The organism is Bacteroides pyogenes (assembly GCF_014196225.1).
Classification (GTDB): domain Bacteria; phylum Bacteroidota; class Bacteroidia; order Bacteroidales; family Bacteroidaceae; genus Bacteroides; species Bacteroides pyogenes_A.
The window spans coordinates 68,024-125,694 of the sequence record NZ_JACIDI010000007.1; the positions used below are offsets into that span (position 1 = coordinate 68,024).

Below are 57,671 nucleotides of genomic sequence, written 5' to 3' on the forward strand. Positions count from 1 at the left end.
GGTAGGCATATATGGCTACTGCGGTGCTATATATGCTCACCGCAGCAAGCGCACATGCCGGTAGGAACAAGGACACAGAAGCCACTCCGGAGGTGGGGAATGAACTTTTTCGCTGCCTTTCGTAAACTTTTCGTTATTTTTCATGGTCGGATTATTTTTAATTTATATCTTTGAAACAAAATTCATGGAATTTCACTACAAATATAAAACAGATTTCATTTTAAAAACAAACTGTTTTAGAATTTAATTTTAAACATATAGATAAGAAGTTATAGATGAGCGATTAACGTGTTTATGAATTTTTACATCAGAAATAAATGACAACACTATGGACACTATTTTAGACGTACCCGGCATCATCAAGCGTGCCAAACAGGTGCTGAAGCTGAAGAAAGACAGCGAACTGGCCGATTACATGGGAGTTTCAAGAGCAACCGTCACCAACTGGGGCGCACGGAACAGCATCGATTTCCGCCTGCTGCTCGACAAACTGGGAAACACGGTGGACTACAACTGGCTGTTGCTGGGAAAAGGAAGTCCGGATCGCCAACCGGGATTCTGCGAAAGCGAACTGGCGCAAGGCGAAGTGCACATAATTCACAATCCGAAAACGGTGGAAGCCACAGACGACCGCAGCGTGACATTGTACGACATCGGGGCGGCCGCCAATCTGAAAACGCTGTTTACCGACAAACATCAGTTTTCGTTGGGAAAGATACAGATTCCCAACGTCCCGCACTGCGACGGAGCGGTCTACGTGAGCGGAGACAGCATGTACCCCATACTGAAATCGGGAGACATCGTGGGGTATAAGGAGCTGAACAGCTTCGAAAGCATCATCTACGGAGAGATATATCTGGTGTCGTTCATGATCGAAGGAGACGAGTATCTGGCGGTGAAATACGTGAAGCGGTCGGAAAAGGAAAGGCACATCAAGCTGGTGAGCTACAACGTGCACCACGAGCCGATGGACATTCCGTTTGCGGCCGTCAACGCCATGGCAATCGTGAAATTCTCCATCCGCCGGCAAATGACCATGTGACAGGGGGCATTTCGGATGCTAAAAGGGCATACGGACCGTTTGCGAAAGAGGGGAGGGGCGGAACAAGCAGATGACGAAATTACGAATCTGGGGAATTCACAATGAATTAATTGAAAAATAGCTTGTTAAGCAACACTGTCCAACAATCGGTTCAAACTGGCCATTACGGTCACGTGGAATGGATATCACAGTCTCTCCATGTTCGGTTTGGATTTTCTTCGGATAACTGGGCACTATAAAATATTCCAGCTCATAAACTCTCTTGCTCTTTACAAAAACACGTATGTCATAACTCTCGAATTCACTCTTCCTGTTTGTAATACACCTTATTATAAAACTTACCACTTCGTCTTTGCCCTATTCTATATCTTGGCTATTTTTGTTTTTTTTATCATTTAACAGAACTCTTTGTTTAGCATTTAGGGGAGAGATAACTTTCTCGCCTGTTTTGCCCTCCAATTCAAGACGTGCATTACGCGCTATTTCTCCACCTTGACGAGCAACGTCGCTGTGTTCATCCATTGTTTCGGGATTAGCAGTTTCCGAAATGCGCTTTGTCGATAGCTCCGCCAGCATATTTAGCACCAGCTCGGTGTTAGTCATGTTGTCGCGCAGGTTTTCCTTTTTTAACCCCTTGAATTTCTTATATTCCTTGGCCGTTTTGCCTGCCCACGTCTTATAGATAATATCGGTTAGGAAAACGAATTGTACCCCCTCTTGCAATCCGCGTTTCTTCCATTCGTCTGTAAGCTCTTTGCGTATTTCAATGCTTTTTAGACGTTGGTTGATCCAATTGTCGGAATAGCCCAAACGTTTGTAATCGTTCATAGCCTGTTCTATCGACAATTCCGGGTCTTGCATTTGATCTAAACGCTCACGTGCCACTTGTGCAATCCACAACTTAAACGGTTCCGCCTTGGGTGAGGGTATGGACTGAATCAGCCTGAAAAGCTGCTCCGTATCAGCCACATCGGTTAGTCGCATCTTGCCATCCGCGGCACGCATTTTCAAACCGTGACAATTCGTCACGGTTTCATTACCCTCTGCTTTAAGACGTTGTTTCAGTTTTCTCCAATAGGCCGTGGGGTCTATACTATCCGTCAAAATGGCGACGGTATCCACGATGGAGAAGTACCATTTTTCCTGTTCTTCGTCCCAAATGCTGCGGACTTTCTTCGTCTCAAATAACTGTACAGCTTGCTTTTGTGCCATAATATTTCATTTTTTCAATCTTCCTCTTTGTAATACACCTTGTAAAACTTACTACGTTCGTCTTCGCCTTGTTCTACGTTTTGACGGTTCCCAGCAATGATGATTTGGATTTGCTTATCCAAATTGATGACACGCTTATAGAAACGTTGCTGCTTTTTGCAATTGCAAGCTATTTAAATGTCGGTTTCTTTATCAACATAAATGATTTCTTTTTCTTTCTCTGTTTTTTTAATCTATACTTAAGGGGATTTTTGTTTTTGTCAAACTGAAGATTAGGACTAAAAAAGAGAATTTCTTTTCCTTCTTTAGATTTAGCTGCTGTATGAATTAGACTATATTCTTTTTTTTATACAGCCAGAATATAAATCTTTAATCTCTGGAGTATCATCATAAGACACTATCCACTTGACTCCTTGTAAACTTTTAATCTTTTCACTAACAATTTGATGATGAGACTTCTTGTAATAATTCATATATAAAGAACTCCCTTTTCCATAATAAGGAGGATCAAAGTATAGCAGTGTATTATTGAACTGTTCGTTTTGTTTTACTATTTTATCTATCAAAACAAGAGCGTCATCATTATATAAATCTATTTTGTTTTTTATGCCTGCTATCTTACGAATACGCTCTATCAGGTTTTCTTTATTGAACCTGCAATCTAATTTATAAACACCTTCTTGTTTATAACCTCCTATTACACCAGCCTTAATTATTCCAGATCTATTTGTCCTATTTAAAAAGAATGTTGAAAATCCAAGTTCGAGCAAACCAACATTATCTATATTTTTCTGAACTTCTTTCTGTTTTTCCCATTCTTCTATCGTAATAGATGTTTTCTCTATTAGATTACATAATTCTTCTGATTGATTTAGTACAGAGTACCAAAAAGCATAGATTGATCGATCTTTATCATTGATAGTTATTTTTTCAACAAAACCCTCAAATAATAGAAATAAAGCCACAGAAGCTCCTCCGGAATATGGCTCCACATAGTGTTCCGTAATTCCATTATAAAAACACATCTTAGCAATATAAATGGAGCTAATCTATTTTTCCCTCCAGGGTAACGCAATGGAGAATATATCATCATTTGCTCTCCTTAATATCTAATATTTCACAAAACAAAGGGAATAATATCCTTGCTTCCATCATTGTAATCGCTTCCTGCTCTTTCAGTTGAGCCTCGTAGAGGAGACCGTCAACTTGTCATATCATTATTCTAAACAAATTTGGGCTTCTTGTTTAAAACGTTGTAAAGATATGTTTTTTCGTGTTTCCCCCAAAGAAAATACGAGCTTATTTATATAAAAACATCTCAACACTCTTTATATCGTAATGTTTTCCTTGACAAGGCTTACTCCTTCGTAAAAAGAAGTTTAATCCGGGGCTTACAAATTATCCATTCCAAACTTGGCTATCTCATCGATAATCGGTAGTACTTTCTCTCCCAATGGCGTGAGAGAGTATTCCACTCTGGGAGGAACTTCGGGATACTGTTTCTTTTTAACCAACCCTTTGGCGCAAAGAAATTTCAGTTCGTCAATAAGCATCTTCTCGCTGATGCCCGGAATGGCACGTTTGAGCTCTCCGTAACGGATTATCCTGCGGTTGATTTGGAAGATGATGAGCAGTGTCCATTTACCGGCGAAAATCTGCATTGATTTCCGCACGGGGCATTCATTGTCTGAAATTTTTCTCTCCATAGCAAACATTTTTATTCTTGATAATCAATAAATCTAATAATATAGTATGTATCATACAATATTGTAGGTACTTGTATTTTATAATGCAAAGGTATTACTTTGCAGCGACTTCAACAATTAAAGTACAGACTTATGGAAAGAAAAACTGAAAAAGTGCGCCGGTTCTACACGGCTTTGGCACAGGGTGATTTTGAAACGGTGGGGGCATTGCTCTCCGACGATTTGACATGGCATCAACCGGGAGAGGGAGCACTGTCGGGCGTTTACAACGGCAAGCAGAATGTTTTTGCCCATTTGGGAAGAATGGCTCAATTGAGCAATGGGACGTTCGCCATCGACCAAGTGGATTACGTGACGGAAAACGATGACTTGGTTGCGGCTGCAATCGGATTCGCGGTGTCGGCAAACGGACATTCGATAGAAATGAAAGGCGTGGATCTCTTTCGCTTTGAGAATGGTTTGATAAAAGAGGTTTGGCTCTTTTCGGAACGCATTGACGAGGAAGACCGCTTCTGGACGGCATTGGCACAAGAACGTTAGTATTGGACCGGTATTTGGGGCAGAGGTTGTCATTTAAACTGGCACTATAAAATATTTTGTGTAAATGGAAAATACGGGATTCAAAGTGAGTTCCGTATTTTTTATTTTATTCAGGTGATTCAAACTAGTTCTTAACAGTGATTGATTTTGAAAAAGATTTCACTAACTTTGTTCGCAGTGATCATAACGATTATTGTTTGCAATTCTTTGTATTTCAATACTATAAAGTTGCAGCAAATTTTGCTGATCACCAAGTTTGCAAACACTTATGATTCGTTGAACTCAGGTTAAAGCACAACAATGAAAAAGACATTCTTTTTGCAACTCTGCGCATTATGCTTTCTATCGATATTGCTTTCGATGTGCACGAAGGTCGACGTGGAGGATACGGGAGTAAGCAAAACTATGTCTCTCCGGCATAATTACATGGCAATAACAACCAAAGGCAATGCTCCTGCAGAAGTGGAAGTGCGTTACAGCGTACTGGGACGTAACGGATGCAACGAAGTAAAAACGGAGAGACTGTCAACACCTTGCCTGATAGGCGGAGAAGAAGTTCAAGTTACTTACGACAGCATTGTTGGGAAACATTCCGGTCGAACGGTTTTTAGCCAACTCGCCTTAAAAAGAGATTTCCAGGAAAACGGAGCGGATTTTCTTTCGATTAAAAACTTGTCTTCATCTGTGATAGAATATGCAGTGATAGGAAACCAGCCTTTAACATTTCACCATCCCGCAGATCTGGAAGGATACCATAATTTTAGCCATACAGGCAAGGTAGACAAGGATAAGGTTGTAAAAGAGAGTCCCACACCTGTTTACCACAATGGTGTACCCATCTTATATTTACTGAAGCCTGAACTTTGCAAGGTGAATCATTACTACATCCTGCTAAGCGTTGGAACTTGTAAGGGCGGGGAGCTAACCACTGTATCAAGTACCTATGCCAAGAAAATAGATATAAACACAACGGAGCATACCATCCGAGAAATAATGGATTTCTATAAAGAAGAGTACAGCCGTGGCCATGCACTATTTGCGGACTACGGAGACTACGACGCGAAATGCCCTAAATACAAAGGATTGGCTCGCTTAGACATGAAGCTATACGGAGAGATACAGCCCTATCAACTTCTGAGAAATTCTGGAGAAATCTGGTTTATCAATACATCGTCAGGCATGAGGGGCGTTGATATCTTTAAAACAGCACCCCCTCTCACTCGGCAGCAAGCATCTCGGAACGATGAAAGCCTGTTAACTGAATAGGAACACGAACCCCTCTCACTCAGCAGCAAGCATCTCGCAAACCTTATCCTGAAAGGCTCTCGCCTTAGCGGCCGGGAACACATTCTGATTCATGATGGCAAAGGCCACTTGGTTTCCGTTCTTCCGTTTCAGATAGCCTGCAAGGGCGTTGATGGCGGTAAACGAACCGGTCTTGGCATGCACGTTGCCTGCCGCGGCGGTCTTTTTCATCCGGAACTTCAGCGTACCGTCGATGCCGGCTATGGGCAGGGATTTGTACAGGCTGCGGAAGATGTCGGTGCGCGAGTAGGCGTATTTCAGAAGGTCGACCAGCAGGGCGGGCGACAGGTAGTTGTAGTTGGACAGCCCCGATCCGTCCGCCAGCTTGTAACTCTTGGAGTCGTGCCCGAGAAGGCGGATGAGTGCTTCCACTTCCTTCAGCCCGTCTTCGGCAGCGACTCCTTTCTTGCCCGTAGCATGCGCGCCCAGCCGGCACAGCAAGGCTTCCGCATTCAAGTTGTCGCTCTCTTTCATCAATTGGTCCAACACTTTTTGCACGGGCGTCTCCCAACGGGCTATACGCCCGGCTCCCTCCGGAGGCAACGGGCAAAAGGCGTACGAAGCAGGGGCCGCGACTCCCGCAGCATGCAGGCGCTCGACAAACGTGTGCATGAAGAAAGACTCCGAATGATACAGGTTCACCCACCCCGTACGCACGGAAGCCACATTGCCTTTCACCACCAGACGGTTGTCGTTCGCAAGCCATCCGCGAGATACGGAGAACTTTCCGACGGAAGGCGTGCGTGTCTTTGTCCGGTTGTCGGCGGTATAATAAGAGGAAGACGGGGTGAAGACGAGCCGTGCGGTATCCCCCTGCTGTGCGGAAGGAACGGCGATCACCTTCACCGCTCCTTTGCAAAACATCAATGGAGAGAGATAGGGCTGGTAGGCTTCCGGATTGTCGTCCCACGCCCAGCCGTTCCCCCAGTAGAGGGAATCTTTCATCGACACGTCGCCGTAAACCTGCCCGTCGATCACCGAAATGGGGAAAGCCCTCACGGCACTTACCAGCGAGTCCATCGCCTCGTCGTCGAACTCCGGATCGAACCCGCCCACGACGTAGAGATTGCCCTTCAGCGTATCGCGTTCTATGGTTCCGTCGTGCCACACCTCCGTGCGGAAGGGCGTGCGGGCATCGGCGCGGGAGAGGAAGGCGACGGCGGTGAGGAGCTTCATGGTAGAGGCCGGACGCGAGAGCTTCGTATCCCGATAGGTATAGAGCGGCTTCTTCTCCGTAAGGTCGTACACCGAAATGCCGACTTCCGAGCCCTCCGGAAGCATCGCCGCAATGAGCGAGTCGATGCGCGACCAGTCTGATTGCCCCCACGCCTGCAAGCAAGCCGCCACGAATAAAATACCTGTCAAAAACCTCTTCATAACACTCCTCTGTTGGATAATAAATGCAAAGTATCGGACGCCTATTCTGCACGTCGATTCGGAACCGCTCCTCTGTTGAATAATAGCAGAGCCGCTGCAACCTGTTTACAACCTCAAAATATTTAAGAACTTCACCGTTGAATAGGGCGGCTACAACGCTTCGCGGAAAATCTCCGCCACCGTGGGATGCGGAAAGACAATCTTCTTCCACGCCTCGGTGGTGAGCCCCAGATCGACAGCCATGCCGGCAATGGTGATAATCTCCGAAGCCGGATTGCCCAATACGTGGGCGCCGATGATACGCTCCTTCTCATCGAGCAGCAGCTTGCAAACTCCGTTCACCCCTTCGTTCTCCGCCACAAAGCGTCCGGAAAAGGCCATCGGCAGCTTCACCGTACGGAAGGTGATGCTCTTGCGCTGCGCCGTTTCTTCCGTCTCTCCCACTCCGGCTATTTCGGGATTGGTATACACCACACCGGGAATGGCGCGATAGCTCATCGCATCTTCCTTGCCCAAAATGGTGTGCACCGCCACTTCGGCTTCGCGCACGGCGGTGTGTGCCAGCAGCGAGAATCCGGTGAGGTCGCCGCAAGCGTACACGTTCGGCAGAGAAGTACGCATCTGCGCGTCTACACGGATGTGCCCGAGTTCGGTCTTATAGAGCGACAGGTTTTCGAGCCCGAACCCTTGAGTCACCGGACGGCGGCCTACGCTCATCAGCAGACGGTCGGCAGTGACGCTGCCCTCGCCTTCGGCATTCTCGAAAGAGACGGTCGCCCCTTCGGGCGTCGACGACACAGCCGTGACTTTGGTGCTCAGCAGGAACTTGACGCCGCGCTTGGCATACTCCGCCCGGAGCATCGCCGAAAGTTCTTTGTCCATTCCGCCGAGAATCTCATCGAGCATCTCCACAACGGTGACTTGCGTGCCCAGACTGTTGAAGAACGAAGCGAACTCCATCCCGATGACTCCTCCGCCCACAATGACGAGAGAAGCGGGCAGCTCTTTGCAGTCGAGCGCGTCACGGTGTGTCCAGTAGTCCGCCTTGTCCACTCCCGGAATGGGCGGGATAAACGTATCCGACCCGGTGCAGAGTATCAGGTTTTCACCCTCGTAGGTCTCATCTCCGCAACGAACCGTGTGGCGGTCGATGATGTGCGCCTCGCCCGTCACGATGGCCACATTGTTCGACGTCAGCTTAGCCTTCACCCCGAGCACCAGCTTACGCACCACCTTGCTTTTGCGGCTGATGATTTTCGGAAGGTCGAAAGCCGGTTCGGCCACCGTCACCGCATATTTGGAGGCATGACGCGCCGAATCGTATGTTTTGGCGGAATAGAGCAGTGTTTTGGTGGGGATGCATCCCTCGTTCAGGCAAACGCCGCCGAGGCTGTTCTTCTCGATAAGGAGCACACTCAGTCCGGCTTTGCCGGCTGTTTCGGCAGCCGTATATCCCGCAGGACCTCCGCCGATGATGATGACTTGATACTTCATGGTGATTAGATTAGTTAATGTTTTTTATGTTGCAAGCAAAGGTATCGAAATATTCGGAATAAATGAAAGTTCGCTGATCATTCACAATCCTTGCCCTTATATTTTAAGCGTTCCGCCATTCATGGCATTAGCCATATCTATTTTTAATTCTTCGTCATAATCTTGCCCTTTCAAAAAACACACAATAATTCGCGATAACATCTTCTGCCCTATATTAGAACTTGCCACATGATAAACTATCGCCTCCAATTGACGCATGAAAATGCATGCCTGCCAATAATAACCGTTTTTATGAAGGAAGTAAGCTCCCAGCGTCAATGCTATACGTTTGTTTCCGTCATTGAAATAATGACCGGAACAAAAATTAAAAACAAGATACGTCAATTTATCCTCAAAAGAGGGATAGTATAAATTGTTTTGTACGAAGTCGAGCGTAGCACGTATACCACCATCATCACGAATGCCATCAAATCCCCCGCCGCTCGCTCCTATCATACGACGATAGACATCCAAGACTTCGTCATAATCGATATATTGTATTTCATTACTCGCCATCTGCCTGCTTCAATCGTTTAAGGACATCCTTGTTATCTTCCAATATCCGGTCAAAATCTATGGACTGATCGCCTATAAAACGTTCGTATTCTTCCGGTGTCACAGCTTGCAAATACTCTCCGATATTGCCATGATAAGCATCCCTGAAGCTGTAATCACGCGAGGCCATTTTTGTACGGGCATCATTCAAATAAGGTTTTTGCATGGGATGTTCCACCAGTTCATTAACAATTTCTTCTACCTCATCCATTGTCAGTTTAATTCCATGATTCTTTTTGAATCGTTCCTGAATAGCCGAACCTACGCCATTCTCAAAAGAGGAGATAACAAGAAGAACCTCTGCATAAAGAGTGTTTCGAACATTATCTTTCATACCAAGATTAAGAATCTCTCGATACTCCCTGGCATTTTCTCGGAACACAGCCTTATAAATAAAATCCGTCACCTGAGCATACTTATAGGTAATGTGTCCGTCTACATATTGGTTGATAGCAGAAGTGAGATTTTTCCGATAATTTTCTTCTGTTATCACAGCCGGCAAGAAATGTACATCCCTACGGTTGATAAACTTCGTCCCTCCGCCGGTTCTCTGATTGATAGTAGCTATTACCAAATCAAGAATTAAACTCCTGACAGCTTTGGCTTTATCACTTTCTGTAAGCAGCATCCCGATATTCAAAAATGAACGGAAATTAAAAAGCCCGAGTTGAGTGGTTTTGCTCCCGACATTTATGACGGGAGCAAATTGTAACTTCAACTCTTTCAATCGCTTACCCTTACATAAAACATATCCGTTCAATATCAACTCTTGCCCATGGTTCTCCAGATATCGCTCTATGGTACGTTCTTCAACTTCATAAAAATCGGCTACCATTTTTTTTGTAAACCGATACTCTCCCTCAAAGAGCATACCCGGCACATCCAATGTCTTCCGAATTTCTTCTACAGCGAAGCGATTGTTCAATACATTCTGACGTTCTATGTTTGAAATAGTTAAATCTTTCATTCCTGCATTTCCTTAAGATATTGCCATATATACATACACATTTATTAGTTTCTTCTGTCTGCTTTCCAATATCTGTCTTTATCCAAATGACGCAAAATAACGAAGAAAGCCGTTATTCAGAATAAGGACATGGACAGCGTTCCGCCATTCACCGGTTGCCTCGCATTTCACTGACTCCGCGTCGGGAGAGCGCTTTCAGGAACTCTTCTTCAGCAACGGGCATCACCGATGCGAACCGGCCTTCACCATACTCGATCAGCAGATACTCCGTTGCCGAGAAACGGCCGAACTTCATCGAGCGGCAACGCTTCACGGCAGAAATGTCGCACAGCGGAATCGCCGTCTTGCCTCCGAATCTGCCTCGGTATATTTCGAGCACGCCATCCGAAGTTACGGTGTAAACCGTATGAATGACTTTCTCTATCAGGCCGATAAGAACAAGAGCCAGCAGCACGGCGGGCAAGATGTATCCGTACCACACGGCGCATGCCATGTTGACCGCAATCACAATCAGCAGAAGATATTGATACCACGCAACGCGGGCATGGAACGTTCGGTTCATTTTCGTCGGTTTTTGGGCTGCAAGGTAGTAATTTTACGAATTATCGGCAATGAAACGCACAAGGAAGTAAGTTATTTTGTAGATTTGCCAACGAGAAACAACTATACTATGGTCAGAAAATTCGATTTCCTCGTCATCGGCTCCGGAATCGCCGGTATGAGTTTCGCGCTGAAAGTGGCGCATAAAGGCAGTGTAGCTCTGATCTGCAAAGCCGGACTGGAAGAATCAAATACGTATTTCGCGCAAGGAGGCATCGCTTCCGTGACTAATTTGGCAGTAGACAACTTCGAAAAGCACATCAAAGACACGATGATTGCCGGTGACCATATCAACGACCCCGCAGCCGTGAACATGGTGATACGAAACGCTCCCGAACAGATCAAAGCATTGATAGACTGGGGGGTGAATTTCGACAAGAAGGAGAACGGAGAATTCGACCTCCACAAGGAAGGAGGGCATTCGGAGTTCCGCATCCTGCACCACAAAGACAATACGGGGGCCGAAATACAGACCAGCCTGATAGAAGCCGTGAAGCGCCATCCCAACATCACAGTGTTCGAAAACTTCTATGCCGTGGAGATCATCACGCAGCATCATCAGGGCATCATCGTGACCCGATACACGCCTGGCATCAAATGCTACGGGGCTTATGTGCTGAACGAGCAGACGGGGGAGGTGGACACTTTCCTCTCGAAGCTGACGGTGATGGCCACCGGAGGATGCGAGGCGGTGTACCGCAACACTACCAATCCGCTGGTAGCCACAGGCGACGGGATAGCCATGGTATATCGAGCCAAAGGAATGGTGAAAGACATGGAATTCATCCAGTTCCACCCCACCGCTCTGTTCAACCCGGGCGACCGTCCCAGCTTCCTCATCACCGAAGCCATGAGGGGATACGGAGCGGTGCTCCGCACGCAAGACGGCAATGAGTTCATGCAGAAGTACGACGCCCGCCTCTCGCTGGCTCCGCGCGACATCGTGGCGCGCGCCATCGACAACGAAATGAAACAGCGGGGCGAGGACCACGTCTATCTCGACGTCACCCACAAAGATCCGGAGGAGACCAAACGCCACTTCCCGAACATCTACAAGAAATGTCTCAGCCTCGGCATCGACATCACCAAAGACTACATCCCCGTGGCTCCGGCAGCTCATTACCTGTGCGGAGGCATCAAGGTCGACCTCGACGGGCAGTCGAGCATCCGCCGCCTGTATGCCTTGGGCGAATGTTCGTGCACCGGACTGCATGGAGGCAACCGACTGGCATCCAACTCGCTCATCGAAGCGGTGGTGTATGCCGATTCGGCAGCCCGCCATGCGCTGAGTGTGCTCGAGCGTTACGATTTCAACGACGACATACCCGAATGGAACGACGAGGGAACCATCTCGAACGAAGAGCGTGTGCTCATCACCCAGAGCATGAAAGAGGTGAACCAGATTATGGAAGCGTACGTAGGCATCGTGCGTAGCAATCTCCGCCTCACCCGCGCGTGGAACCGGCTCGACATTATTTACGAGGAGACCGAACGCCTGTTCAAGAAATGCAAAGCCACCCGCGAGCTCTGCGAACTGCGCAACATGATCAACGTTGGGTATCTCATCACACGGCAGGCGATGGAACGAAAAGAAAGCCGGGGGCTGCACTACACCATCGACTATCCGAAGAAAGAAAGGTAAGAGCACTCCATCCGCACTCTTCGATGAACCGGAGCGACATCCGGCTACCCGAAGAGACGAAGGATAAGGGCACGCCGCCAACGGAACAAATCCGTTCAAGAAGGAAAAATGACTGCACCGAAGAGGCGGAAGGATAAAGGCACGCCGCCAACGGAGCAAATCCGTTCAAGAAGGAAAAGTGACTGCACCGAAGAGACGAAGGATAAGGGCATGCCAACACCAAGTCGAAAGGCGGTGGCGGAATGGAAACGCAGACGGGACGAAAGATAAGGGTACTACAATACGAAGATTCCGGACTCTTCGGGTATGGAAGGATAAAAAGCGATGAAAGATAAGGGTGCTACAATACGAAGGCGCACCGACTATGGGATAAACGCTCCGGATGCCGTGCAGCCGGCGAAACGCAAATTATCCGGACGGCTTTTTCCCCCGCCGGACGTATCGCTTGGCCGCAACGCATCCGGCGTGAGAAGAGGGGTGAGAATGTGGGAGTAAACGCAATTTTGCAAACGAAACGGAACTTTTTTTTAAAATACATGTTATAAACATTAGGACATACTACTAATAAAATACTCATTGACTATTTACGGTTTATGAAAAAAACTGATCCGAAAAAAATTAAGCTCAAAAGACTCCGGTTGAAGAATATCCAGATAAGCAAGGAGGCACGCAATTTTTACAGTAGGATATTCATTGATCTGGGACAATTGGCCATCTTTACGAAAGATGTAATCAAGCAGTTCTTTCAGCCGCCGTTCGAACACGGGGAACTCGTCAAGCAGGGATATATCATCGGAAACAAGTCATTCGCTCTGGTAGGAATCACCGGATTCATCATGGGACTGGTGCTCACGATGCAGATGAACCCCATACTGACCGACTTCGGCGCCCAAACACTGCTGCCGGGAGTAATCGCAGTAGCGATGATACGCGAGCTGGGGCCCGTGATTACAGGATTGATATGCGCAGGCAAGATAAGCTCGGGCATCGGCGCCGAAATCGCGGCAATGATCGTAACCGAGCAGATCGACGCCATGGAAGTATCCGGAACCAAACCGCTCGGCTTTGTCGTAGCTTCCCGCGTGCTGGCAACCACCGTAGTGGTTCCCATCCTCGTCATCTTTGCCGATATCTTCAGCCTGATCGGCGCTTTTCTGGCAATCAACGTATTCGAGAGTACCAATATCACCCTGTTTGTCAACCGGGCATTAGACGTCGTTACGTTCGAAGACTTGCTTCCCGCAACGGTGAAAACCGTTTTCTTCGGGTTCTTCATCGCTCTGATCGGCTGCTATAAAGGATACCATGCCGGACGGGGAACCGAATCGGTGGGACAGGCCGCCAACTCGGCAGTAGTCATATCCTCGCTTACCATTTTCATCATCGACCTGATGTTTGTTCTTATCACCAACATTTTTTAAGCAGGCGCCATGGACAAAAAAGAAGAAGTTATTGTAATAGAAAACCTCTATAAGTCGTTCGGAGACCTGCACATACTGCAAGGAATAGACCTCAAGCTCCATAAAGGAGAGAATCTGGGCATTCTCGGCAAGTCGGGCACGGGCAAATCCGTGCTCACCAAGTGCATCGTAAGGCTGATAGAGCCCGATGCAGGGAAGATAACGATACTCGGCGAAGACGTGCTGGCATGCAACGCGGCGGAACTGAACGAAGTGCGCAAGAAGATAGGATACCTCTTTCAGGGAGGAGCCCTGTACGACTCGATGAGCGTACGCGAAAACCTTCACTTCCCTATCCGCAGAACCCAGTTCACCGACAGAGAACACGATTCGGAAGAGCTGGTAGAAAAAGCATTGCGGAGCGTAGGCCTTCTGGATGCCATCGACAAGATGCCTTCGGAACTTTCGGGGGGAATGAAAAAGAGGATAGCGCTGGCGCGCGCGCTCATCCTGCAACCGGAGATCATCCTTTACGACGAACCCACTACGGGCTTAGACGCCGTCACCTCTGGAGAAATAAGCGAATTGATACTGAAAGTACGCGAAGAATACAATACGGCGTCCATCATCATCACCCACGACATGAAATGCGCCAAAATATCGACCGATATCATCAAAATCATGAAAGAGGGAGTATTCGTGGTGGAAGGCACGTACGACGAACTGAAAAACTGCAAGGACAAAGAGATACAGAATTATTTTATTTAAACGGAAACATAACATACACATAGCATTATGAAAGATACGAAAAAAGTATTACGGCTGGGTATTTTCATTGCAACGGGACTCGTGCTGTTCACCATAGCCATATACCTCATCGGCAACAAAGGAAATCTGTTCTCGCCCACCACAGAGATATTTTCTTCTTTCAAAGACATACGCGGTCTCGGAGTGGGAAGCAACGTACGCTTTGCCGGCATCAACGTAGGAACGGTGAAGAACATCAACATCACCTCCGATACCACCGTCATCGTATCCATGTCGATACGCAGCAGCTACACCAAGTACATTTACAAGAACTCCACCGTGCAAATCGGGCAAGAGGGGCTCATGGGAGGAAAAATCATGCTTATCTCTCCGGGCAACTCGCAAACGGGCAAAGTAGTAGCCGGAGACTATCTGGCGGCAGCCGACGGAATGGACATCGAAGGCATGATCATCAAAGCCAAAGAGATTATCGAAGAAGTGGGCGAAGTGGTTTCGAGCGTCAACTCCATAGTAGGAAAGATGAATGACGGCGACGGAGACATCGCCCGCCTGCTCAACCGCAACGACCTGACCACTCATCTGGCGAACACGACTCAGCAATTGAATGCCTCGATGGCGAACATCAACGAAATCACCCGCAAGGTGAACAACGGCAAAGGCGATCTGGGCAAGCTGGTGAACAACGACAGCATAAGCCTCCAACTAAAAGGCATCATGAAGAATCTGAACACCACTTCATCCAGAGCAGACTCCGCCATCGGCGAAATCCACCGCACGGTTCATGCCATCAATCACGGCGAAGGAGTACTGCCCCGCCTCATCCACGACAAGAAACTGGGTGAAAGCGTAGACACCGCCCTTGTGAAAGTAGACGACGGAGTGACTCAGGTATCCCGCGCCGCCCAAAGCATTGCCGACAGTTGGATACTCAGAATCTTTTCGGGAAACAAAGACAAGAAGAAGAAAGAGCAGCAAGCCGATTCGCTCGCCGCAGGAAAGCGGGAGAAACGGTAGAGCAGAAACAACAGAAATGCTGCCTCGTTCTGATGGCAGAGAAACATCTAAAACCGGAAAGAGAGGGCAGCGCAATGTACTCTCTATAAAAAGATGAAAATAATTTAAACTTCAATCTCAGAGAGGTTGGATACATTTTTATTGGCTGTCATAAATCTATTTGCAGAATTCTATTTAATACCTCATCCATTTAAGCAAATCATGAATTCAATTTGTATGCGTACTATTGCTTAAACGTAATTCCGACGCTTAAAACAGCTGTCATTTGTATACATATATACCTGCCACGGTGAGTATATATGCCTACCACGGTGAGTATATATGCTTACCACGGTGTGTATATATGCTTACCGGAATAGACATATATGTCCGCCACAATAAGTATTATGGCCGATGCGAAAGATCTTAAATTATCGCAATCCGAAAAAGAGAGAAAAACCGGATGATTTCTAAAATTCTCAACTTTTTCCTTGCAAATCAACAATCTATTTTTAAATTTGCAAAAAACGTAACAGTTTTATCTTTCCAAATACCTAAAAACACAGATATGAAACAGCCGCATCCATTCGACTGCTTTTCCCAGCAGGCTTTGCAGACGCTGCATCGCTACCGGGCTGTGATGTTCAGCCCCACGCTTTTCTGGGGAGAACCGCCTTCTGGAAGTGGCGCACGAACAGAATTGTGATGTTCGGCCCCACGCTTTTCTGGGGGGAACCGCCTTCTGGAAGTGGCGCACGAACAGAATTGTGATGTTCGACCCCACGCTTTTCTGAGGGGAACCGCCTTCTGGAAGTGGTGCACGAACAGAATTGTGATGTTCATCCCCACGCTTTTCTGAGGGGAACCGCCTTCTGGAAGTGGCGCGCGAACAGAATTGTGATGTTCAGCCCCACGCTTTTCTGAGGGGAATCACCAAACCGGTTGCCGACAAAGAAACAGCCCGGCAAAATAAAAAGAATGCGGATAGCAGAGGGATAAGAGATCACGACCAAAGAAACAAAAGGAAAAACAAAGGAAAAACAAAAGGAAAGGCAAAAAGGAAACAAAAAGAAAAGACAAAAGCGAAGCGGAGAAAAAGAAAAAAGCTGACCTGCCCGGCGTCCGCCCTTTCCGGGGGGTATGTATTCACTATTCCTCTTTGCATCGACTGAGAATCCCTCTTTGCATCGACTTACAATCTCTCTTTGCATCAACTTACAATCTAATAAAATACAAGCCTTATGGAAAATCAGAATAAACCGACCTTTGCCGAAGTACAGGAATGGGTACTGAAGCTGTATCATACCTGCGAACAGACAATCACCGAAGACGAACGGAGAGAACAGCAGAAATACGCCGTCATGGTGCAACGCCCGCAAGACAAGAAGTTTCTGGTGAAAATGCTCGACGAGTCGTCGCAAATACGCGACCGCAAGGTGCTTGCCCGACGAATCAAGACGCTGATAGACCGATACGGAGTTCCTCGCTTTCTGAACAGGCGGGATACGTTCCTCTTTAAAATGTATCAGGCATTCGGGCATCATTTCGACTTTATCGCCATCCCCATCATTAAAAGGAGGCTTCGGAGCGATACGTCGAAAATCATCATCGACGAAGCGCGCCCGCAGCTGACCGAGCATCTGGCTGCCCGCTTCAAAGAGAAAATCGGGCAGAACGTCAATCTGCTGGGCGAAGTGGTGCTGGGAAACGCCGAGGCCGACCACCGCTACCACCATTATCTGAAAGCGCTCGAAGCCCCGGACATCAACTACATCTCGGTGAAAATATCGGGCATATACGCCCAAACGCATGCCCTGAACTACGAAGAGAGTTTCCCGGAGCTCATCTCGCGCATGTCGGTGCTCTATCAGAAAGCGATGGACTTTCCGTATACCGATGAAGAGGGCGTGCGCCGCCACAAGTTCATCAATCTGGATATGGAAGAATACAAAGACGCCCACCTCACTCTGCGCCTGTTTAAAGCCGTGCTCAGCCTGCCGCAGTTCAAGAACTATTCCGCCGGAATCGTGGTGCAGGCTTACCTGCCCGATGCTTACGACTTCCAGACCGAACTGCTCGAATTTGCCAAAGCCCGTGTGGCAGCAGGAGGAGCGCCCGTGAAAATGCGCCTTGTGAAGGGAGCCAACCTGGAGATGGAGACTGTGGTTTCTTCGCTGAGAGGCTGGCCCAACCCCATCCGCCCTTCGAAAACGGAGGTAGACGCCAACTATCTGCACCTGCTCGAGCGGGCGCTGCTGCCGGAAAACGCCCGCGCCCTGCACGTCGGCGTGGCGTCGCACAACTTATTCTCCATCGCTTACGCCCACTTGCTGGCACAGCGCAACGGAACAGACCGATACATGACGTTCGAGATGCTGGAAGGCATGGCCAACCACTTGTGGAGGGCGCAGTCGATGCTGGGCAACCGTGTCATCCTCTACACGCCCGTGGTGAAAGACGAGCATTTCCTCAACGCCGTCTCTTACCTTGTCCGCCGCATGGACGAGAATACGGCGCCCGACAACTTCCTCACGCACTCGTTCAACCTGAAGCCGGGAACGAAAGAGTGGGACTTCCTCGCCAAGCAATTCGAAGATGCCTACGCCATGAAAGACAGCCTGACGCATGTGTCGCCACGCACGCAGAACCGCAACAAGCCGTACACGCTCGTGCCGCCTTCGGACACGATGAAGAACGAGCCGGATACGGACTTCGATCTGGTTCAGAATCAGGAATGGGTGCGCCGCATCTTTGCCAAATGGAAGAAAAGTCCGGAGGACAAGCCGGAGATCATTCCGTTGCAGATAGGCGCCGATACGGTGGTCTGCGAGAAGCGCCACCGCTACTTCGACCGTTGCCAGAACGATGAGGTATGCGTATGCGAAATGTCGCAGGCGGACAGCCGGCAGGTGGAAGAGATTATCGGGATAGCGGAGAGCGACCCGGCAGGATGGCGGCAGACGACATTGGAAGAGCGCCACCGCATCATGTACGACGCTGCCAACCGTCTGGCCGAAATGCGGGGCGACCTGATAGGCTGCATGTGTGCCGTGACAGGAAAGACGGTGCTCGAAGGAGACGTCGAAGTATCCGAAGCGGTAGACTACGCCCGCTTCTACACCACTGCCATGAAAAAGTTCGCGGCTCTGGAGGGGGTGGAGATGAAACCGAAGGGAACGATACTGGTCATCTCGCCGTGGAACTTCCCCTGCGCCATCCCCGTAGGCGGAGTATCGGCCGCTTTGTCGGGCGGAAACACGGTGATACTGAAACCCGCCACTGTGGCGGCTCCCGTAGCCTGGATGTTCGCCAAAGCTTTCTGGGATGCCGGAGTGCCGAAAGAAGCGTTGCAGGTAATCATCACCGACCGCGAGGCGCTGAACAAGCTGACTTCCTCTCCCGCCGTGAAACACATCATCCTGACGGGCGGAACGGATACGGCGCAACGTATTGCCGGAACCGCTCCTTCCACTCCTTTATCGGCAGAGACGGGAGGAAAGAACGCCATCATCCTCACCGCTTCGGGCGACCGCGACCATGCCATCATGAACATCGTGGCTTCGGCTTTCGGAAACGCCGGGCAGAAGTGTTCGGCCTGCTCGCTACTTCTGGTGGAGCGTTCGGTTTACGAAAGCGAAAACTTCCGGAGCAAATTGAAAGATGCCGCCACCAGCCTGAAGACGGGAAGCGTATGGAATGCGGGAAACATTGTGGGACCGATGATTACCGACCGCAACGAGAAGTTGCTGCAAGCCTTCACGCTCGAACGTGGCGAGTCGTGGCTCGTTCCTCCCCGATTCATCGACGAAAAGAAATACATCCTGGCGCCCACGGTGAAATGGGGTGTACGACCGGAGAACTTCTCCTTCCGCACCGAGCTGTTCGGCCCGCTACTGAGCGTGGCGTGCATCGAAAACCTGCAAGAAGGTATCGAACTGGTGAACGGACTTGACTACGGGTTGACCTCCGGACTGCAAAGCCTCGATGAATCTGAACAGAAGCAATGGAAAAACTCCATCCAGGCAGGAAACCTCTACATCAACCGGGGCATCACGGGAGCCATCGTCAACCGCCAGCCTTTCGGCGGCATGAAGCTATCGGCTTTCGGCGGCGGTGTGAAAGCCGGCGGACCGAATTACTGCGCATGCTTCGTCACATTCGCCGACAAACCCGACAGCGCTACAGACTACAGAGAAAGCTACGCCCAAGCCTACCGGGACGAGTTCTCGCGCACAAGAGACATCAACAAGCTGTACGGAGAGCAGAACCTCTTCCGCTACCTCCCGCTGAAGAGCATGGTTTTGCGCCTCTTCCCCGAAGACAGGAACGAAGAAGCCGAAATGATAGCGCTTGCCGCCAACACATGCGGAACACCGCTTACCATCAGCTTCGACCCGAACGACGACCGCACCGAGGCTCTCCGGGCCACCGGCTGCACACTTCGCAAGGAATCGGCAGAGGAATTCCTCAAAGCAATGCCGGAATACGAACGGATACGCACCTGTTCGCCCAACATTCCGCGAAGCATGTACGAGCGGGCGGCGGAGACGAACCTGTACATCGCCACGGCTCCTCCCGTAAAGGAAGGGCGGATGGAGCTGATCCACTACATCCGCGAGCAAAGCATTTCGTTCGAGTATCACCGCTATGGCAGCATATCCGAAGTGCCTCCTTGCGAATAGGCGAAACAATCATCCGCCTATCCGGGTAAACGGGAAGTGATGTCTTGCAGCTTCCCGTTTACCACATGATACAAACGCTGGTTGGTGGTTGGAGAGCGGAGTCCGCCCAAAGCCTCTACATAAGGGCCTAACTTGATGTACTGAAAATAGTCCGTATTGAAGTGGACAGGCAGAGCGGACTTGCCCGAATACCACCCTACTTTCACGGGAGCGATAGACTGGCAGCGCAGGAACTTCGCCAACTGTTGCACTTCCGAAGGCAGGGCATCGCCTCCCATGAAACAGACACAGGTAATGTCCTTTCCGTATTTATCGAGCAATACGGAAAGGCTTTTTTCTGTCAGAGGCTCACCTATATCTTCCATCAGGTGCGGACTGTGGCAACCCTTACAACGGTTGGGACAGTTGGACACATTGATGGCAAGTGTCACCTCGTCGGGTATCTCCTGAAACACGATATCGTAATCAGCATAACGAAGCATAATGTCTGCGAGCGGCCTCCTGTTGCCGTGGTTGTGAGAAATTGCTGATGCGCTTCATATAACCGATGACACGCGTCAGGTAATCGACGTTCGTTCCGTGACACACGGGGCATTCGCACAAATACCTCTTGTCGATATGCTTGCAGTCGTTGCATACGGTATTGGGGATATTGAACGTGAAGTAATTGCATCCTTCCGTAGCTGCTACTTGTAGCAACCGGCTCCAATGCAAAGCATAGCCCTCTGAGCCGTTACGACTCCGTATCACTTCAACGTATAGCTTGCCCAGTCGGTATTTCTCATATCGCCGCTACGGTTCAGTTCGGCATGCATACCGAGTGCAGCCTGTACGGCGTGAGGAGTTTGCGCCTTGTTGCCGGATAGCTTGAGATAATCCCACAGAAGTTGTTTGTAATCGGGATGCGCGCAGTTCTCGATAATAGCTTGTGCACGTTCTTTCGGACTCTTGCCTCGCAAGTCGGCCACACCTTGTTCTGTCACTACGATTTTTACGGAATGCTCGCTATGGTCGTGGTGCGACACCATCGGCACAATGGCACTGATCTTTCCTTCTTTGGCTACCGACGGACAAGTGAAAATGGAAATATAAGCATTCCGAGTGAAGTCGCCCGAACCGCCGATGCCGTTCATCATTTTCGTTCCGCCGATATGGGTAGAGTTTACGTTACCATACAAATCTACTTCGATAGCAGTGTTGATGGAGATCACGCCCAAGCGACGAACCACTTCGGGATTGTTGGATATTTCCGACGGACGCAACACCAACTTGTCGCGGAAAAAATCCATGTCGCTGTAAATACTCTCCAAACAGTCGTTGGTCACCGTAAGCGAACAGGCACTGCCAAACTTGATTCGCCCGTCTCGAATGAGCCCGATGACCGAATTCTGAATTACTTCGGTGTACATTTCAAATGCCGGAATGGTTTTGTCGCGCCCCAATGCTCCCAACACTGCATTGGCTATATTACCCACACCCGATTGCAGAGGCAGGAACGTAGAAGGAATGATTCCCCGCTTCATGTCGGCAACAAGGAAGTCCGCCACATTCTGTCCGATTTTATCTGTCAACGGATCGGAGTCGGCAAAAGAACGCGCTTCGTCAGGCCAGTCGGTTTCCACCACCGCCACTATCTTCTTCGGGTCTACTTGTATATAAGGCAGGCCGATACGGTCGCTCGGCTTATAAATGGGAATCTCCCGGCGATAGGGCGGATCGAGCGGTTCGTACACATCATGAAGCCCCATACCCGCTTTGCTGTGTGCACTGTTCAATTCCACGATAATTCGGTCGGCCAAACGGCAGATGGTGGGAGAAATACCTCCGGCGGCAGTCAGATAAATCTTCCCGTCGAGAGTGAGTTCGCAAGCCTCGATAATGGCCACGTCTACTTTTCCCACGAATCCGTATCGTACCTCCTGTGCCATTTGCGACAGGTGGATATCATTATACGCTATTTCTCCATTGTTCACCGCTTTTCGGAAATCGGAATTAGTGGTATAAGGAGCGCGGTAGCGGATGGCTTTGGCACGTGTCAAAACACCGTCGCATGAATCGCCCGTAGAAGCACCCGTTAATATTCCCACTTGAAAAGGATTTCCTTTAGCATGTTCCGCTTCCGCTATTTTTGCAAGTTCTGCTGTAACAGCCTTCGCCGTACCTGCAGGAGTAAATCCGCTCAGACCGATATTATAGCCGTGCTTGATGAGGCTTGCAGCTTCTGCTGCCGAGATACGATTAAATGACATAGTTTGTTAGTTTTTTGAAGTTATTAGTTTTTGAGGTTGTTTATATTTTCGAAGTCGTTGCTTGAAGTCATTGATTTAGAACTTATTATTTTCAGGGAGTTGTTACTTTTAAAGAAAGCTTATTTATTTTAAAATTACTGATAAAAATGATACGAAGGAGTTGAACAGTTCCGCCTAAAAACGGGAAAGTATGAAACGTATTAAATAAACCGTGAAATTCGGCGCTTTATCGTCTCTATCCGGATTTATTAACAAAGTCTTATAAAACATGCTTATCTGTGGATTTATTGCTAAAAATGTTTTCGTTGCAGAATTTCTCCCCAAATAATCGCTTTCCGCGCTTCTTCCGGCGAATGGATGGTAAAATCTTCATTTTCAGTCCTCAGATCGTCAAAGAACCTGTTCCGGTCATCGTGCTGATCGTGCACATCCTTGCTCACACGTTCTCCTTCTTGTCCGAAACGATTTCCTTCTTCCCACCGATGAGTCTTCTGATTTTCCAACGCTTTCTTATCTGCTACCTGCCTTGAAAGTTCCTTCTGTTTTCCGGACACTTTCCTGCTTGCCTTCGGATTGTAAAGTTCCCCAGCTCTTTCCGGATGTCGATTTATCTGTCTCCTCTCTCCTTCAAACGCTTTTCTGCCCGCCGGATTATAAGCTCTTCCGCTTTTTTCCGTCTCCCTCTCCACTTGCTCTATTTGCTTTCGAGAACCCTCCTCTCCTCCGATAATCTCTGTTTCATAAGGAATGGGATTCAGAAAGTCGTCTAAAGAAGGAGTTCGCCCCCATGATTCGGACACGGGAGCAGCGTCGGGAGACACCTCCGGTTGCGGAGGAATGGAAAAGTCGCGGCGGTTGTCTGCCTCGCTGTTCTTTTGAGCTTGCCGAACTACCCAATAGGCTATTCCGCCTACGAAAAGAAGAAAAGTCACGACGTTCATGGTTTCACTTTCGTTTCTAATGTAAGTTGTTCGTCAAAGGTATGATTTAATCTGATTCTTGCCAACTTTTCGCCACGAATTTCACAAACGCGGGACATAAAAAAAGGGCAGCTTCACAGCTCCCCTTAATTTTTTTAACCTAAACCTTAACTATGAAAAAATCTAATGTTTCTTTCACCATGCAAATTTGAAAATTAAACTGAAATTTACCAAGAATTCAAGAAGAAATATGTTACCAATTAACAATTATTATAAGTTTTATCTCTTTAATGCAACTTTTACCCTACTTTCTCTCCATTTATTTTACAATTTTTGGTAACAAAACAGACTGTTTTACTCCAAAATCCTTACTGCATTCTCTTACTTTAAGCCGGATACAATGATAAATCTCCATATCCGTTCACACCTAAACTTCACCAATCTCTCGCATTTCCCGATTTTCTATTATATCTTTGCACACTAATTTTTAAAGAAACTGAATATGAATGAATTGACGGGAGCGGACTTTAAATCCGCAACTGCCGATGACAACAAAAAGTTGTTTATCGAAACCTACGGCTGCCAAATGAATGTAGCCGACAGCGAGGTGATAGCCTCCGTGATGCAAATGGCAGGATATTCTCCGGCTGAATCGCTCGAAGAAGCGGACGCAGTGTTTATGAATACCTGTTCCATCCGCGACAATGCCGAGCAAAAGATCCTGAACCGCCTTGAGTTTTTCCACTCACTGAAGAAAAAGAAGAAGAATCTCATCGTGGGCGTATTGGGCTGTATGGCCGAACGGGTGAAGGATGACCTTATCACCAATCACCACGTCGATCTGGTGGTGGGACCCGATGCTTATCTCACCTTGCCCGAACTTATCGCTTCGGTAGAGGCGGGCGAGAAAGCCATCAACGTAGAGCTTTCCACTACCGAGACTTACCGCGACGTGATTCCCTCGCGCATCTGCGGAAATCATATCTCGGGTTTTGTTTCCATCATGCGCGGTTGCAACAATTTCTGTACTTACTGCATCGTGCCCTACACCCGCGGACGCGAACGGAGCCGCGATGTGGAAAGCATCCTGAACGAAGTAGAAGATCTGGTAAGCAAAGGTTACAAAGAGATTACACTGTTAGGACAGAATGTCAACTCCTACCGCTTCGAGAAGCCTTCGGGTGAAATGATTACTTTTCCGGCATTGCTGCGTACAGTAGCGGAGGCGGCTCCGGGCGTGCGCATTCGTTTTACCACTTCGCATCCTAAAGATATGAGCGACGAAACGCTGGAAGTCATCGCCCAAATGCCCAATGTGTGCAAACACATCCACTTACCTGTGCAGAGCGGAAGTTCGCGCATCCTGAAACTGATGAATCGTAAATACACCCGCGAATGGTATCTGGAACGTGTAGCCGCCATCAAACGTATTATCCCCGACTGCGGACTGAGTACCGATATTTTTTCCGGTTTTCATTCAGAGACAGAGGAAGACCACCAACTGTCGCTCTCGCTCATGGAAGAGTGCGGATACGACGCAGCCTTTATGTTCAAATATTCCGAACGTCCCGGCACGTATGCATCGAAACATCTCGAAGATAATGTGCCCGAAGAAGTGAAGGTACGCCGGCTTAACGAAATTATCGCTCTGCAGAATCGCCTGTCGGCAGAATCGAATGCCCGCTGCATCGGAAAAACGTACGAAGTGTTGGTAGAGGGTGTTTCCAAACGCTCGAGCGAGCAGCTTTTCGGACGCACGGAGCAAAATCGGGTTGTAGTATTCGACCGTGGCGGTCACCGCATAGGTGATTTCGTAAACGTCCGTATCACCGAATCCAGTTCTGCCACACTGAAAGGCGTACTTGCCTGACGGTAACCGAATGCGTGTTATACTATCACGGGCTTGTGTATGGAAATTTTCACCGGCGCAAGTCCGTTGACACTTTCCACCGGAACATCCATTGGATTCGTTAATACACTTAAGATAATCTTTTAATTTACATATTTTACACACGTTATTATTCTTTGAACACAAATATTCCGTTGTAAGTATTTCATTTAAATAAAATATCAGTAATAAAAAATATTCAATTTTATGCTGTCCGGTAAAACTTTTTCCCGCCAACTTGTATAAGAAAAAAATCGCTTCGATATTATGGCAGCATATAATTGCGAGAGTACCCGGTAAAGGCAAAGTATAATAGGAATCCGAAGATGCTGATAGAGCGCTTTTGGCGGTAACATATCAATTTCTGTCCCGAATACCGATTGAAATGAAAAACAGAATAAAATATGAGTTTTCAGCCATACTTTGGCAGCAGTGCTGGTATTTCGTTTCCCTCCCCGAAGAAATGTCAAACGAAATCAGGGCAAACCTGAAATTTCAGGAAGAAGGTTGGGGACGGATGAAAGCGGTGGCAAAAATAGGTCATAGCCAGTGGGAAACCGCCATTTGGTTTGACACGAAACGTAAAACATATCTGCTTCCAATCAAAGCAGAAATAAGGAAAAAGGAAAATATCGGGATCGACAGCGAGATAAAAGTTTATCTCTGGATTTAGACTGTTTGTAATCTAAAAAACAAGCCTCTATATTGCAAAATGCCTGTAACACCGATTAATAAAGATATATAGAGCTTTTTAATTAATTGTATCAACGGCAATAATCATATTATCAAGTCATTTCTATTCCTCTATTTCTTTCAGAAATTGAGCCAATTTCTTCACAGCCAATGCCCGGTGACTGATTTCATTCTTCACCTCAGCTCCCAGTTCAGCAAAGGTTTGTTCGTATCCTTCGGGTTTGAAGATGGGATCGTAACCGAAGCCGGAGCCGCCCCGTTTTTCTTTGATAATCTCTCCGTTGATTATGCCCTCGAAAAGATATTCCTTACCATCCAGAATAAGTGAGATGACCGTACGGAACCGGGCTTTACGGTTTTCCACTCCTTCCAGCTCACGAAGCAATTTGCGCATGTTGGCTTGAGAATCGTGCCCTTCCCCGCCGGCATAACGGGCAGAATATACTCCCGGAGCTCCGCCAAGAGCTTCCACTTCCAGCCCGGTATCATCTCCGAAACTGTTCAACCCGTAATTCCGGTAAATGAACGATGATTTTAATAAAGCGTTGCCCTCGAGCGTATCGGCTGTTTCGGGAATATCCGCATGGCAACCGATATCTTTCAGGCTGAGAAGTTCGATTTTATCGCCCAATATGGAAGAGATTTCTTCCAGTTTATGGGCATTATTGGTAGCAAATACAAGTTTCATTATTTCAAATACACTTTATAAATACTTACTTTCACTTTCAGCCTCTTCTTCAGGCAAATCATCATCCGGGAAACCCCGTATCTATCATTCGGTGAGGTCTTCCGAAGAGTTCTTCAGGAAACTCATAATCCGGAAACCGAAAGCAACAGTAAATATTCTTCTTTATTTCACTTTCAACTGGTCGAATCCTTCGCCATACACACCGATGACAGAACTTTGCGAAATGAAAGCGTTCGGGTCGATACCTTTCACCAAACGGAAAATATCCAGCGACTGGCGTTTCTTTGCCAATACCACAAGCACTTTCACATTGTTTTTGCTGTACCATCCCTTACCGTCGAGCACAGTGACTCCGCGATGAGTATCTTTTATGATACGGTCGGCTATTTCATCGTATTTCTGAGAAAATATAAAGAATTGAACCGATTGGCGGGCACTGTTGATTACCCAGTCGAGCACGACACCGATGATGAACAGCGTGACAAAGCCGAAGATAACACGCCGCCAGTCATGAAACACAAAATAGCAAGAGGTGATGATGAACACATCGCAAATCATAATCATCCTACCGAGACTGACATCTTTATATTTATTCACGATGGCAGCGATAATATCCGTGCCGCCTGTGCTTCCGTTATAATTGAAGGTAATGCCCAGACCGACACCGCACATGGCAGCTCCGATGATGCACGCCATGAAGTCTTGCCCCGCTCCCAATATAAGAGGCTTTCCGTTTATTGACATATCGGGAACATGCACGTAATTATTCACCAACAACTGAAACAGCCATAACAGAAACGTCAGCATGAAAATGGCATAAGTAGTCTTTATGCTGAACTTCGGTCCCAAAATACGAATGGCAAACGTCATCAGTACGGCATTGATAATGAAATAAGACCATTGAATGGGAAATCCGCTGGCATAATAAATGATAGCGCTGATACCGGTTGTCCCTCCGGTGGTTATCTCATAAGGAAGCAAAAATGCCGCCCATCCGAATGAATAACTGATCAATCCGAGAGTGATGTAAAAATAATCTTTCACCTCTCTCATAATATCGGCTTTGGCAGGTCTGTACATATGATTTGTTTATAGATTGACGAAGTTTTTAATCTCGTGTTTATAAGGATTACAACGTTTTACACAACTACGTTGACAATCTTCTTCGGAACAACGATAACCTTTTTAGGTGTCTTGCCTTCTATCCACTTCTGCGAACGTTCGTCGGCCAACACTTCTTTCTCAATGGCCTCCGATGTGGCATCGGCGGAAAACTCCATATTGAAACGAGCCTTGCCGTTGAAAGAAACAGTATAGTTTACGGTATCTTCCTTCAGATATTCTTCGTTGCACAGAGGCCATTGGGCATCGCACACGGAAGTATCGTGTCCGAGTGTGTGCCACAATTCTTCGCATACGTGAGGAGCGAAAGGAGCGAGCACGATGGCAAGCTGCTCCAATATCTCTTTCTTGCAGCATTTCAAGGCCGATAGTTCGTTTACACAAATCATAAACGCGCTGACCGACGTGTTGTAAGAGAACTGTTCGATATCTCCCGTCACTTTTTTTATAAGTTTGTGAAGCGCTTTGAGTTCTTCTTTCGTTGCCGGCTCGTCTTTCACCAGATATTCGCCCGCGCGACTGTAAAAGAGCGACCAGAACTTGCGGATGAAGCGGTGCACACCGTCGATACCGTTCGTATCCCAAGGCTTCGACTGTTCTACCGGACCGAGGAACATTTCATACATACGCAACGTATCGGCTCCGTACTTATCTACAATCATATCGGGATTCACCACGTTGAACATCGACTTGCTCATCTTTTCCACAGCCCATCCGCAGATGTACTTTCCGTTTTCAAGAATGAACTCGGCGTTCTCATATTCGGGACGCCATGCCTTGAAGGCTTCCACATCGAGCACATCGCCCGATACGATATTCACGTCTACGTGAATGGGAGTCACATCGTATTCGTCTTTCAGATTCAGGGAAACGAATGTATTGGTATCTTTAATGCGGTATACAAAATTACTCCGTCCTTGAATCATACCCTGGTTTACTAACTTTTGGAACGGTTCTTCCACTACCGAAACACCGATGTCGTGCAGGAACTTATTCCAGAAACGCGAATAAATAAGGTGACCGGTGGCATGTTCCGTACCGCCCACATACAAATCTACATTTTGCCAATAGCGGTTTATCTTCGGATCGACCAATGCTTCACGGTTATGCGGGTCCATATAGCGCAGGTAGTAAGCCGAAGAACCGGCAAATCCCGGCATGGTATTCAGTTCCAGCGGAAATACGGTCAGATGATCGATTTTCTCATTATCCACCACACGTTTGTTCACCGTATCCCATGCCCATTTTTTAGCATGTCCCAACGGAGGTTCTCCTGTTTCCGTAGGCAGAAACTTGGCAACTTCGGGAAGTTCGAGCGGCAGAGAACTTTCATCTATCATATAAGGCATTCCGTCTTTGTAATAAACCGGAAACGGTTCGCCCCAATAACGCTGGCGGGAGAAGATGGCATCGCGCAGACGGAAATTCACTTTCACCCGTCCCAACCGATGTTCTTTCACATATTTCTTGGTTGTCTCGATAGCTTCTTTCACTGTCAATCCGTTCAGGTTCAGACTGCAAGAATCACTTTCACTCCCCACTCTCGGCGAATTGCATACGATTCCTTCTTTGGCGTCGAAACTTTCTTCGCTCACATCGCATCCTTCCACCAACGGACGAATCTCCAATTCGAAATGTTTGGCAAACGCATAATCGCGGCTATCGTGCGCAGGAACAGCCATGATGGCTCCCGTTCCATATCCTGCCAGTACGTAATCGCTGATCCACACAGGAACGGCTTCGCCTGTAAACGGATTAATGGCGTACGAACCACTGAACACTCCGCTCACGCTGCGATCGGAAATACGTTCGCGTTCGGTACGTTTCTTCGTACGTTCGAGATAAGCCTCCACTTCAGCTTTATGTTCCGGAGTAGTCAACCGCTCTACCAATTCGCTTTCCGGAGCCAATACCATGAAAGTAACGCCGAACATCGTATCGGCACGGGTAGTAAATATGGTAAATTCCAAATCGCTGTCTTTCACCTTAAACTGTACTTCGGCGCCTTCGCTGCGTCCTATCCAGTTCTTCTGCGTTTCTTTTAGAGATTCCGTCCAGTCCACCGTATCCAATCCGTCGAGCAAACGTTGCGCATAGGCCGATACGCGCAAACACCACTGGCGCATCTTCCGTTGAACAACGGGATGGCCGCCGCGTTCGCTCACGCCGTCCACCACTTCATCATTCGCCAATACCGTACCCAACGCAGGACACCAATTCACCATCGTCTCGCCCAGATAAGCAATGCGATAGTTCATCAGAATTTCCTGCTGTTCTTTTTCACTTTTTGCTTTCCACTCGGCAGCCGTAAAACAGAGTTCTTCGCTACAAGCAACGTTCAGCCCCTCGGTTCCTTTCGCTTCAAAATGATGAATCAAGTCTTCGATGGGAAGCGCGCGGCAAGCATCGTTGCAATAATAGCTTCCGAACATTCTCTGAAAAGCCCATTGCGTCCAATGATAGTATTTCGGCTCACAAGTTTTTATTTCTCTGTCCCAATCGAAACAAAATCCTATTTTGTCAAGTTGCTCGCGATAGCGTTCGATATTTGCTTTTGTAGTCACTTCAGGATGCTGACCGGTCTGAATGGCATATTGTTCGGCAGGAAGTCCGTATGCGTCGTATCCCATCGGATTGAGGACGTTGAATCCCTGCAAACGCTTGTAACGCGCGTAAATATCCGAAGCGATGTATCCCAGCGGATGGCCTACGTGCAATCCTGCCCCCGAAGGATAAGGAAACATATTCAGTACATAAAATTTCTGCTTCGATTCATCTTCCGTCACCCGATAGGTTTTGTTCTCTACCCATCGTTTCTGCCACTTCTTTTCAATCTCCCCGAAATTATACTCCATAGTGATAATCTTTTTATTTATAGTGATTTATATTCTATTGCCAATGAACGGGCAAATTTACATGTTTATTTTCAGATAACCACATAAGGTTTGATGTTTTCTTTGTTGTCGGAAGAAGTGTCGCATTATTCGGTTTATGCCTTGAATACTATGCACGTTTATGCAAAAAACATTTCGTCAAAAACTTGCGAACAGGTTCGTCGTATAGTTTCAGACACAGATAAGCCAATAAAACAGAACCGACAATAAGTGCCAAAGCTCCGGGTAAAGATTCTGCAAACGTAAGATTCTCATTCTTCACCCAAGCATAATATAAATATATAAAAGGATAATGCACCATATACAAAGGATATGATATATCACCCAGAAACGTACAAATGCGCGTAGTTACCCTATCCGTAGTTTTTCCCGAAGCTCCCAACCAGACAATGAGAGGAAAGAGAAGAACCACGCAAACGGTATCGTAAATGCCGTTCATCCAAAGATTTTCGCTACCGCCAATACGGGGCACGGCCGCCAACATCACGATAGATATACCTCCTATCCAAAAAGCACCTTTAATACGAACGGGATTGAATAGACGTGACATGAGCAATCCTGCCGAGAATGAAAATAACAAACGGAGAAATCCGCCTACGATATTTTCTCCCGTCATTGCATATCCTACGCAAATATCGCCGAGCGGTCCAAAAATAGCAAAGATTCCCAGCCCGAAAGCTGCCAGCAATACCAATACCGAAAGAGCAACAGTAGAAAGTTTACGAATAAAAAACACATACAATAGATTGCCTATATACTCAAAAAGTAACGACCAACTAGGTCCGTTCAAAGGATACATTTCCCCTACACCTCGAATTTCGAATCCGGTAGTCATAGGAATCAACAAAGCATTCAGAAGCATAGACAAAAGAAGTAGGCCTATGGATACTTTAGTAACATCCCATACAGAACAACCTTGCGTATAAAACATGACAGCCCCGATAACAGCTCCCATCACCACCATAGGATGCAGGCGAATCAACCGACGTTTGATAAACTCCTTAATCGTCATTCTTTTCCAACGGTCGTCGTAGGCATAGCCTATAACAAAGCCTGATAAAATAAAGAAAAAGTCGACCGCCAGATATCCGTGATTGATTCGTTGATCTAAATGACTGGTCGCATAAGCTTCGAATATATGAAAACAAACCACAACCAAAGCCGCTACTCCACGCAACCCGTCGAGTATATGGTAATGCGGTTTGGTATCTGCAAATGCAGCCGATGAAATTTTTGCCATACTTAATATCTACCTTTATATATACTTTTCCCAATTTCTGTATATTTCACCACAAAGCAAGTCTTTTTATCAGTATAGCCATCTCTATCGTGTCGATATGATTTGCATAACGACAGCTTAAGTCGTTCATACTCCCTGGCTACATCAAAATGAGTTTTAAGATAATCTCGAAAATAAAGTTCTTCATTATCACCTTCAAAACGCAAATGCAAATGAAACACTCTTTCCGCAAAATCATGTAACGTATATCCTTTATTAAATGATATGCGTTTTTCAGTTTCAGACATTAACAAATAACCTGCATCAAGTATATTTTTTTTTATCTCGCTAATCTTGCAATTTACCTCTACTTCCAAAAGAATATCAATGATAGGTTTTGCCCAAATACCTTCAACAGCCGTACTTCCGATATGACTAATACGAACAATTTCATCTGCGGGCAATCGATGTTCCAAATTTTGCCTTTCTTCATCAAACCAATCGGCCCAATATGCTTGGTGTGCTGTCAGAATAATAGGAAACAATTCCCACAATTCTTCAAGGGTCTTACTATAAAGCTGTTCATTTTCATTGATCTGTTTCATTCGCCTGCCTTGATTTCAAGTTTACATTTTATTCATTTTCTGCAAGTTTTCCAATGTCATAGCAAAGATAAAAAACAAAAGCGACAATAGAGAAATTTCCATTGTCGCTTTTGAGTCGGAATGAGGCGACTCGAACGCCCGACCCCTACGTCCCGAACGTAGTGCGCTACCAACTGCGCTACATTCCGATTATCAATCATCAGTCGAAAAATTACCGGTTTCGACACACATAGATGTCCGGTAACGTTTTCGGCTGCAAAGATAGGAACTAATTTTGTTATATCAAACAATATTTTCCATTTTTTGATTCAACCGATTTGGCTATCCATCTATCGACAAAAGACGGTTGAAATAACAAACAACAAGCTGTTATCCGGAAGCAGACTTTCATTTTTACAGAGAGAATACCGACCGGACAAGCCGCAAACACACTCCTGAAGTTTACCGTATCGAACTGCTATGTTTTCCGTATCAACTTCAGAAAACTGTCGGTAACGATTGTATAAAAGGTATATTCAAAGTCCTTTGCAACAGGCTAATCATCTCGCAACGCCGACTGTCGGTACGATTATATAAAAGGTATATAATCAAAACCTACCGACGAGGAGTCACTATTTTACCGGTAGCTGCAAGGCGATGGAGGTACGTGTAAGCGTCTGGTTGACGATGGACTACCATTTCGCCGGTAAACCAAAGGATTTCTTAAGCGAACAATCCATGCATCGCAGATTCTGAATTACAATCCCAGCTTTTCCGAAATCTCCAACATCCGATGGATAGGTTTCACAGCTTTTGCGGAGACTTCCGAATCTACGGTAATTTCAGGAGATTCGTTTTTGAGACATTCATAGAGTTTTTCCAACGTGTTCAATCGCATAAAGCTGCATTCGTTGCAAGCGCAAGTGCTGTCGTCGGGAGGAGCGGGAATAAACTCCGTCTGCGGACATTGCTTACGCATCTCATGCAGAATGCCCGATTCCGTAGCTACGATATACGTGTTTTCGGGATGGCGGATGGCATATTTCAACAGCGCGGCGGTAGATCCTACGAAATCGGCAAGCTTCAGCACCGCACTTTTACATTCGGGATGAGCCAACACCAAAGCTTCGGGATGTTTCGCTTTCAATTCCACGATCTTTTCTACGGAAAACTGTTCGTGCACATGGCAGGCTCCGTCCCAAACCAACATATCACGCCCGGTGATGGAATTGATATAGTTACCCAGATTGCGGTCGGGAGCGAAAATAATCTTTTCGTCTTTCGGGAAACTTTCCACTATTTGCCGGGCATTGGTGGAAGTCACCACCACATCGGTCACCGCCTTCACGGCAGCCGTGGTATTGACGTATGAAACAACCGTGTATCCCGGATGCGCTTCGACGAACTTAGCAAACTCATCCGCCGGACAACTGTCTGCCAACGAGCAGCCCGCATTCAGATCGGGAACCAGCACCTTCTTGTCCGGACAAAGTATTTTTGCCGTTTCACCCATAAAGTGAACACCGCACATCACGATAATGTCCGCTTTCGTGCGGGCAGCCCATTGAGCCAACGCCAAGCTGTCGCCCACAAAATCGGCTATGTCCTGTATTTCTCCTTTCTGGTAGTAATGCGCCAGAATGATGGCATTCTTCTCTTCTTTCAGCTTCTGTATTTTCTTTATGAGTTCATTCATAATAATATTTTTTTTCTTTCCTTTTTTAAAAAAAATCTTTGTTGGTGATGATAGCCTGTTAATAGTGTTGGAAACTATTTTCCGTTTTTCTTGCAAAATAAGTTATTAGTCCATGCTTCCGGTTTACGAGTATATTATCAACAGCTTTGTTTTTCCATTTGTTATTGCTATATGTTTCATTATCATGAAACTTTACAGAAATGAAAAGTGGCTATTCACCTCTTGTTGATAATATGCAAAGTTAAAAACTTTACGGATATAAACAGGCAGGTGAACGCTGAAAAATGTGTTTATGTATTCGTCAAAAATTGCAGGTTGTTTTTTTGGAATGTTGATACCGTACTTCTATTATATTTTATTCTGAATAAAGCAACTATTGTTTTTAAAAATCTTTGCCGATAGTTTCGACAGGTTTTCAACCGTTATAAACAGTTGTGTTAACAGAAAAGAGTTACCTTTGCGGCAGTGATTGCATTGTGACGAACGAATAACTCCATACGATAAAAAAAGCGTTCTTTTTCATCGTGAACATTTTTCATGGAAGAAGATGATGAAGATAATCGTTTGTTTAATACTTGTTTGCATCCTTATTGTATGGAATAAGGTTTCCGGGTGTTGAAAACAGATGATCCTGTTTCTCTTATTTTGTATAAGGTTTGTTGATTGATGGAAGATTAAAAGGTGATTGGAAAATGAGAAAGCTGAAAATAACAGAATTGAACCGCATCAGTGCGGAAGAGTTTAAAACGGTTGATAAGTTGCCTTTGGTGATTGTGTTGGACAATGTGAGAAGCATGCACAATATCGGTTCGGTGTTTCGCACATCCGATGCGTTTCGTATCGAATGTGTGTATCTGTGCGGTATAACGGCTGTTCCTCCGCATCCCGAAATGCATAAAACGGCTTTGGGAGCTGAGTTCACGGTAGATTGGAAACATGTTGATAACACTGTTGAAGCTGTTGATAACCTTCGTCGCGAAGGATACACGGTTTACTCTGTGGAGCAGGCTGAAGGAAGCGTGATGTTGAACGATCTGGAGCTCGACAAATCGAAAAAGTATGCCGTTGTGATGGGAAACGAAGTGAAAGGCGTTCAGCAGGAAGTTATCGACCATTCCGACGGTTGCATCGAGATTCCTCAATACGGTACGAAGCACTCGTTGAATGTATCGGTCACAGCAGGTATTGTGATTTGGGATTTGTTCAAGAAATTGAGTTTATGAGAGGTCACAATTGCCCGCTTTCCACCTGCAATACGATTCGTTCCACCATCTTGTCTTCCCCTTCGGGATCGTATTCTTTCTTCAGGCTGGCGCCGAACAGGGCGGCGAATGTCTGGTAAAATCCTGCCTTAAAAGGTCCCATGAATGCTTTTACCAGTTCGTAACTGGTTTGGTGGCTTTGCCGGTCTATCAGCTTTATCAACAGTTTTCCCTGCGAAAAAGAGAGTTTTTTCATTTGCGGGGTATATTGTTCTTTCAGTCCTTTTTCCACCCGTTTGATGTGTTTGTTGCGAGCCTTCTCATTGGGCAACGTTTGGAGGTATTCATAAGTTTCGATGATAGCCCGGTTCACCTCTTTGGAAATGGGATATACCTTTTTCACGTTTCTCACCAGTCGGTAATATTCAATCCGTTCCTTTTCGCTTTTGAACGAGAGCGGGCGGAAGATGTACACTGTCTTGAGTTGTACGCACGGTATCGTATCCCCTTCGTAAATACACATCGGAACGAGGTATCCGCGGATGGGCTGTTGTTCCTGCGCCTGCACGCCGGGGCAAAGTAAGGCGACCGACAACCATAGGATGGCTATGGACAGATATTTCTTCACCCTACAAAAATAGAATATTATTTGTTGATAATCAGCTTTGATTGTTTTTTCTCAGGCTCATTAACTTATTTAAACTGCCGGTATTGATTTTCTATCCCGGAGTTCCTATGGAATTGAAATACGGAAATATTGATATTCAGCGTTATTCTCAGAAGTAGTTGCATTCCGTAAAAACGTTTGTTTTTGATTTTCAACTTACTGTTTTTTATTGGTTTTATTGGTGCATGAGAGGTATATGTAATCATCATATAGAGCTGTTTTGTTATTCATATATATCCACCGTGGTAGCCATATATATCTACCGCGCTGAGCATATATATCCACCACGCTGAGTATATATAGTCATCAGTGATGACTATATATGTATGGGATGCTATGAAAATATTTACGCGACAAGTAAATTAATATATTGATTTATTCTTTCCGGAGAGTTTTACTTATTCGGGATGAGCCAATAACCGCTACTCTTATCTATTAATCTGCGGTGTGATAGTGAATTGATCATTGGGAGGGAAGATTGGGCGAACGTTTTTGTGAATGTATATGACCGGGCTAAAGCGTGTGTAAAGCAAACGGCGCAACTTCAGCGTATGTATACGCTATGGAAACGGCTGTCAACTACGAAGTTCAAAGATTCAGCAATGACAGGATATACTTCAGCGTATGTATACGCTATGGAAACAACTGTCAACTATAATGTGAAGGCGAAGTGTTAACTGGAAAAAGACGGAAATAACCGGCTTTTATTATAACAATCCGAATCTTTTTAATTCAATTTTACTGATTCTGGAGTTATGTTTAATTTTCTCACATACTGATGAAATATCTTCTGTGTTCAATGTGCCCAAACTGCTGCTTTTAAGAAGCTTATTCTTTTTTACCGCTTTAATTGAAGAACAATCTATATAACTGTCATGCGAAAGAAATTCATAATCCTTACCTTTAACCGGATGCTGCATAGCTTGTACGAAAGGAGGTAAGTTTATGTTGATATAAGAATTAAAAATAACGCCACCATAAACATTTCCATCATCATCAAAGCCAAGAACGACAAAGTATTTATCACGGCTGGTATCTCCGGGTTTTGGCACTACACCATTGGCTTTGTTCATCGTAATGCGAAATACATCTCCTATTTTAATTTCCGAAGGCTTCATTAAATGCTATCGAATCATTGATGTATTTAATAAGTTCTTCACCGGCGCCACCGTCACGGGCAATATCTCCCGGAGCAATTACATGGCTCCCCTTCTGTGCTCTTGCCTTTTCCCAACAACTTGTATGCGAAGTTTTTTCCAGTTCCGTAAAATTCATTTTCCCGTATTTGGAAATACATTCATCTAAAACTTTTATATCATATTCCGATAAATAATCTGTGTTAGAATCACGTTTGGGTAATAAATAGTAATCTACAACATTAATGTCACTTTTTATATGGGGAAGAATGCTTTTTTGACCTTTAATTGCATTGTATAGTTCCGTTGGAACGGGTCCATGAGGAAGGGCACAGAATTTATCGGTTGTCATCAATTGCCCCCATTCCACCAAAGAACGCTGATTAGCAAAGTACAATATCTTGAACAAGCGATAATAGTCTATACCTCTCGTTTTATTGAGAATATAGAGTACTACTTCTATAATCTTTTGTTGCTCGAACTTTGTCATATACTTATTGCCTAATGGATTGAATTTCTTTTGTTTAGTACAAAGATAGCGCTTTCCCATATAAAATCAAAAAAATCATTCTTATTTAACTTGGTTTCTTGCTTTTGCAGGCATATTGCTGAAAATATTGGCGATTGATATGGTAAAAAAGGAAGAGCTACCCGCAAGGTTTGAAAAAATGTCATTCTTTGGCTTCTAAAAAATATATTCTTTGCTTGCAGTTGGTCGTACTTCATTTATTTTTGCACCGCAAATTAAGTGTTGACCTTGAAAAAAACGAATCTACTGCATGAAAAGAAATCGGCTGATATGGTTGATAAGTATTATGAACAGTGTGTTGATAACTTCCGTTTGTAATGCTCAAGCACCTTCAGAACGTGTTTTAGAAGATATAATTGAAGAATCGTCTGTTAATAACGATGTTGAAGAAATCGATTGGGAAGATGAGTTGGAAGAGCTTTCCCGCCGCCTTCGGGAACCGCTTGATATGAATACGGCTACACGCGAGCAGCTCCGGCAGTTTCCTTTTTTAACCGATCTCCAAATAGAAAATCTGTTGGCTTATATTTATGTAAACGGACCGATGCGGACTGTTTACGAACTGCAATTGGTGGATGGGTTCGACCGCAGAGCAATCGAATATCTGCTGCCTTTCGTCTGTGTGAGAGATATCAACAATCGGGAAGATTTCCGGTGGAAAAGCATGTTGAAAAACAGTCTGAAATATGGTGTGCATGAGGGATTAATTCGTTTGGATATACCGTTTTATAAACGAAAAGGTTATGAACATGCTTACCTCGGGCCTTCTGTTTATAACTCTTTGAAATACGTATTTCGTTATCGGGACAATCTGTATGCGGGAATGACTGCCGAGAAAGATGCCGGAGAGCCTTTCGGAGCTTTACACAACGGGAGGGGATACGATTATTATTCGTTTTATGTTTTTCTTCGTCGCTGCGGACGTCTGAAAGCATTGGCATTGGGCAACTACCGCATAAGTTTCGGGCAGGGGCTTGTGCTCGGTTCCGGATACCTGACGGGGAAGACGGCGTATGCTTTTTCCGGTCAGACCGTTGGGCAGGGTATCCGCAGACATGCCTCTACCGACGAAGTGAACTACTTCAGGGGAGCGGCTGCCACGCTTTCTCTTTCCGACAGATGGAATGTATCGGCTTTTTATTCGCATCGATTGATGGACGGTACGGTTGAGAACGGCGTCATTACTTCCATGTATGGAACGGGCCTGCACCGCAGCCGGAAAGAGGCGGAGAAGAAAGACGCTTTCGCCTTGCAGTCGGCGGGAGGAAACGTTAGTTATGAACAACACCGTATAAAGCTGGGTATAAGCGGGGTTTACTACTTTTTCAACCGGAGTTATGAACCGTTATTAACAGGATATTCACGCTACAGTCTGCACGGACGGAGGTTCTATAATCTGGGGATGGATTATGCTTGTCGCTTCCATCGTTTTTCTGTTCAGGGCGAAACGGCGATGGGAAAACAGGGTTGGGCTTCGCTCAATCGTTTGGAATATTCTCCGGCGCAAGGAACAAAACTGATGTTCATTCATCGCTACTATGCTTACGACTATTGGGCGATGTTTGCCCGTTCGTTTTCCGAAGGAAACAGCGTACAGAATGAAAACGGCTGTTATCTGGCAGTGGAAACCGCTCCGTTCCGCCGTTGGAATTTCTTCGCTTCGTTCGATCTGTTCCGGTTTCCGTGGAAGAAGTACCGGATCAGCAAACCTTCTGCCGGAGCCGACGGACTGTTTCAGGCAACTTTCTCGCCACGGAAGTATCTCACTATGTATCTCCGATACCGTTATAAACAAAAAGAACGGGATGCGACGGGAACGGGCGGAAACGTTACGCAGCCCGTATTTCGCCATCAGCTTCGCTATCGGTTGGATTGCCACCCTTCAGAAGCGATTTCATGCCGCACGACAATGGATTATGTTCATTTCCACGTCAAGGGAGAAACCGCTTCCGTCGGATACCAACTATCGCAAATGCTCTCTTATCGTTTGCCTTGGTTGGCTTTGAAAGCGCAGGTTCAGGGCAGCTATTTTTGTACCGGCGATTACGATTCGCGGGTGTATATTGCCGAAAAAGGGTTGCTTTATACATTCCATACTCCTTCCTTTCAGGGGCGTGGCATGCGGTGGACCGCTCATTTGCGCTACGACCTGAATGAGCATTGGATGCTGATAGCGAAGTTCGGCGAAACCATCTATCGCGACCGTCGCGAAATAGGTTCGGGCAATGATCTGATTAAGGGAAATAAAAAAGCCGACCTGCAGATGCAGTTGCGTATGAAGTTTTAAGCTGTATTTGCAATTAATAGGCTCTTTATCACAATTTGTGTAACTAATTTGGAGAATATTGCACATCCGTCTCTCCCTTGCTTCCTATTTTTGTGCGAATGATAAAGAGGCTTGGACGATAGTTCGTATATAATCTAAGGCTCGAAATAATTGTAGCCGACTCCGAAAATCGGTTGCCGGTAAGTATTAACCAACAAATTCAACAGTATGAGAAACACGCTTAATTTAAGATTCAGCTTTCTTATCGCGTTTCTTTTGTTCATGCCCATGATGATTCATGCCTTTCCTCCGGAAGGCATAACAATCAGAGGCAAGGTGACAGACGAAGCGTTGAAAGAAGCCGTTCCCGGAGCTAACGTAACTGTGAAGGGTACCACCATCGGAACAATCACCGGTTTCGACGGAACTTACAGCATTGTGGTTCCGAGTAAAAAATCGGTATTGGTCTTTTCGTTCATGGGCTATGTCACTCAGGAAATTACAGTGGGAGACAAAAGAACAATCGATGTCAGTTTGAAGGAAGACGCGAATGTGCTCGGAGAGGTGGAAGTCGTTGCTATCGCATACGGTAATCAGGATAAAAACCTGCTTACAAGCGCCGTATCTTCCATCAGTAACAAAGAGCTGATAAAATCGCCGGTGGCAAGTGTCACCAATGTGCTGGCGGGAGCCATGCCCGGTGTTTCGTCGGTGCAGACCAGCGGACAGCCCGGAAAGGATGCCGCAGCTATCTATGTACGCGGTTCGGGCTCGCTGAATGATTCGCAATCCAAACCGTTGATACTGGTAGATGGTGTAGAACGCGAGTTTTCTCAAATCGACCCGAATGAGATTGAAAGCATCTCTATCTTGAAAGATGCCTCTTCTACAGCCGTATTTGGTGTGCGGGGAGCCAACGGCGTGGTTCTGGTGACCACCCGGCGGGGAAAGAGCGGCAAACCGCAAATCAATGTAAGCACGTCGCTGGGCTTGCAACAGCCTATCTCGCTCGTAGAGCAGACCGGAAGCTATGAGTTTGCCCGTTTCTGGAACATCAAGCAGCAACTCGACGGAGTGGCAGACAAGAAGCGTTATTTTACTCCCGAGCAGGTAGAGGCTTATCGCACCGGTTCGGATCCCATTATGTACCCCAGCATGGACTGGAAGAAGTATATCTTCCACGATGTGTATCTACAGAGCAAGAACAACATCAACATATCGGGCGGAAGTGAGGATGTAAAGTATTTCATCTCTATCGGTTACCTCTACCAGAATGGACTTTTAAAAGATCTTCCCGGACAGAAGTACAACAACAACTATCGTTACGACCGTTATAATTATCGTGCCAATATCGACGCCAAGCTAACAAAAACTACGACCATGAAGTTGGGTATCGGCGGTAATCTGGGTAAAACGCAGGAGCCTCGCAGCGTGGTATCCGACACCGGACAAGACCAGAACCCGTGGGTTATCGCACAGATATGGTCGCATCCGTTTGCCGGACCGGGATTTATAGACGGGGTGCGCACGCTGGTTCCGAAAGACCTTGTTCCGCTTGGCGAAGTTCTTCGCGACGGTATGTTCGTCTTCTACGGAAAGGGCTATACGCAAAACTATCGTACCAATTTGAATTTGGATTTGGACATTACTCAAAAAATGGACTTCCTGACGAAAGGCTTGAGCGTTTCCGTAAAAGGAGCGTACGACAATGCCTTCAAACTGTTTAAAAAGCGTCCGGGCGGTGATGTGGAGAGCCAAACCGTTTATTATAAGTCGTATTTCGACTCCAACGGCAATATGCCTGCCACCGATCCGGACTATGATAAGTCGTTGATTTATCTGCCTTCCGGCAGCGACACACCGCTGGGCTACGCCGAAGAGCGGGGACGCGACCAGAACTGGTATATAGAAGGGCGTGTGAACTACGAACGCGCTTTCGGGAACCACAAAGTTTCCGGGCTTTTGCTGTATAATCAGTCACGCGATTACTACCCCGACGCATATACCTATATTCCCAGAAGCTATATCGGTTTTGTCGGCCGGGCTACTTACAGCTACTTGAGTAAATACCTGTTCGATGTAAACGTGGGTTACAACGGTTCTGAAAACTTCGCTCCCGGAAAGAACCGTTTCGGGATTTTTCCCGCATTCTCCGCCGGATGGGTGGCAAGCGCGGAGAAGTTCATGGCCAACCAGCATGTGGTGGATTATCTGAAACTAAGACTCTCGTGGGGACGCGTGGGTAGCGATAAAGGCATCGACTCCCGCTTCATGTATATGCCTGCCGTTTGGCAACAATCGGGCGGATACAGCTTCGGAGTGAATACACCCGAAAATTCTCCCGCTTTTGGAATCACTAAAATAGGTAATCCGCATGTGACTTGGGAAACCGCCGACAAGCAGAATTACGGTATAGACGTTAAGTTTCTCGACAATCGCTTGTCGCTCAATTTCGACTATTTCATGGAGCGCCGTACGGGGATTCTCATCACTCCCGAATCCACTCCTGCCATCATCGCCACTTCCTTACCCAATTCAAATATAGGTAAAGTGAATAATCACGGTTACGAAGTGGCTCTCGGATGGAACGACGCGATAGGAAAGGATTTCAATTATTACATGAACGCCAATGTGTCTTTTGCGCGCAATAAAATCATTTACCGCGACGAAGTACCCAAGCAGTTCAACTATATGAATGTGACGGGAGGATCCACCGGACGCCAGACCAATGTATATAAATATATCCGCCTTTACCAGCAGGACGACTTTATAAAGGATGCAGAAAGCGGGCTGACCTTGAAACCCGAACTTCCACAGCCGTACCAGAAGGTATATCCGGGTGACGCGATGTATGCCGACCTCAACGGAGACAACATTGTGGATGGGAAAGACAGGTGTGTGGCAGGATACGCTACCCGCCCCGAATATACATTCGGTTTGAACATGGGATGCAACTGGAAGGGATTCAGTTTCTCCATGCAATGGGCGGGCGCCGCCAACGTTAGCCGGATGTACGATATCGAATATCGTATTCCGTTCACTAACGCCGGCAAGCGCGGCTTGCTGACTTACTTCTACAATGATTGCTGGACTCCCGAAAACCAATTGGGAGCTGTTTATCCGCGTCCGGCAGAAGAATCGGAAAGCTGGAACTCCGAGCCTTCTACCTTATGGTTACAGGATGCTTCTTATCTCAGGTTGAAAAGTTTGAACGTAGGATATACCATTAGCGGCAACCGCCTCCTGAAGAAGGTGGGAGTCAAATCTCTCGGAATCACCTTTAGCGGTTATAACCTGTTGACGTTCTCTCCGCTCAAGTATATCGATCCGGAGAGCAACCCCGACCGGTTGGGAGATTATCCGTTAATCAAACTGTATAGTTTCGGTTTAAATCTTAACTTCTAAAAAAGACGACTTATGAATAGCATATTAAAAGGTTTTGGAGTTGCGTTGGGCTGCGCGCTGATGGCGTCTTGCTCCGAGATAAGTTTCGGAGACAGCTTTCTGGGCAAACAGCCGGAAAGCTCCGGCGCCACTACCGAAGAGATGTTCTCTTCGAAAGAGAATGCGGAGAAGGTGCTGACAAAGGCTTATACCGGATTGAGTTACGGATTGCCTACCGCTTCGGATTATAAGCTGGGAGGAAATATACTCGAATCTATTACCGACTTGTGTTACAGCTTCCGTGATAATATAAGCGACGGTCCGGTGAAGCTCTATTATAACGGGGCTTTAGGAGCCAACAACGTACCAAGGAATTCGGCTTACAGGTTTGGAGCCAAATCGGATTGGACTACGATACGCTATGCCTGGCTGTATATTGAAAACATAGGAAAGGTTCCCAACATCTCCGATGCTGAAAAGAACGAAGGAGTGGCAGAGGCCAAAACACTGATCGCGCTCTCTTATTTCGAAATGTTGAGGTATGTAGGAGGGGTGACTTGGTTGGACCATTATGTGGATGTGAATGAAGCCTTGAATTTCCCGCGGATTGGATTTGCGGAAACAGTGGAAAAGATAGTGGCATTGCTCGATGAAGCCATCCCCACTTTGAAGTGGAAGCAGGACGATATTAATGACGGGCGGATGAGCAAAGCCGGAGCGATGGCATTGAAATTCAAAGTACTTCACTGGGCTGCCAGTCCCGCTTTCAACTCCGATAAGAAATGGCATCCGGAAGCCGATAAATACACGTGTTACGGAAATTATAACGCGCAACGCTGGAAAGATGCCGAAACGGCAGGCAGGGAGTTCTTCGAGGAAATAGAGAAACAAAACGGCTATAAATTGATTCTCCCTTCGGCGAATACTCATCAGGCAAGACGTGCGGCTTATCGCAAAGCTTATTATGACCGTGGCGGAACGGAAGTGCTGATCTCGGTACGAAAAGGCTACCTTCCCGCTACACATGCCGATTTTATCGACCAGCGATACTATACCGGGCCTACACTGAATTATGTTGACATGTTTCCTTGGGAAGACGGTTCGGACTTTCCGGAAGATTTCAATTGGAAGTCGCCTTCCCGCCAACCGTTCTTTAAATATTCCGAAAGCGAAAGCATGGTGCCTACCCGCGATCCGCGACTGTATGAAAACGTAGCCTGTCCCGGTGATACGTATTGTGACGGAACTACCGCGCCTGTATACATGAACCATGCTTCCTACAAATCGGGTAGCGGATTCCTGATTATGAAATATATCTTGCAGGAAAACGGAGACCGCGCCAACCGCCCCGTACAATGGCCGCACACCCGGCTGGCAGAAATCATGCTGGGGTATGCGGAGGCCATCAACGAGGTCAATGGACGCCCGAACGACCGGGCTTATCAATTGGTGAATGACGTACGTGAGAGAGTGGGGCTTTCGAAACTTCGTCCGGGAATGAACCGCGAGCAGTTTTTGGAGGCGGTGCTCAGGGAAAGAGCTTTGGAATTGGGATTCGAAGAGGTGCGTTGGTTCGATTTGGTGCGCAGAGACCGTCAGAGCGATTTCAAGAAGAAGTTGTACGGGCTGAAAAGCAGGGGGAATGATCTGAATCATCCTACGGCATTCACTTTTGAAAAGGTAACACTCCCCGACCGCTATTGGGTGGCCAACTGGGATACGAAATGGTATCTGGCCCCGATTCCGCAAGACGAAATCAACAAGAAATACGGAATGACTCAAAATCCGGGTTGGTAAATAGCATGTTAACTAATATTGATTGAAGAAATGAATAAACTGAATTATATATTAACCACTCTGCTTCTGGGAGGAGCGGTTTCCGCGAATGCGCAATCATCGGTTGTGGCTTCGGAAAGCAAGCTGCCCGATACGTTAAGTGTCGGTTACCAAATGAATGTATCTTCCCTGACAAGCAGTTATTCTGTAAGCGGAGTCAATGCTTCCGCTTTTGAGAAGTCTCCGCATGTGGATGTCAGTAAAGCTCTGTACGGGAAAATAGCCGGCTTGAACGTATATCAGGGAACGGGAGCGTCGCCCGACAACCTGTCGGGCCTGTCCATTCACCGGAATGCACCTTTGGTCTTGGTAGACGGATATCCGCGAAACATTGATGATATCACGTCGATGGAAATAGAGTCGTGCTATATCCTCAAGGATGCAGCCGCGGCAGCTCTTTACGGAATGAGAGGAGCCAACGGTGTGGTGCTGATTACTACCAAGCGGGGTGCGAACGCTCGTCTGAAAGTGAAAGTGGATTATAACTTTGGCGTGAACAGCCGGTTTCGCTCACCGGAGTTTGCCGATGCTTACACCTATGCCAAAGCGTTGAATACGGCATTGGCAGCCGATGGATTGGAAGAACGTTATAACGTGCAGGAACTGGACGCGTTTCAAACGGGAATTTATCCGTACGAATATCCCAATGTAGACTGGTGGAAAGAGATTCTGAATAAAAACGGATTTACGCACAACCTGAAAATGTCGTTCAACGGAGGCAATGAGAAGTTCCGTTATTTCACCGTAATCGATTATTATCGCGACCGGTCTATGTTGAAAAAGAATACGGAAGATGACCGTTATGACACCAATCCTACCGACACACGGTTGCTTCTGCGCACCAATATCGATGTGAATATCACCGAAGGAACGTATCTGAAAGCGGGAATAGTAGGAAAACTGCATGAGACGAACGGTACGCATTACGGACGAAATGCCATCTTCCGGCCTGTTTACCGGACTCCTTCGGCGGCATTCCCTATCCGTTATGCCAATGGCATATATGGAGGAAGCGCCGTTTACGGAGAGAAGAACCCCGTAGCGTTGTTGAAAGACTACGGTCACATAAGGAGTATGTATGGAACACTATTGGCCGATTTGAGCCTTCGCCAGAAGCTGAATATGCTGACTCAGGGCTTAGCGGCGGAAGTATCCGTTTCGTTCGATAACATCGGGGGCATGCAGGAGAGTAGCAGAAAAGAATACCGCTACATGAATGCCAACGCCCGGATTACAGATGACGGAACATTGGTGACTACTCCGAAAGTATATGGAAAAGATTCTGAAACACTTGGGCATAGCCAGCCTTTCGAAAGCTTGTTGATGAGAAGCGACCTTCAGGCGAAAATAGATTATCGCCGCGCTTTCGGCAGGCACGAAATCGGCGGAGCGTTGATATACGATATGCAGTCGGTTGTGAAGCACGGAAGAAACAATACCGCCAAAAACCAGTCGGTGATTGTAAATGCCTCCTATATTTACGACAACCGCTACAGCATCAATGCGGTTTTCAATCGTTCCGGTTCGGCTTACCTGCCGGATGGGGATAAATTCGATAACTATCCCGCCCTTTCTGCCGCATGGGTAGTGTCTAACGAAGCGTTTATGAAAAAGATTCTTCCGGTCGATTTGCTTAAACTTCGCGCTTCTTACGGATTGTCAGGCTGGGATGGAAATCTAACTCACGAGTTGTGGCGGCAAGCTTATGGAGGCAGCGGAACCGGATACAACTTCGGAGCCAATGCAGCACAGGTATGGGGTGGTAGCGAAGGAGATCTGCCTGTTACAGGGCTGGTGGCCGAGAGGTCGGAAAAAGCGACGATAGGTGTGGATCTCGCAGCTTTCCGCAACCGATTGAATGTAAGCGTGGAAGGATTTTATGAAAAGCGTTCGGATGTGTTGGTGCCGGGTTCGAACTCTACTTCCGGAATTATTGGCATCGGTGTAGGGAAGGTGAATGAAGGAATCTATAAGTACAAGGGTTTCGATCTTGCTTTGGGATGGAATGACCAAATCGGGGATTTCCGATACGGTGCGGGAGCTACGATGTCTTATCTCGATTCTGAAGTGGTAAATGAGAATCAGGCTTATCAGGAGCACGATTACTTGTACACAAAGGGAAATCGTGTGGGACAAAGGTATGGCTTGGAAGTTATCGGCTTTTTCAACAGCCGTCAGGAGATTAACAATAGTCCGAGACAGACATTCTCTCAGGTATCGCCCGGAGATGTGAAGTACAAAGACCAGAACGGCGATAACATTATCGACGAAAAAGACGTTGTTCGCATGTTCGGCTCGTCCATCCCCCGTTGCTACTTCGGATTTAACGTAAATCTGGGTTATAAACGGTTCGAAGTTTCCGCCGATTTCCAAGGGATGACGGGAGTAACTGTTTCGTTGCTCGACAGTCCGCTCTACCGTCCGCTTGTGGATAACGGAAACATTTCGCACACTTTCCTTAAAGAAGAAGTGTATTGGACTGCAGAGAATAAGGCGGGCGCCACTATGCCCCGGCTCACCACTCTCGAGAACATGAACAACTATCGCGCCAGTTCGCTTTGGTATCGCGACGGGTCGTTCATCAAACTGCGCAACCTGCTGGTGGCTTATACTTTCCCGAAATCGCAAACACGGTTTGCCGATTTGAAAGTGTTTGTGCAAGGAACCAATCTGTTTTCGCTGGATAACATCGGCTTTGCCGATCCCGAACAACTCGGAATCGCTTATCCGTCGACGAAAAGCTATTGGGCGGGTATTAAACTGAATTTCTAATGCAAACTAACTGATGAATGCTATGAGAGTAAAATACATTATCATGACTATATGGTCTTCGTTGTTGTTGGCTTCATGCAACTATCTCGATTTCGATGAGACAAGCGGACTGAAAACAAAAGAAGACATGTACAAATATTTCGGAAGCACCGAGAATATGCTTACCCATGTATATTCATTCATGCCACAGGGATGCCGCTGGTTCGGAACTTCGGGAGCTTTATACCCTGAAGGGTACGGAATGCGTGATTGCGCTTCCGACGACGGAGAGTTCGGAGCGGTAGCGGAACCCGTGCAAAATGTGAACAACGGCAACTGGTCGCCGATTAAGACTTACGATGATGCGTGGATGCTGTACAATGGCATACGTGCCGCCAACAGTTTTATTGAAGACATTGCCAAAGTCGATTTCTCGCGTTACGAGTACAATGGGAATTATAAGAACTGGATGAAGAAGCTGAAGTATTTCCCCTACGAGGCGAGGGTGCTGCGGGCGTATTACTTTTTTGAACTGGCGCGCCGCTACGGCGATATTGCCATGCCCTTGAAGGTTCTGAATAAAGAGGAGGCGAATACGATCGGAAAAACTCCATTCGATGAGGTGATCCGCTTCATTGTCGACGAATGTGAAGAAGCGGCAGAGAATTTGCCCGAGAGCTATGCCAACGAACCCGACAAGCAGGTGGGACGCATAACGAAAGGCTTTGCCATGGCGGTGAAATCGAAGGCTTTGCTCTATGCCGCCAGCAAGCTGCACAACCCTTCGATGGACGCTGAAAGATGGAAACAGTCGACTAAAGCGGCACTGGATATAATGGAAACCGGGTTGTATGCTCTCTCTTCACAGGAGAGCGCCAATAATGTTGCTTCTACCGAAGTGGTCCTGATGCGCATGAATTCCGAATCGGCAAACTTCGAATTGTATAATTTTCCTATCCGGTTCACCGAAGGGAGACGTGGCTCAGGTATGATTGCTTACGGCAATTTCCCTTCCCAGAATCTTGTAGATGCTTTTGAGACGGTAAACGGCTATAAAGTGACTTTGGAAGATAAAGGTTGGGTCTGCGCCGATCCGCAGTTTGATGCGCAGAATCCTTACGCTAATCGTGACCCGCGCTTCTACCGGGTGGTTCTGGCCAACGGATCGAAGTTCAAAGAAAGCACTATCGAGACCTTCGAGGGTGGAAAAGACTGTTTCCCGGTAACGCAAGGCGGCTCTCCTACCGGATATTACCTGCGCAAATACATTCAGGAGACTACGAGCTTTACGCCCGACAAGGAAGTAAGCAACAAGCATCATTGGGTGATTTACCGTTATGCGGAAACGTTGCTCACGTATGCCGAATCGATGATAAACGCTTTCGGTGATGCAAACTATACGGACGGTGTGTATAAGCATTCCGCTCTATGGGCGCTCAATGAGGTGCGAAAGAATGCAGGCATGCCCGCAATCCCTTCGTGCGACAAAGATGAGTTCATCCGGCGTTTGTACAACGAGTGGCGGGTAGAGTTTGCTTTCGAAGATCACCGCTTTTGGGATGTGAGAAGGTGGAAGATTGCCGATTCTACACAAAGGGAACTATACGGTGTAAAAATAGAAAAGAAGCAGGACGGTAGTTTCTCTTTTTACAGAAACCTTTACGAAATCCGCAAGTGGAGGGACTGCATGTATCTGTATCCCATTCCGCAAAGCGAGTTGTATAAAAATAAGAACTTGAATCCTCAAAACGCAGGATGGTAATCAATTTGTTTAATCCAATAGTTTAAAGACGTATGAAAAAGTTATATAACAACACATTATTGCAACTGATTTTTGCCTTGTGCGCATTCAGTTTCACCGCTTGTCAGGAGTTCGATATCGACTCTCAACCGGAAGGTCCGCTCAATATCCGCATCGATGCGCAAGACGCGTATACCGTAACGGCTACTTCACCCAGCAATGTGGTTTTCAATATCAGCTCCAACACTCCGTGGACAATCAGCAGCGACCGGCAATGGTGCAAGGCTACTCCCGCCATGAGCGCGTCCAGCTCGCTGGTTTCGGAAATTGTGGTGACAACGGAGCCGAATACCGGAAAACAGTCGCGTACAGCTACGCTGACAATCAAAGCCGAAGGCATCGAAGAAGCAAGGGTAATCACCATCACGCAAGCTTCGAAAGAAAATCTGGTGGTGATTCCTTACGACGGAATGGTTCCCACCGAAGGCGGAAAAATCTCTTTCAACATCATTTCGAATAAACCTTGGGAGATTATTCCTTCCACTCAGTTCCTCGAAAACATTGACAAGGCTTCCGGGCAAGGGAATGAGAGCGGAGAGAAAGAAAGTATCAGCATCACTCTTCCCGAAAATCCGGGTGCGCGGAGAAGCGGCACACTTACCGTGAAGACCGATTATGAAGAGTTTACCTTCACTGTTCATCAGGATGGAGTGGTAATTGAGCAGGAAGAGCCTTCGGAAAGCGGAACAATTGACTTCGGCTGGAACGAATCGGAAAAAGTGGTGAAAGTGCGGGCGAATAAGGCTTGGAAGGTGAAAGTGCCCGAAGAGTTTGCTGCTTGGATGAGAGCGGAAGCTCTGAACGAATCGGAACTGAAGATATCTGTGAAGCCCAGCAACCGGTTGGTTACCCGGAAGGCACATGTGTTGCTGTCGACAGTAGACATTATTCCGGGCTTTGAGGGAGTATCTTTCGGAATCACGCAACGCCCGCAGTTCTGGTTCAGTGCGGCCGGTGAAAACTATACAGTGGACGAGCAAACCGGAAATGTGAAAATGAAGGCAGTTGTAAACAACAATATCGTTTCCAACTATGCGTTCAGGAAAGGACGCCTGAGTTTCGAATTCGCAGAAATGAACCTGACGGGAAAATCGCGCTTGGTATTCAATATGTGGCCGAACAAGGGAAATACCAACTTCCATTTCTGGCTGAGGTCGGATGCTCCATGCCAGTACACATGCGGCGGCAGCGGGTTTGCGTGGCAGCAGAAAACCTTCAAGCTGACAGCGGAACAAGTGAACGCGATTCGCAAGATAGATTTTTATGTGGAAAACGATCCGGATAATGCCGGCAAGCTGAGATTGAGACTGGTGATCGACGGGACGGAGATGGCCGTGCTCGGCAATAAGAGCAACTGTTACGAGGAAGATCCCGACAATAATCCGGGGCAAATGGTGAATCTTCAGATCACAGTAGCGGAACCTGACGATTACTATGTGATTAAGAGCATCACCCACGAACCTGCGGAGTGATTTTAAAAAGCTAAAAACGAAAAGATTATGAAACTTGTGAAATATAGAACAGCATTATTGGGCTTTTCGCTCTTTGCTCTTTGGGGGATGTCTCTCTTGCTGCAAAGTTGTAAAGATGATGAGAAAGCCGAGAAATGGGTCGACTTGCGTTACAGGGTGGAAGATGCTTACTTGTTGGAAGCCAAAAATCCCGAGCCGGTTTCTTTCCTTGTCAAATCGACCGATCCTTGGGAAGTGTTCGGCAAATACGATTGGTACGCTATCTCGCCCGCTAAGGGCGAGGCGGGTGAGACTTATACGGTAACCATCACCTGCAAAGAAAATACGGAGCTCGACGACCGGACGGATACCATCAGTATCAAAAGCGACTATTGGACGGGCAAACGGTTTGTGCTTACGCAAAAGGGCATCGCCTATCTCGATGTGGAAGGCGTGGAGATGATTGGAAGGGAAGGAGAGGAGATGGCATTCGATGTGCTCAGCAATCAGAAATGGACGGCGAAGGTAACGGAAGGCGCTGTTTGGCTGAAACTCCGCTCGGGGATGTCCGGCGAACAGAATGGGAAAGTTGTAGTGTCCGCTTCTCCCAATACGGGCGAGCAGCGCACGGGCGTAGTGACCATATACGATCGCCACGGTAAGGTGGCGCGCGAAGTAGCGTGTACACAAGACGGTGTTTTGCTGACTCCCGCAACTCCCGAAAACGGAAAATGGTTTGCCGTGTACGAGAAAGCGCAGCAACTGGTGATTCCTGTGGAGTCGAACGCAGAATGGAGCGTATCTAAAGAGAATGAGGCAGATGACGACTGGTACGAGTTTGAAAAGACTTCGTTCAGCGGTTCCGCCAATCTGGTAATCAATGTATCCGAACACAAAGGTTCCAGCGTGCGTACAGGGATAATCGTGCTCACTACCAAAGCTGACGAGGGAGCTACTCCGCTTGTGAAAACAGTGAAGTTCAAACAAGCCAATCCGAAGATTCCGGTGGTGAAAGAGGTGAACCGTACCATCAGCGGAGATTTCTACGGTCCGGGCGGCTTGATGCCGGGACGCTACAATTTCTATCTGGAGCCGTTTGGCAATACACGCGTCAATCTGTTCTTTATCTGGAGCGGAAGCAACCCGTATGCGGAATTGCGTTTCCATGTGCTGAACAAGAAAACGAGCCTGAGCACTACCCCTTGGTGCGGCGATGTGTTTAGCGAGAACAGCAATTGTATCCGCGACGTAGATACCGGGAAGCCGAATGTGTTGTCGTTCGATATTCAGAAGGCGGTCGCCCCGAATGATCCGTCTAAGGCATGGATTTATACCGAATGGATACTCAACGATGTGGTGATAGCCAAGGCAACCAGCGACGGTATAACCGATTCGAACGGTTCGAGCGATACATGGAAAGTTCCGTTCGACCAGATCAGCGCCGGGGGAACCTTCTTGCTGCGCGCGTCAGGAGGAAGCGTAGTGCTTACGAAGTGGGAGTACATCGCTCCGCTGGTTTGGGGAGATTAAAGCATCGGCAACCGATATATGAATCAATAAAACAACAAGAATATGATAAAGAAAAAATTATTACTTTCGCTGGGTATGGCTTTGCTGGGGTTCTCCTGCATCGCCTGCTCGGATGACGACAGTACGGGAAGCGTTGTTTCGCCAAAGAAGTACCCGCTCACCGCCTTTGCTGTCAAGGTAGGAGATTCGTTTTTCCACGGGAAAATAGACCAGACGGCGCATAAGGTGGAAATCGGGGCTATCGAAGATGCCAATACCATTACAGGAGTGGAATATACGCTGATGAGCAATGACGCTGTCATTGCTCCCGACCCTTCCGCGTTTATCGGGAAATGGGAAAAAGAGCAGACAGTGACCGTTACAACCGAAGATGGCAAGCAGACGACTTATACCATCGTACTTACGAAGTTTGACGAAACGTATAAGAACCTGTTGTTTGTAGACGACTTTAACACCGGCAGCACGCCCGATCCGGAGAAATGGGCGCTTTGTAAGAAAGCCGGCTCCGACTGGAACGATGAGATGTCTGAAAGTTACAACCAAGCCTATCTGAAAGACGGCAAGCTGGTGTTGGTGGCAGAAAAAGTTAACGGAGAATATAAGGCGGGCGGCATAGAAACCAACGGTAAATTCGATTTTACTTTCGGACGCGTAGAGGTACGGGCAAGAATCACCCAATGTCCGAACGGTGCTTTCCCCGCCATCTGGATGATGCCCCGCAAGTTTATCTACAACGGTTGGCCCAACTGCGGAGAGATTGACATTATGGAGCATGTCAAGCAGGAGCCTCATATTCACCATACGATACACACCAACTATACGTATAATTTAGGCATTAAGAAACCGTCTAACACAAAAACGGTGGTCTGCGATTACCGGAATTGGAATACCTATGGGATGGAATGGAGCGAAGACCGGCTTACCTTTTTTGTCAACGGGCAGGAAACATTCTCATATCCCAACCTGAAGTTGGAGAACGAAGCGGAAATGAAGCAATGGCCCTTTACCAAAGATTCTTCATTCTATTTGATACTGAACATGGGTTTGGGCGGAGATCGCCCCGGCTCGTGGGCAGGCCCCGTAGATGACGATAATCTGCCGGCTGTGATGGAGGTGGATTGGGTGAGAGTGACCAAACTGTCCGAATAGCCGCAAGCGCGGAGAAAGGCTTGAAGCAGTCTTTCGGGATGAAGGCAGATGTGCAAGAGGCGCTCTGAAACACTCGGAAGTCATCATCTGCATTCGAGTATACAATGAAAGCCGTTTCAGCTATAAATTCACAAGCTGAAACGGCTTTATTCGGATATACGCCGATGGAGATAGATATCTATCGCCGTAAGCATATATATACAGCTTAGTTTCCCACTGGGGAAACAAAAGTTTCCCTTAATGGACACAAAAGTTTCCCCAGTGGGAAACTCTTGTGTCACAAGCATGAAAAACAACGAAACTCTGCATGTTTGTTTCAAAACACCCTTTTGTGAAGCGCGCCGTGGCGGTGGGAAAACAACGAAACTCCGGATGTTTGGTTCTCTTTGTATCGAACTTGAGGATGCGCGGCCTTTGGGGGTAAAAGACCGGCTACCATCCTTTATTTAGCTCCATGTAGTACGTTGCTGTGAAGCTTTCTCTGCTCTCCTGCTGGTTGGAACCCACAATGCCCTCCAATGTGCAGTACGTTGCTGTGAAGCATCGTTGCCTGCACGGTGGCGTTACCATCCTTTATTCTGCTCCAATGTGTAGCCATGACTCTTGTAAAGTGTGATTTCATCCAAAGGAATAGGATATAGGTAGTCCTTTTCCTGAAGGGTGCGTTTCATCACATCCGACTCTATGGGCACGATATATCCGGCATTGCCCGGCCTGTCGAGGATGATGTTTTTCAAGCTCTCCAGACTGATGGGGGTTGAAAGGTGGTTGGCATTGTACCAGGCTATGTAGCGTTCTTTGTCGAGCCACGCGCCCATGTTGATGGCCGGATTCTTCACCATGTCGGCATAGTGCAACTTGCTCCATCGGCGCAAATCGTTGAAACGGATACCTTCGTACACGAGTTCTACGCGGCGCTCGCGGCGAATTTCCCAGATCAGCGAAGGTACGTCACCGTCGCGTTTGGGGTCGTTGATCACGATGCCGTTGACGGACAGGTCTGTGCCCGCAAGTTTCACGTGCGGCATGTTCGTGCTCTTGCGGCTGCGGATGACATTGATTGTTTGGTCAAAGTCGGCTTGTGTCAGCGTGTAGTCGTTCAGTTGCGCCAGTTCGGCAGCGGCTTCGATGTAGTTCATCAGCACCTCGTTGAGTTTCATCACCGGAGCGTCGGTGATGCAAGTAGAGCTCGTACCTCCCGGTTTGTCTATCAACTTTTCGTTTACGAAGCGGTTGGCGAAGTATCCCGAAATGGCATACACGGCTTCCACGTCTTTCAGGCGGAGCCCTTTGGTTTCTATTGTTGCCGACAGGCGCGGATCGCGGTCGGCAATCTCGTCAAAGAACCATTTGTCGCCTTTGAACTGCTTGTTTTCGGCTTGATGGATAGGCAGCCCGTTGGCAGACAGGTAGCTGTCGATCAATGATTTCGACGGGCTGTTTTTTTCCTTCTCCGTATTCTGGAATGTCATCAGGCTGTGGGTGACTGCTCCGTCTACGTAAGAGCGGTAGATGATGATTTCGGGATTGCCCGCCAAGTCTTCCGAAGTGGTGAGCGATTTGTAATCGTCTGCCAGTTTGTAATCATTCCGGTTCATCAGCTCTGCCGCCGCTTCTTTGGCGGCTTTCAGGAACTTCTTGGCGGCTTCGTTGTTTTTCGCGCGGTATTTCTGCCAAGTGCCCTCGAAAAGCATAAGGCGTGAAGTGTAAGCATAGGCCACCGCTTTGTTGATGGTAAGTCCCGGCTTGCCATCCGTCTTTCGTATGTTTTCGCAAGCGAACTTCAGGTCGTCGAGTACCTTCTCCATGACTTGAACACGGTTTTCGCGGGGTTTGTACAGCACTTCGTAGTCGGTGTTGCTCAATGGTTCGCCATACCACGGCACGTCGCCGAAGCGGGATACCAGCTTGGAGTATTCCATGCCGCGCAGCAGCCGTGCGACTCCCAGCCAATGGTTCTTCGCTTCTTCGTTCATGGTCGACTTGCCGATGCGGTCGATCAGCGTGTTGAACTGCCGTACGTAGCTGAATGTCCATGTGCGTTCGTCGATTTTGGTTTTCGTGTTGTCCGTTTCCGATGTGGGGGCCACTTTGGTGAAGAACGTTGCGGCTTCCTGCGCGTTATCGTCCGTCCAATCGGCCACGTTGGTCTCCGAATACCAGTCGGCACGGTTCCATCCGCTCCGGTATCCCTCGAAGTAGATGTCGTAAAAGGCGTAGATCGAAGTGCGTATGTTATTTTCGTTGTTCCAGAAGCTGGGAATGTCTGTGGTGGTATCCATCGGGTCGCGCGTAAGGAAACTTTCGCACGATGACAAGGATGCCAAACTCATTGCTGCAAGCAGCAAGCTGTATATCTTTGTTCTCATAATTTTTCTTTTCATACTGTTGTCATTCAAGGTTAAAATCCTAATTGCATGCCGAAGGAGATGGTTCTCGAAAGCGGATAGCTTCTTCCGAACGACCATGTGCTGCCTTTCACTCCTACTTTATAGTCCGTCGATTCGGGGTCGAGCGGCAGATGCAGGCTGTCGAACTCGAACAGGTTTTCTGCGCTTACATAAAGTCGTGCCCGTTCGAAATGTATCTTCTTCATCCATTCTCTGGGGAGGCTGTACCCGATGGTGATGTTTTTGCATCGCAGGTACGCCATGTTGGCAAGGTATCGGGTCTGTCTCAGGAAGTTCATGCCGTTGCTCGTCCATGCGTTGTTGGCGGGACGCGGATAGAAGGCGTGTGGGTTTTCCGGTGTCCAGTAATCCATCTGATGTGCGAATGCTCCTTCCGCATAGCCCGATCCTCCAGCAGGTATTCCTACCGAACCGTATGCCCAGAAATCGCGCTTGCCCACTCCTTGGAAGAACGCGCTGAAGTCTATCCCTTTATAACTTGCTCCCAACGTGAAGCTGTATTCGTATCGGGGCAGCGAATTGCCGATCACTTTCATATCGCCGGGATTATCTACGGTGTTGTCTCCGTAGCTGATTTTCGAATTGTCGCTGTCGAGATTTTTGTATTTCACATCGCCCGGGCCGAAGGTAAAGTCGCCGGTCTCATAGAGTGACTGTGACGGGATTCCGTCTTTTAGTTTATAGATCGTTTTGCTGCCGTTCTTTATGATGTCGAAATCCGATTCCTGAAACAGACGATCGGTTTCGTATCCCCAAATCTCGCCCAAGACCTTGCCTTCGTAATTTCTGTTGATGTTTCTGTCTGTGCTGTTGAATTTGGTGATCTTCTCTTTTACATTCGAGAGAGCTGCTCTCAGGCTCACTCCCAAACCATTGGCGAAGGTGTGGTTGTAGTCTGCCGCCAGTTCGAATCCCTTGCCGGTGATTTCACCGTAGTTGATTTTCGGTGCTATGGCTCCGAAGGTCAGCGGAAGTGCCTCGCCCACGCTGTGCATGTCCGAAGTGACGCGCTTGTACCAATCGAAAGATATGCCCAGTTCGTCGTTAAAGAAACGGACGTCGAATCCGAGATCGAGTGTAGTGACCCGCTCCCATGTCAATGCGGGTGAAATAACCGACGGAGAGCTCAGATAAAGAACTTCCTTTCCGTCTATCACCCATCCCGAATCGCCCGAAGACATGGTGGATATGAATGAATTGGCGGCTACGTCCTGATTGCCAATCGTTCCCCACGAACCCCTGAACTTCAGATTGCTCAGCGCAGGTTTCGCCCATTCCATGAA

The 57,671-nt window shown here is 47.2% G+C and carries 43 protein-coding genes, 1 tRNA gene and 1 pseudogene (1 of these 45 cut by a window edge); 20 read left to right on the forward strand and 25 right to left on the reverse strand.

The window, feature by feature from the left end; translation table 11 throughout:
- Positions 1 to 328: 328 nt before the first annotated feature.
- Complete coding sequence (locus tag GGR07_RS06550) at positions 329 to 1,042, forward strand: LexA family transcriptional regulator (protein WP_021644327.1); 714 nt, start codon at positions 329 to 331, stop codon at positions 1,040 to 1,042.
- Positions 1,043 to 1,399: 357 nt separating this feature from the next.
- Here the strand turns inward: GGR07_RS06550 and GGR07_RS06555 are convergent, their stop codons facing one another.
- The 3 genes from GGR07_RS06555 to GGR07_RS06565 all read right to left on the reverse strand — a co-directional run bounded on the left by GGR07_RS06555 (position 1,400) and on the right by GGR07_RS06565 (position 3,960).
- Entirely contained in the window at positions 1,400 to 2,254 is an 855-nt protein-coding gene (locus tag GGR07_RS06555; protein ID WP_122056445.1) for a BRO-N domain-containing protein, read from the reverse strand.
- Positions 2,255 to 2,586: 332 nt separating this feature from the next.
- A complete protein-coding gene (locus GGR07_RS06560) occupies positions 2,587 to 3,246 on the reverse strand; it encodes a DNA adenine methylase (protein WP_256680545.1) in 660 nt (219 codons plus the stop codon).
- Positions 3,247 to 3,645: 399 nt separating this feature from the next.
- A complete protein-coding gene (locus GGR07_RS06565) occupies positions 3,646 to 3,960 on the reverse strand; it encodes a winged helix-turn-helix transcriptional regulator (protein WP_034543924.1) in 315 nt (104 codons plus the stop codon).
- 132 nt (positions 3,961 to 4,092) lie between these two features.
- Between GGR07_RS06565 and GGR07_RS06570 the strand changes: the two genes are divergently transcribed.
- The gene (locus tag GGR07_RS06570) at positions 4,093 to 4,500 is read left to right on the forward strand and encodes a nuclear transport factor 2 family protein (protein ID WP_021644323.1); all 408 of its coding nucleotides are present in this window, start codon (positions 4,093 to 4,095) and stop codon (positions 4,498 to 4,500) included.
- Between the two features lie 300 nt (positions 4,501 to 4,800).
- Complete coding sequence (locus GGR07_RS06575) at positions 4,801 to 5,766, forward strand: hypothetical protein (RefSeq protein WP_256680544.1); 966 nt, start codon at positions 4,801 to 4,803, stop codon at positions 5,764 to 5,766.
- 15 nt (positions 5,767 to 5,781) lie between these two features.
- Here GGR07_RS06575 and dacB read toward each other — a convergent pair whose 3' ends face one another.
- The 5 genes from dacB to GGR07_RS06600 form a co-directional block, all read right to left on the reverse strand.
- Entirely contained in the window at positions 5,782 to 7,182 is a 1,401-nt protein-coding gene (dacB, locus tag GGR07_RS06580) for a D-alanyl-D-alanine carboxypeptidase/D-alanyl-D-alanine endopeptidase (protein ID WP_122056444.1), read from the reverse strand.
- Between the two features lie 150 nt (positions 7,183 to 7,332).
- Positions 7,333 to 8,676: a dihydrolipoyl dehydrogenase gene (gene lpdA / locus GGR07_RS06585; protein WP_034543919.1), complete on the reverse strand. Its 1,344-nt coding sequence runs from the start codon at positions 8,674 to 8,676 to the stop codon at positions 7,333 to 7,335.
- Positions 8,677 to 8,772: 96 nt separating this feature from the next.
- A complete protein-coding gene (locus GGR07_RS06590) occupies positions 8,773 to 9,231 on the reverse strand; it encodes a type II toxin-antitoxin system death-on-curing family toxin (RefSeq protein WP_122056443.1) in 459 nt (152 codons plus the stop codon).
- Complete coding sequence (locus tag GGR07_RS06595; RefSeq protein WP_034543918.1) at positions 9,221 to 10,237, reverse strand: hypothetical protein; 1,017 nt, start codon at positions 10,235 to 10,237, stop codon at positions 9,221 to 9,223. The genes GGR07_RS06590 and GGR07_RS06595 overlap by 11 nt, the downstream gene beginning before the upstream one ends.
- 148 nt (positions 10,238 to 10,385) lie before the next feature.
- Entirely contained in the window at positions 10,386 to 10,799 is a 414-nt protein-coding gene (locus GGR07_RS06600; RefSeq protein ID WP_034543917.1) for a PH domain-containing protein, read from the reverse strand.
- Between the two features lie 108 nt (positions 10,800 to 10,907).
- Between GGR07_RS06600 and nadB the strand changes: the two genes are divergently transcribed.
- The 6 genes from nadB to GGR07_RS06630 all read left to right on the forward strand — a co-directional run bounded on the left by nadB (position 10,908) and on the right by GGR07_RS06630 (position 20,322).
- Positions 10,908 to 12,479, forward strand: a complete 1,572-nt coding sequence (gene nadB / locus GGR07_RS06605) for an L-aspartate oxidase (protein WP_122056442.1) — start codon at positions 10,908 to 10,910, stop codon at positions 12,477 to 12,479.
- Between the two features lie 593 nt (positions 12,480 to 13,072).
- Positions 13,073 to 13,900 (forward strand): MlaE family ABC transporter permease, encoded by an 828-nt coding sequence (locus GGR07_RS06610; RefSeq protein WP_021644307.1) that lies wholly within the window; start codon positions 13,073 to 13,075, stop codon positions 13,898 to 13,900.
- A gap of 9 nt (positions 13,901 to 13,909) precedes the next feature.
- Complete coding sequence (locus GGR07_RS06615) at positions 13,910 to 14,647, forward strand: ABC transporter ATP-binding protein (RefSeq protein WP_122056441.1); 738 nt, start codon at positions 13,910 to 13,912, stop codon at positions 14,645 to 14,647.
- A 27-nt stretch (positions 14,648 to 14,674) separates the two neighbouring features.
- Complete coding sequence (locus tag GGR07_RS06620; protein WP_122056440.1) at positions 14,675 to 15,661, forward strand: MlaD family protein; 987 nt, start codon at positions 14,675 to 14,677, stop codon at positions 15,659 to 15,661.
- A gap of 442 nt (positions 15,662 to 16,103) precedes the next feature.
- Positions 16,104 to 16,346, forward strand: coding sequence for a hypothetical protein (locus tag GGR07_RS06625; RefSeq protein ID WP_147298119.1), 243 nt, complete (start codon positions 16,104 to 16,106; stop codon positions 16,344 to 16,346).
- Positions 16,347 to 16,881: 535 nt separating this feature from the next.
- Positions 16,882 to 20,322 (forward strand): bifunctional proline dehydrogenase/L-glutamate gamma-semialdehyde dehydrogenase, encoded by a 3,441-nt coding sequence (locus GGR07_RS06630; protein ID WP_172545165.1) that lies wholly within the window; start codon positions 16,882 to 16,884, stop codon positions 20,320 to 20,322.
- A 17-nt stretch (positions 20,323 to 20,339) separates the two neighbouring features.
- On the opposite strand, the gene nrdG is transcribed toward GGR07_RS06630, so the two are convergent.
- From nrdG to GGR07_RS13895, 4 genes and pseudogenes are all read right to left on the reverse strand, one after another.
- Positions 20,340 to 20,804: an anaerobic ribonucleoside-triphosphate reductase activating protein gene (nrdG, locus tag GGR07_RS06635; RefSeq protein ID WP_034543215.1), complete on the reverse strand. Its 465-nt coding sequence runs from the start codon at positions 20,802 to 20,804 to the stop codon at positions 20,340 to 20,342.
- A pseudogene (nrdD, locus tag GGR07_RS06640) lies at positions 20,788 to 21,021 on the reverse strand (anaerobic ribonucleoside-triphosphate reductase); the annotation flags it as partial. The gene nrdG and the pseudogene nrdD, both read right to left, overlap by 17 nt.
- Before the next feature lie 47 nt (positions 21,022 to 21,068).
- The gene (locus GGR07_RS06645; protein WP_034543217.1) at positions 21,069 to 22,571 is read right to left on the reverse strand and encodes an acetyl-CoA hydrolase/transferase family protein; all 1,503 of its coding nucleotides are present in this window, start codon (positions 22,569 to 22,571) and stop codon (positions 21,069 to 21,071) included.
- Between the two features lie 290 nt (positions 22,572 to 22,861).
- Positions 22,862 to 23,512: a hypothetical protein gene (locus GGR07_RS13895; RefSeq protein ID WP_021644298.1), complete on the reverse strand. Its 651-nt coding sequence runs from the start codon at positions 23,510 to 23,512 to the stop codon at positions 22,862 to 22,864.
- Between the two features lie 481 nt (positions 23,513 to 23,993).
- On the opposite strand from GGR07_RS13895, the gene miaB reads away from it, so the two are divergent.
- Positions 23,994 to 25,361: a tRNA (N6-isopentenyl adenosine(37)-C2)-methylthiotransferase MiaB gene (gene miaB / locus GGR07_RS06655; RefSeq protein ID WP_122056439.1), complete on the forward strand. Its 1,368-nt coding sequence runs from the start codon at positions 23,994 to 23,996 to the stop codon at positions 25,359 to 25,361.
- Between the two features lie 403 nt (positions 25,362 to 25,764).
- On the forward strand, positions 25,765 to 26,052 hold the full coding sequence (locus GGR07_RS06660) for a DUF1905 domain-containing protein (RefSeq protein ID WP_034543218.1): 288 nt from the start codon (positions 25,765 to 25,767) through the stop codon (positions 26,050 to 26,052).
- Between the two features lie 123 nt (positions 26,053 to 26,175).
- Here the strand turns inward: GGR07_RS06660 and GGR07_RS06665 are convergent, their stop codons facing one another.
- From GGR07_RS06665 to nadA, 7 genes are all read right to left on the reverse strand, one after another.
- Positions 26,176 to 26,760, reverse strand: a complete 585-nt coding sequence (locus GGR07_RS06665) for a non-canonical purine NTP diphosphatase (protein WP_034543219.1) — start codon at positions 26,758 to 26,760, stop codon at positions 26,176 to 26,178.
- 162 nt (positions 26,761 to 26,922) lie between these two features.
- Positions 26,923 to 27,840 carry a YitT family protein gene (locus tag GGR07_RS06670; RefSeq protein ID WP_034543220.1) on the reverse strand — a complete coding sequence of 306 codons (918 nt, stop codon included), beginning with the start codon at positions 27,838 to 27,840 and terminating at the stop codon, positions 26,923 to 26,925.
- Positions 27,841 to 27,899: 59 nt separating this feature from the next.
- Positions 27,900 to 30,737, reverse strand: a complete 2,838-nt coding sequence (gene leuS, locus GGR07_RS06675) for a leucine--tRNA ligase (RefSeq protein ID WP_122056438.1) — start codon at positions 30,735 to 30,737, stop codon at positions 27,900 to 27,902.
- 148 nt (positions 30,738 to 30,885) lie between these two features.
- Entirely contained in the window at positions 30,886 to 32,016 is a 1,131-nt protein-coding gene (locus tag GGR07_RS06680; RefSeq protein WP_034543221.1) for an acyltransferase family protein, read from the reverse strand.
- Positions 32,017 to 32,018: 2 nt separating this feature from the next.
- Positions 32,019 to 32,600 carry a GrpB family protein gene (locus GGR07_RS06685; protein ID WP_122056437.1) on the reverse strand — a complete coding sequence of 194 codons (582 nt, stop codon included), beginning with the start codon at positions 32,598 to 32,600 and terminating at the stop codon, positions 32,019 to 32,021.
- A 115-nt stretch (positions 32,601 to 32,715) separates the two neighbouring features.
- Positions 32,716 to 32,788: transfer RNA gene (locus tag GGR07_RS06690), tRNA-Pro, on the reverse strand.
- Between the two features lie 548 nt (positions 32,789 to 33,336).
- Positions 33,337 to 34,275 carry a quinolinate synthase NadA gene (gene nadA, locus GGR07_RS06695; RefSeq protein ID WP_034543222.1) on the reverse strand — a complete coding sequence of 313 codons (939 nt, stop codon included), beginning with the start codon at positions 34,273 to 34,275 and terminating at the stop codon, positions 33,337 to 33,339.
- Between the two features lie 692 nt (positions 34,276 to 34,967).
- Here nadA and GGR07_RS06700 point away from each other — a divergent pair.
- Entirely contained in the window at positions 34,968 to 35,498 is a 531-nt protein-coding gene (locus GGR07_RS06700) for an RNA methyltransferase (RefSeq protein WP_034543223.1), read from the forward strand.
- A 4-nt stretch (positions 35,499 to 35,502) separates the two neighbouring features.
- On the opposite strand, the gene GGR07_RS06705 is transcribed toward GGR07_RS06700, so the two are convergent.
- The 4 genes from GGR07_RS06705 to GGR07_RS06720 form a co-directional block, all read right to left on the reverse strand.
- Positions 35,503 to 36,105: a DUF4294 domain-containing protein gene (locus GGR07_RS06705; protein ID WP_051990610.1), complete on the reverse strand. Its 603-nt coding sequence runs from the start codon at positions 36,103 to 36,105 to the stop codon at positions 35,503 to 35,505.
- A gap of 746 nt (positions 36,106 to 36,851) precedes the next feature.
- Positions 36,852 to 37,262, reverse strand: coding sequence for a hypothetical protein (locus GGR07_RS06710; protein ID WP_034543224.1), 411 nt, complete (start codon positions 37,260 to 37,262; stop codon positions 36,852 to 36,854).
- Positions 37,243 to 37,770, reverse strand: coding sequence for a Panacea domain-containing protein (locus GGR07_RS06715; protein WP_034543236.1), 528 nt, complete (start codon positions 37,768 to 37,770; stop codon positions 37,243 to 37,245). Before GGR07_RS06715 ends, GGR07_RS06710 begins: the two co-directional genes overlap by 20 nt.
- Positions 37,771 to 37,781: 11 nt before the next feature.
- Complete coding sequence (locus GGR07_RS06720) at positions 37,782 to 38,006, reverse strand: hypothetical protein (protein ID WP_021644279.1); 225 nt, start codon at positions 38,004 to 38,006, stop codon at positions 37,782 to 37,784.
- A gap of 53 nt (positions 38,007 to 38,059) precedes the next feature.
- Between GGR07_RS06720 and GGR07_RS06725 the strand changes: the two genes are divergently transcribed.
- The 8 genes from GGR07_RS06725 to GGR07_RS06760 all read left to right on the forward strand — a co-directional run bounded on the left by GGR07_RS06725 (position 38,060) and on the right by GGR07_RS06760 (position 53,977).
- A complete protein-coding gene (locus tag GGR07_RS06725; RefSeq protein ID WP_021644278.1) occupies positions 38,060 to 40,096 on the forward strand; it encodes a helix-hairpin-helix domain-containing protein in 2,037 nt (678 codons plus the stop codon).
- A gap of 207 nt (positions 40,097 to 40,303) precedes the next feature.
- Positions 40,304 to 43,480, forward strand: coding sequence for a SusC/RagA family TonB-linked outer membrane protein (locus tag GGR07_RS06730; protein ID WP_021644277.1), 3,177 nt, complete (start codon positions 40,304 to 40,306; stop codon positions 43,478 to 43,480).
- A 12-nt stretch (positions 43,481 to 43,492) separates the two neighbouring features.
- Positions 43,493 to 45,256, forward strand: coding sequence for a RagB/SusD family nutrient uptake outer membrane protein (locus GGR07_RS06735; RefSeq protein ID WP_122056436.1), 1,764 nt, complete (start codon positions 43,493 to 43,495; stop codon positions 45,254 to 45,256).
- A 30-nt stretch (positions 45,257 to 45,286) separates the two neighbouring features.
- Positions 45,287 to 48,067 (forward strand): SusC/RagA family TonB-linked outer membrane protein, encoded by a 2,781-nt coding sequence (locus tag GGR07_RS06740; RefSeq protein WP_122056435.1) that lies wholly within the window; start codon positions 45,287 to 45,289, stop codon positions 48,065 to 48,067.
- A gap of 22 nt (positions 48,068 to 48,089) precedes the next feature.
- Positions 48,090 to 49,808: a RagB/SusD family nutrient uptake outer membrane protein gene (locus tag GGR07_RS06745; RefSeq protein ID WP_034543237.1), complete on the forward strand. Its 1,719-nt coding sequence runs from the start codon at positions 48,090 to 48,092 to the stop codon at positions 49,806 to 49,808.
- Positions 49,809 to 49,840: 32 nt separating this feature from the next.
- Positions 49,841 to 51,319, forward strand: coding sequence for a BACON domain-containing protein (locus GGR07_RS06750; protein WP_051990611.1), 1,479 nt, complete (start codon positions 49,841 to 49,843; stop codon positions 51,317 to 51,319).
- A 27-nt stretch (positions 51,320 to 51,346) separates the two neighbouring features.
- Positions 51,347 to 52,828 carry a BACON domain-containing protein gene (locus tag GGR07_RS06755; RefSeq protein WP_034543225.1) on the forward strand — a complete coding sequence of 494 codons (1,482 nt, stop codon included), beginning with the start codon at positions 51,347 to 51,349 and terminating at the stop codon, positions 52,826 to 52,828.
- A gap of 42 nt (positions 52,829 to 52,870) precedes the next feature.
- Positions 52,871 to 53,977, forward strand: coding sequence for a DUF4971 domain-containing protein (locus tag GGR07_RS06760; RefSeq protein ID WP_034543226.1), 1,107 nt, complete (start codon positions 52,871 to 52,873; stop codon positions 53,975 to 53,977).
- 563 nt (positions 53,978 to 54,540) lie between these two features.
- Here the strand turns inward: GGR07_RS06760 and GGR07_RS06765 are convergent.
- Positions 54,541 to 56,346 (reverse strand): RagB/SusD family nutrient uptake outer membrane protein, encoded by a 1,806-nt coding sequence (locus GGR07_RS06765; RefSeq protein ID WP_122056677.1) that lies wholly within the window; start codon positions 56,344 to 56,346, stop codon positions 54,541 to 54,543.
- Between the two features lie 32 nt (positions 56,347 to 56,378).
- Positions 56,379 to 57,671 carry the final stretch of a SusC/RagA family TonB-linked outer membrane protein gene (locus tag GGR07_RS06770; RefSeq protein ID WP_122056434.1) on the reverse strand. Its footprint extends 2,046 nt past the window's final position, so the window shows 1,293 of its 3,339 coding nt (coding positions 2,047-3,339); its start codon lies off the right edge, out of view; it ends in the stop codon at positions 56,379 to 56,381.

Bases quoted from the DNA above. Each gene is read 5' to 3' on its own strand.
- GGR07_RS06550 (WP_021644327.1), top strand. From the start codon at position 329: ATGGACACTATTTTAGACGTACCCGGCATCATCAAGCGTGCCAAACAG.
- GGR07_RS06555 (WP_122056445.1), bottom strand. From the start codon at position 2,254: ATGGCACAAAAGCAAGCTGTACAGTTATTTGAGACGAAGAAAGTCCGC.
- GGR07_RS06565 (WP_034543924.1), bottom strand. From the start codon at position 3,960: ATGGAGAGAAAAATTTCAGACAATGAATGCCCCGTGCGGAAATCAATG.
- GGR07_RS06570 (WP_021644323.1), top strand. From the start codon at position 4,093: ATGGAAAGAAAAACTGAAAAAGTGCGCCGGTTCTACACGGCTTTGGCA.
- GGR07_RS06575 (WP_256680544.1), top strand. From the start codon at position 4,801: ATGAAAAAGACATTCTTTTTGCAACTCTGCGCATTATGCTTTCTATCG.
- dacB (WP_122056444.1), bottom strand. From the start codon at position 7,182: ATGAAGAGGTTTTTGACAGGTATTTTATTCGTGGCGGCTTGCTTGCAG.
- lpdA (WP_034543919.1), bottom strand. From the start codon at position 8,676: ATGAAGTATCAAGTCATCATCATCGGCGGAGGTCCTGCGGGATATACG.
- GGR07_RS06590 (WP_122056443.1), bottom strand. From the start codon at position 9,231: ATGGCGAGTAATGAAATACAATATATCGATTATGACGAAGTCTTGGAT.
- GGR07_RS06595 (WP_034543918.1), bottom strand. From the start codon at position 10,237: ATGAAAGATTTAACTATTTCAAACATAGAACGTCAGAATGTATTGAAC.
- GGR07_RS06600 (WP_034543917.1), bottom strand. From the start codon at position 10,799: ATGAACCGAACGTTCCATGCCCGCGTTGCGTGGTATCAATATCTTCTG.
- nadB (WP_122056442.1), top strand. From the start codon at position 10,908: ATGGTCAGAAAATTCGATTTCCTCGTCATCGGCTCCGGAATCGCCGGT.
- GGR07_RS06610 (WP_021644307.1), top strand. From the start codon at position 13,073: ATGAAAAAAACTGATCCGAAAAAAATTAAGCTCAAAAGACTCCGGTTG.
- GGR07_RS06615 (WP_122056441.1), top strand. From the start codon at position 13,910: ATGGACAAAAAAGAAGAAGTTATTGTAATAGAAAACCTCTATAAGTCG.
- GGR07_RS06620 (WP_122056440.1), top strand. From the start codon at position 14,675: ATGAAAGATACGAAAAAAGTATTACGGCTGGGTATTTTCATTGCAACG.
- GGR07_RS06625 (WP_147298119.1), top strand. From the start codon at position 16,104: ATGATTTCTAAAATTCTCAACTTTTTCCTTGCAAATCAACAATCTATT.
- GGR07_RS06630 (WP_172545165.1), top strand. From the start codon at position 16,882: ATGGAAAATCAGAATAAACCGACCTTTGCCGAAGTACAGGAATGGGTA.
- nrdG (WP_034543215.1), bottom strand. From the start codon at position 20,804: ATGCTTCGTTATGCTGATTACGATATCGTGTTTCAGGAGATACCCGAC.
- GGR07_RS06645 (WP_034543217.1), bottom strand. From the start codon at position 22,571: ATGTCATTTAATCGTATCTCGGCAGCAGAAGCTGCAAGCCTCATCAAG.
- GGR07_RS13895 (WP_021644298.1), bottom strand. From the start codon at position 23,512: ATGAACGTCGTGACTTTTCTTCTTTTCGTAGGCGGAATAGCCTATTGG.
- miaB (WP_122056439.1), top strand. From the start codon at position 23,994: ATGAATGAATTGACGGGAGCGGACTTTAAATCCGCAACTGCCGATGAC.
- GGR07_RS06660 (WP_034543218.1), top strand. From the start codon at position 25,765: ATGAAAAACAGAATAAAATATGAGTTTTCAGCCATACTTTGGCAGCAG.
- GGR07_RS06665 (WP_034543219.1), bottom strand. From the start codon at position 26,760: ATGAAACTTGTATTTGCTACCAATAATGCCCATAAACTGGAAGAAATC.
- GGR07_RS06670 (WP_034543220.1), bottom strand. From the start codon at position 27,840: ATGTACAGACCTGCCAAAGCCGATATTATGAGAGAGGTGAAAGATTAT.
- leuS (WP_122056438.1), bottom strand. From the start codon at position 30,737: ATGGAGTATAATTTCGGGGAGATTGAAAAGAAGTGGCAGAAACGATGG.
- GGR07_RS06680 (WP_034543221.1), bottom strand. From the start codon at position 32,016: ATGGCAAAAATTTCATCGGCTGCATTTGCAGATACCAAACCGCATTAC.
- GGR07_RS06685 (WP_122056437.1), bottom strand. From the start codon at position 32,600: ATGAAACAGATCAATGAAAATGAACAGCTTTATAGTAAGACCCTTGAA.
- nadA (WP_034543222.1), bottom strand. From the start codon at position 34,275: ATGAATGAACTCATAAAGAAAATACAGAAGCTGAAAGAAGAGAAGAAT.
- GGR07_RS06700 (WP_034543223.1), top strand. From the start codon at position 34,968: ATGAGAAAGCTGAAAATAACAGAATTGAACCGCATCAGTGCGGAAGAG.
- GGR07_RS06710 (WP_034543224.1), bottom strand. From the start codon at position 37,262: ATGAAGCCTTCGGAAATTAAAATAGGAGATGTATTTCGCATTACGATG.
- GGR07_RS06715 (WP_034543236.1), bottom strand. From the start codon at position 37,770: ATGACAAAGTTCGAGCAACAAAAGATTATAGAAGTAGTACTCTATATT.
- GGR07_RS06720 (WP_021644279.1), bottom strand. From the start codon at position 38,006: ATGAAGTACGACCAACTGCAAGCAAAGAATATATTTTTTAGAAGCCAA.
- GGR07_RS06725 (WP_021644278.1), top strand. From the start codon at position 38,060: ATGAAAAGAAATCGGCTGATATGGTTGATAAGTATTATGAACAGTGTG.
- GGR07_RS06730 (WP_021644277.1), top strand. From the start codon at position 40,304: ATGAGAAACACGCTTAATTTAAGATTCAGCTTTCTTATCGCGTTTCTT.
- GGR07_RS06735 (WP_122056436.1), top strand. From the start codon at position 43,493: ATGAATAGCATATTAAAAGGTTTTGGAGTTGCGTTGGGCTGCGCGCTG.
- GGR07_RS06740 (WP_122056435.1), top strand. From the start codon at position 45,287: ATGAATAAACTGAATTATATATTAACCACTCTGCTTCTGGGAGGAGCG.
- GGR07_RS06745 (WP_034543237.1), top strand. From the start codon at position 48,090: ATGAGAGTAAAATACATTATCATGACTATATGGTCTTCGTTGTTGTTG.
- GGR07_RS06750 (WP_051990611.1), top strand. From the start codon at position 49,841: ATGAAAAAGTTATATAACAACACATTATTGCAACTGATTTTTGCCTTG.
- GGR07_RS06755 (WP_034543225.1), top strand. From the start codon at position 51,347: ATGAAACTTGTGAAATATAGAACAGCATTATTGGGCTTTTCGCTCTTT.
- GGR07_RS06760 (WP_034543226.1), top strand. From the start codon at position 52,871: ATGATAAAGAAAAAATTATTACTTTCGCTGGGTATGGCTTTGCTGGGG.
- GGR07_RS06765 (WP_122056677.1), bottom strand. From the start codon at position 56,346: ATGAGAACAAAGATATACAGCTTGCTGCTTGCAGCAATGAGTTTGGCA.